General features: G+C 37.1%; 30 protein-coding genes (1 of these 30 running past the window's edge). 8 read left to right on the forward strand and 22 right to left on the reverse strand.

The genetic code is table 11. From position 1 onward, the window contains the following. Window positions 1–276 precede the first annotated feature (276 nt). Together BC008_RS24420 and BC008_RS24425 are read left to right on the forward strand one after the other, a co-directional pair. Window positions 277–2,511: a CHASE2 domain-containing protein gene (locus BC008_RS24420; protein ID WP_027846786.1), complete on the forward strand. Its 2,235-nt coding sequence runs from the start codon at window positions 277–279 to the stop codon at window positions 2,509–2,511. Between the two features lie 252 nt (window positions 2,512–2,763). Beyond that, the gene (locus BC008_RS24425) at window positions 2,764–6,084 is read left to right on the forward strand and encodes a two-partner secretion domain-containing protein (protein WP_058183954.1); all 3,321 of its coding nucleotides are present in this window, start codon (window positions 2,764–2,766) and stop codon (window positions 6,082–6,084) included. Between the two features lie 321 nt (window positions 6,085–6,405). On the opposite strand, the gene BC008_RS24430 is transcribed toward BC008_RS24425, so the two are convergent. The 17 genes from BC008_RS24430 to BC008_RS24510 all read right to left on the reverse strand — a co-directional run bounded on the left by BC008_RS24430 (window position 6,406) and on the right by BC008_RS24510 (window position 32,315). Continuing rightward, complete coding sequence (locus BC008_RS24430) at window positions 6,406–8,658, reverse strand: heavy metal translocating P-type ATPase (RefSeq protein WP_072207763.1); 2,253 nt, start codon at window positions 8,656–8,658, stop codon at window positions 6,406–6,408. A gap of 133 nt (window positions 8,659–8,791) precedes the next feature. Next, window positions 8,792–8,986: a heavy-metal-associated domain-containing protein gene (locus tag BC008_RS24435; protein ID WP_027844788.1), complete on the reverse strand. Its 195-nt coding sequence runs from the start codon at window positions 8,984–8,986 to the stop codon at window positions 8,792–8,794. A 108-nt stretch (window positions 8,987–9,094) separates the two neighbouring features. Then, window positions 9,095–10,537 carry a GAF domain-containing SpoIIE family protein phosphatase gene (locus BC008_RS24440; protein WP_027844789.1) on the reverse strand — a complete coding sequence of 481 codons (1,443 nt, stop codon included), beginning with the start codon at window positions 10,535–10,537 and terminating at the stop codon, window positions 9,095–9,097. A 168-nt stretch (window positions 10,538–10,705) separates the two neighbouring features. Then, complete coding sequence (locus tag BC008_RS24445) at window positions 10,706–11,128, reverse strand: ATP-binding protein (RefSeq protein ID WP_027844790.1); 423 nt, start codon at window positions 11,126–11,128, stop codon at window positions 10,706–10,708. A gap of 271 nt (window positions 11,129–11,399) precedes the next feature. Further along, window positions 11,400–11,738, reverse strand: a complete 339-nt coding sequence (locus tag BC008_RS24450) for an anti-sigma factor antagonist (RefSeq protein WP_027844791.1) — start codon at window positions 11,736–11,738, stop codon at window positions 11,400–11,402. A 208-nt stretch (window positions 11,739–11,946) separates the two neighbouring features. Beyond that, complete coding sequence (gene glgX / locus BC008_RS24455; RefSeq protein WP_027844792.1) at window positions 11,947–14,067, reverse strand: glycogen debranching protein GlgX; 2,121 nt, start codon at window positions 14,065–14,067, stop codon at window positions 11,947–11,949. Window positions 14,068–14,116: 49 nt separating this feature from the next. After that, window positions 14,117–14,449, reverse strand: coding sequence for an STAS domain-containing protein (locus BC008_RS24460; RefSeq protein WP_027844793.1), 333 nt, complete (start codon window positions 14,447–14,449; stop codon window positions 14,117–14,119). 290 nt (window positions 14,450–14,739) lie between these two features. Next, window positions 14,740–16,560, reverse strand: a complete 1,821-nt coding sequence (locus tag BC008_RS24465; RefSeq protein ID WP_027844794.1) for an AGE family epimerase/isomerase — start codon at window positions 16,558–16,560, stop codon at window positions 14,740–14,742. Between the two features lie 104 nt (window positions 16,561–16,664). Then, a complete protein-coding gene (locus BC008_RS24470) occupies window positions 16,665–17,300 on the reverse strand; it encodes a DJ-1/PfpI family protein (RefSeq protein ID WP_027844795.1) in 636 nt (211 codons plus the stop codon). 153 nt (window positions 17,301–17,453) lie between these two features. After that, window positions 17,454–20,750, reverse strand: a complete 3,297-nt coding sequence (locus tag BC008_RS24475) for a nuclear transport factor 2 family protein (RefSeq protein WP_027844796.1) — start codon at window positions 20,748–20,750, stop codon at window positions 17,454–17,456. Between the two features lies 1 nt (window position 20,751). Beyond that, the gene (locus BC008_RS24480) at window positions 20,752–22,308 is read right to left on the reverse strand and encodes an EthD domain-containing protein (protein ID WP_058183956.1); all 1,557 of its coding nucleotides are present in this window, start codon (window positions 22,306–22,308) and stop codon (window positions 20,752–20,754) included. A gap of 288 nt (window positions 22,309–22,596) precedes the next feature. Then, the gene (locus tag BC008_RS24485) at window positions 22,597–22,965 is read right to left on the reverse strand and encodes a carboxymuconolactone decarboxylase family protein (protein WP_027843662.1); all 369 of its coding nucleotides are present in this window, start codon (window positions 22,963–22,965) and stop codon (window positions 22,597–22,599) included. 100 nt (window positions 22,966–23,065) lie between these two features. After that, on the reverse strand, window positions 23,066–23,662 hold the full coding sequence (locus BC008_RS24490; RefSeq protein ID WP_027843663.1) for an NADPH-dependent FMN reductase: 597 nt from the start codon (window positions 23,660–23,662) through the stop codon (window positions 23,066–23,068). Between the two features lie 347 nt (window positions 23,663–24,009). Continuing rightward, window positions 24,010–25,935 carry an iron uptake porin gene (locus BC008_RS24495; RefSeq protein ID WP_235595929.1) on the reverse strand — a complete coding sequence of 642 codons (1,926 nt, stop codon included), beginning with the start codon at window positions 25,933–25,935 and terminating at the stop codon, window positions 24,010–24,012. 69 nt (window positions 25,936–26,004) lie between these two features. Next, the gene (locus BC008_RS24500; protein ID WP_027843664.1) at window positions 26,005–26,931 is read right to left on the reverse strand and encodes a cation diffusion facilitator family transporter; all 927 of its coding nucleotides are present in this window, start codon (window positions 26,929–26,931) and stop codon (window positions 26,005–26,007) included. A 323-nt stretch (window positions 26,932–27,254) separates the two neighbouring features. Next, window positions 27,255–27,587, reverse strand: a complete 333-nt coding sequence (locus BC008_RS24505) for an antibiotic biosynthesis monooxygenase family protein (RefSeq protein ID WP_036265670.1) — start codon at window positions 27,585–27,587, stop codon at window positions 27,255–27,257. Window positions 27,588–27,842: 255 nt separating this feature from the next. Next, window positions 27,843–32,315: a DUF4114 domain-containing protein gene (locus tag BC008_RS24510; RefSeq protein WP_058183958.1), complete on the reverse strand. Its 4,473-nt coding sequence runs from the start codon at window positions 32,313–32,315 to the stop codon at window positions 27,843–27,845. An 858-nt stretch (window positions 32,316–33,173) separates the two neighbouring features. Between BC008_RS24510 and BC008_RS24515 the strand changes: the two genes are divergently transcribed. The 5 genes from BC008_RS24515 to BC008_RS24535 all read left to right on the forward strand — a co-directional run bounded on the left by BC008_RS24515 (window position 33,174) and on the right by BC008_RS24535 (window position 42,650). Beyond that, window positions 33,174–34,361, forward strand: coding sequence for a low temperature requirement protein A (locus BC008_RS24515; protein ID WP_027843665.1), 1,188 nt, complete (start codon window positions 33,174–33,176; stop codon window positions 34,359–34,361). Between the two features lie 275 nt (window positions 34,362–34,636). Then, window positions 34,637–35,413, forward strand: coding sequence for a DUF928 domain-containing protein (locus BC008_RS24520; protein ID WP_027843666.1), 777 nt, complete (start codon window positions 34,637–34,639; stop codon window positions 35,411–35,413). Between the two features lie 314 nt (window positions 35,414–35,727). Further along, a complete protein-coding gene (locus BC008_RS24525; protein WP_036265671.1) occupies window positions 35,728–36,546 on the forward strand; it encodes an MBL fold metallo-hydrolase in 819 nt (272 codons plus the stop codon). A 412-nt stretch (window positions 36,547–36,958) separates the two neighbouring features. After that, a complete protein-coding gene (locus BC008_RS24530; protein WP_235595930.1) occupies window positions 36,959–39,493 on the forward strand; it encodes a CHAT domain-containing protein in 2,535 nt (844 codons plus the stop codon). Between the two features lie 985 nt (window positions 39,494–40,478). Then, window positions 40,479–42,650 carry a filamentous hemagglutinin N-terminal domain-containing protein gene (locus tag BC008_RS24535; RefSeq protein ID WP_161938155.1) on the forward strand — a complete coding sequence of 724 codons (2,172 nt, stop codon included), beginning with the start codon at window positions 40,479–40,481 and terminating at the stop codon, window positions 42,648–42,650. Between the two features lie 78 nt (window positions 42,651–42,728). Here the strand turns inward: BC008_RS24535 and BC008_RS24540 are convergent, their stop codons facing one another. The 3 genes from BC008_RS24540 to BC008_RS24550 all read right to left on the reverse strand — a co-directional run bounded on the left by BC008_RS24540 (window position 42,729) and on the right by BC008_RS24550 (window position 54,550). After that, a complete protein-coding gene (locus tag BC008_RS24540) occupies window positions 42,729–46,763 on the reverse strand; it encodes a two-partner secretion domain-containing protein (protein ID WP_058183960.1) in 4,035 nt (1,344 codons plus the stop codon). A gap of 169 nt (window positions 46,764–46,932) precedes the next feature. Further along, complete coding sequence (locus tag BC008_RS24545; RefSeq protein ID WP_058183961.1) at window positions 46,933–52,743, reverse strand: two-partner secretion domain-containing protein; 5,811 nt, start codon at window positions 52,741–52,743, stop codon at window positions 46,933–46,935. 151 nt (window positions 52,744–52,894) lie between these two features. Beyond that, window positions 52,895–54,550 (reverse strand): WD40 repeat domain-containing protein, encoded by a 1,656-nt coding sequence (locus BC008_RS24550; RefSeq protein WP_036268480.1) that lies wholly within the window; start codon window positions 54,548–54,550, stop codon window positions 52,895–52,897. 351 nt (window positions 54,551–54,901) lie between these two features. Here BC008_RS24550 and BC008_RS24555 point away from each other — a divergent pair, with 351 nt between their 5' ends. After that, on the forward strand, window positions 54,902–55,519 hold the full coding sequence (locus BC008_RS24555) for a class I SAM-dependent methyltransferase (RefSeq protein ID WP_027846456.1): 618 nt from the start codon (window positions 54,902–54,904) through the stop codon (window positions 55,517–55,519). A 19-nt stretch (window positions 55,520–55,538) separates the two neighbouring features. Here the strand turns inward: BC008_RS24555 and murJ are convergent, their stop codons facing one another. Together murJ and BC008_RS24570 are read right to left on the reverse strand one after the other, a co-directional pair. Beyond that, on the reverse strand, window positions 55,539–57,185 hold the full coding sequence (gene murJ / locus BC008_RS24560) for a murein biosynthesis integral membrane protein MurJ (RefSeq protein ID WP_027846455.1): 1,647 nt from the start codon (window positions 57,183–57,185) through the stop codon (window positions 55,539–55,541). A gap of 332 nt (window positions 57,186–57,517) precedes the next feature. After that, window positions 57,518–57,671, reverse strand: partial view of a D-alanine--D-alanine ligase family protein gene (locus BC008_RS24570; RefSeq protein WP_235595931.1) — the end only. It continues 800 nt past the right edge of the window; 154 of the gene's 954 nt are visible here — the last part of the coding sequence; its start codon lies off the right edge, out of view; the stop codon is at window positions 57,518–57,520.

Genomic DNA, 57,671 nt, shown 5'->3' on the forward strand with positions numbered 1-57,671 from the left:
TCTCTTCTTTGACAAGCTATGATTTTATCCTTGAAGCTCTATTTTATGAAGCATTATTATATGCATCTTCATAGAGAATTGGTATAACTGGGAAGATATAATTATTGATTAGCAAGTATATACACTATTTGTTTATAAATTAAATAACAACTTGTATTAATTGAACCATCAGAGTTTTTACTGAATATTTTTTAAACGAGTAAATATAAAATTAAATAAATATTGTGTCTTATTGAAATAATTCAAAGACGCTTCTAGTCAGGAATATTTATTTTTATGTGGAGCTTATTAAAAAGCAAAATTTGGCTGTGGCGTAACGTATTAATCACCACTCCTACAGTCACGTTTATTATAATGGCTATACGTTTTAGTGGATTTCTGCAGATTTTGGAATTAGCAGCATTAGATCGACTTTTTATGTTGCGACCGCCCGAAAGCCGCGATGAGCGCATCGTTATTGTCCAAATTGATGAAGAGGCTGTACGCAAACTAGGACACCCAATTCCTGATGGAGTACTAGCCAAAATTTTAGAGAATCTAAAGCAATATCAACCGCGCGCAATTGGACTTGATATTTATCGGGATTTACCAGTCGGTGAAGGTAATAAATCTTTGGTGAAAGTATTTGAATCCACACCAAATCTTATTGGAGTACAAAAAGTAGTTGCAAGTATAGATGGTTCTGGAGTTAATCCACCACCAGCATTAAAAAAACGCGACCAAGTAGGTGCAAATGATTTTCCTATAGATAGGGATGGTAAAATTCGCCGCAACTTATTTTACTTGGCAGATAAAAATGGCAATAACGTATTTAGCTTTTCATTTAAACTTGCTTATCTTTATCTCAATGATATCGGTGTTGAAGTTGGTCAGACAGAAGATTTTTTGATCAAAGTTGGTAAAGTAATATTTCCACCTTTTGAAGGAAATGATGGTGGTTATGTTAATACCCCAGATCAAGGTTATCAGGTTTTGATAAATTACCGTGGAGATATAGATAAGTTTCACAGGATATCTTTGATAGACGTTTTGGAGAATCGTATTAGTGAAGATTCAATACGCGGACGTATTGTTATCATAGGTTCGACAGCTTCAAGCCTGAACGATTTATTTTATACCCCTTATCGCAATAGTGTATTCTCTTCTCCCAAACGAATGGGGGGAGTTACCATTCACGCCAATACCGTAAGTCAAATACTAAGTGCTGAGTTGGACAATCGTCCTCTGATTAAAACTTGGAATCAAGTACTTGAATGGTTATGGGTATATGTCTGGTCACTAGTTGGAGCGACACTAATATGGTTACTAAGATCTAGCAAACGAAAAACAACACCTCCGAGCAGTATTGCATTAGCAGGTTTTTGTTTGTTTGCAATTAGTTATTTTTCTTTCATATATGGTTGGTGGATTCCATTTGTACCACCAATACTGGGATTATTAGCTTCTGCAGTTGGTGTAACGGCTTATTTAGCCCAAAGTGCTGGTAAAATTCGTCAAACCTTTGGGCGCTATTTGAATGATGAAGTGGTTGCTAATTTACTTGAAAGTCCTGAAGGTTTAAAACTCGGAGGTCAACGTCGGAATATAACAATCTTTACTTCTGACTTGCGAGGTTTTACTGCAACTTCGGAACGATTACCTGCAGAGGAAGTAATCAAAATTATTAATCTGTATCTGGGATACATGGCAGATATAATTACTGAGTATCAGGGAACTATTGATGAGTTTATGGGAGATGGTATTCTGGTACTTTTTGGCGCACCTACAGCCAGAGAAGACGATGCAACCAGAGCTATTGCTTGTGCTGTAGCTATGCAACAAGCAATGGAACCAGTGAATCAAAAAATGGAAGAAATGGGATTACCAAAGTTAGAAATGGGTATTGGGATTAATACTGGAGAGGTTGTAGTAGGAAATATTGGTTCAGAGAAACGTACTAAATATGGGATTGTCGGTAAGCAAGTTAACTTAACTTATCGGATTGAATCTTATACTATTGGCGGACAAATTTTTATTTCTGAATCTACTTTAAAACAAGCTGAACCAATTGTAAAAATTATTGGAGAGCGAGAAGTAAAACCAAAAGGGGTTCAAAAACCGATAACTATTTATGAAGTGGGTGGTATTGCTGGGAATTACAATCTCTATTTGAAGAAAGAAGAAGAGATATTTTCTCCCTTAGCTAAAGCAATTCCTTTTGAATATTCAGTTTTAGACGGTAAAGATATTAGTAAAACTCTCCAAACTGGGGAATTAATTCAAATTTCAGAAAATGCTGCCTTGGTTGCGATAAAACCAGATGAAGCTATTTTCATTCCTACAGCATTGACAAATATGAAAATTAATTTATTGATACCCATAAATAATATAGAAAAAAGTGGAGATATCTATGCCAAAGTTTTAGAAAAACCTGCAGAAAAAAATAGTTTTTATATTCATTTCACAAATAAACCACCTGAAGTTAGTAAGTATTTCGACTCAATTTATAAGTCTATAAAAAATCATAAGTGAATGTTATTTTTTTCAAAAATAGGGAGAAAATGGGAAGATAATTGGTTTTTGTGTGCTAGTTCGCAAGCCATAACTTACCCTACAAATACTTAATTTTATATGTCCTTTTGATCGCTAAGACCTAACGATACGCGTGAGATCATTAATGCTGGGGTAGCTTAATGCTATCTGCTAACAAAAATCAAACTGGATTCTTATCAATATCATCCTTGAGTGAATTGTTGAGTACAAGAGTTTTCTAGGGAGAAGTCAATGTACAATCGCTTTTGTTTCTTATGGGGTTTATCACTTACGCTGTCACTTGCATCAGTTGTTCGAGTTCAAGCACAATTAATACCAGATAATACTCTAGGTAAAGAAAACTCTATTGTTACTCCTATTGATTCACTCGAAAATCGGATTGATGGTGGTGCGATTCGCGGTTCAAATTTATTTCATAGCTTTCAAGAATTTAATATTGATAATAATCAAAGCGTTTATTTTAATAACCCTGGAGTAATCGCTAATATCCTGACTCGGGTAACGGGAACAAATCCGTCTTCGATTTTGGGTAAGTTAGGAGTATTGGGTGATGCAAACCTATTTTTAATTAATCCCAACGGAATCATTTTTGGTAAAGGTGCAAGTTTAGATATTTCTGGTTCATTTACAGCAAGCACTGTACCGAATATCTTGTTTGATAATGGTTGGGAATTTAGTGCGACTAACCCCCTAGCACCACCTTTACTCGAACTAGATATTACCCCTGGTTTACAATATCCACGCAATCAGCTTCAACATACTACCCTACAAGACATTACCAGTGAGGGGAATTTAACAGTTGGTGAAGATCTAAATTTTGTGGGGAGAAATTTGAATTTAACCGGACAGTTGAATGCAGGTAGAGACTTAAATTTAAAAGCGCAAAATAATTTACAAATTAGAGATACTCCGGTGGAGGATCCGCAAAACCAAGATTCAAATAGTCCCTTTATTGCTTCCGCAGGAAATAACCTATTATTACAAGGAAATCAAACTATAGATATCTTTGCGTTAAACCATCCAGATAGTGGTTTATTTTCTGGGAATGACTTACTCTTACAAAGTTCAACAGCAGTACTTGGTGATGCTCGTTATTTTAGTGGTGGAGACTTCAGAATTGAAGATTCAGATGAAAGCTTAGGAAATTTAAACAGCTTCAATGACACAATGATAAGAGCGAGTGGAGATGTCAGTTTTGATAGTTATACCGGTGCATCATTGCATATTCTAGCTGGAGGAAGTGTCAATATTACAGGTGATGTCACAATTACCGATGCAGACGGAGAAAATGGTTTAGAAGAAACAATTACTCTTTCCAGTGGGGAGAGTTTGGAAATTGATGGGACAAATCAAGCAACTTTAGATATTAGAGCAGGTACTACTGCATTTGCGAATCCAGGTGTTACAGGAAGTGAAGATTTTACATCCTTAAATCCAAACTTAGAAGGAATTTACGGCAATAGTGACATATTTATTGGTGGAAATATTAGAGTTGGAGAGAAAAATGGTTTGGTTTTTTTAACAAATCAATACAGCATTGATAGTAGTTTGAATCGTGGATATATTCAAGTTGAGGGAAATATTGATACAAGTAGCATCTCAGGTAATGGGGGAAAAATTATTTTTGATTCCCGGGGTGATATTAATACTAAGTTTGTATCATCTGCTTCTTCTTCACAGCAAGAGAATAGTGATGGAGGACTAATTAAATTTATTGCAATTGGTAATATTAACCCTGGTGAATTGGATGCTGGTAGTTCTTTTGGTCGTGGTGGTGAAATTTCCTTAGCTGCAGTTGAAAACATTAGCTTCAATGCGACCTCAGCAAATACTACTGGTAATAAAGGAAGTGGTGATATTGATATTAAAACCGGTTCTCTGATAATGACCAATGGTGCTCGACTTTCTGCTAGTACATTTGGAGAGGGAGATGCTGGTACCATCATCATTAATGCTACCGATCATATAAAGTTTGACGGGGACTCGGGAGCGTTCAGCAAAGTTAACTCTGGTGCAGTTGGTAATGCAGGGGGTATATCAGTTACTAGTGGTTCCCTAGAAATGAGCAATTTCAGCCAGTTTTATAGTCCAAGCTTGGGACAAGGAGATGCTGGAAAAATCGATATTAATGTCACTGACTCGCTCAAATTACATCGTGCTAGACTTTCTACTAGTACCCTTGGAAAAGGAGATGCTGGTACCATCATCATTAATGCTAGTTCTATATTCTTGAGTCTTAGTGGAGTATTCAGCCAAGTTAACTCTGGTGGAGTTGGTAATGCAGGTGGTATATCGGTGACTACTCGCTCCCTAGATGTGACTGATGGTGCTCAAATTGCGACTAGTATTGAAGGAAAAGGAAATGCTGGTAGAGTTGATATTATTGCTACTGATTATGCCAAGTTTGACGGCAGAATTTCTCTAGGAAACAGTGGGGTGTACAGTCGAGTAAAGTCTGGTGCTGTGGGTAATGGGGGGGGGATTTCAATTACCACTGGTTCCCTTTATGTTACTAACTATGCTCAACTCAATGCTAGTACTAATGGGAAAGGAGATGCTGGTAGTATAATAATTAATGTATCTGATTCCGTACAGTTTGCTGGCGAGAGCCGTTTATCTGTAAAAGCAAACAATGGTGAAACTGCTGGTTCAGCGACAGTGAATACCAGTCAATTAAGTGTTACTGATGGCGCACAAATAAATGTTAGTAGTCCTTTAGGTCAAGCAGGAAATTTAGAAATTACAGCAGATAATTTATTTTTAAATCGAGGTACCTTAACTGCCGAAACAGGAGTTGGAGAAAGTTCAGAAGGTGCAAATATTACCCTGACAATCAAAGATTTATTGTGGATGAAAAACAACAGTTTAATTTCTGCTGAAGCATTTGATACTGCTAATGGTGGTAATATTACGATAAATAATCCTAAAGGTTTTGTGATTGGATTACCCTTTGAAAATAGCGATATTACCGCAAACGCAAATAAAGGGAAGGGCGGTAATATTGATATTACAACTCAGAATATTTTTGGCTTAGTATTTCGCGAGCAAAAAACCCCTAAAAGTGACATTACAGCAAGTTCTCAGTTTGGTGTCAATGGACAAGTAACAGTAAACCAACTGAACATAAACCCTGCTTCTGGTTTAGTAGAATTACCATCAAATTTAGAAGAAACAACTAAAATTAAGGCTGGATGTTCTGCTTATGCAGGAAATAAGTTTATTGTCGCTGGGAAGGGTGGGTTACCACAAAGCCCCAATGATTTATTTACTGGAAAAACAACACATACTGAATTATTTGATTTGGTACTGAGTAACTCACAAGCAGAAGCTAATGTTTACTCATTAAATAGCAACTTGAGTGTTGACAAGGAAAAAAATCAAGTTCAAAACCAAAACCAAAACCAAAATCAAAATCAAATTGTGGAAGCTACAGGATTAATAGTTGACGCTGACGGTAATATGGCATTAGTTGCAAAAACGCCTGAGGTGGATTCACAATATTCCGGAATCCCTTCATTATCTTGCGATAATTTTTCAGCGTTTATCAAATAGGACTTATTCAATAAGTCTCAAATTAAATTATCTGGATGATTCTGATTCCAAATCCGATTTTTAAAATCCCTTTATATTTTTTGGGATTTCCCCCCACACTTCCCACACTTCCCTCTCTCATTCTAAAAAGGAGTATTAATCCGGATTTAGTATGATTCCCTCTCCTGGCTTTTGACTTCTTCCTTATCTATTAAATTTCCTACCAGTGATTTGTCCCATTAATTCTGAGGAGTTGTAGAGACCCGACATGTCCAGTCTCTACAGGGTTTTGTAGAAAAACAAAGCTACCACAACTAACGGGATAGATGACTAGGAACTAACTCAATATGCTTTAAATTTCTGCAGACGTAAGGCATTTGTGACAACAGAAACGGAACTAAAAGCCATTGCACCCCCAGCAATAATTGGATTAAGTAACCAACCAAAAAAGGGAAATAAAATTCCCGCAGCAATAGGAATCCCTAAAACATTATAGAAAAAGGCAAAAAAGAGGTTTTGACGGATATTTCCGATCGTGGCGTGGGAAAGTTGAATTGCAGTGACGATACCCCGTAAATCTCCAGAAATCAAAGTAATATCGCTAGCCGCGATCGCAACATCTGTTCCAGTACCAATTGCGATTCCCACATCTGCTTGTGCTAATGCTGGAGCATCGTTAATTCCATCTCCCACCATCGCCACGACTTTACCTTGTTTTTGTAATGCTTTAACTCCTTCAACTTTGCGATCGGGACGAATTTCCGCATATACGCTTTCTATCCCAACTTCACGAGCAATGGTTTCAGCTGTAGAGCGGTTATCTCCCGTAAGCATCACAACTTCTAAACCTAACTTGTGCAGTACTCTAACTGCTTCCTTAGACGTACCTTTGAGAGCATCAGTGATTCCCATTAAGGCTTCTATTTTTCTGTCTACAGCGATCCAAATTACAGTTTTTCCTTGATGAGACCAAGTATCTTTTTGTTCTTGAAGTATTTCTGTATTGATACCCTCTGATTCTAACCAGCGCAAAGTACCAATTTGTACGAATCTATCTAAAACAAATCCTTGTACCCCACTTCCTGGAACTGCGACGAAATCCTGAACATTTGTAAGTGCGACCTCTTGAGATTTAGCATATCTAACAACAGCTTCTGCTAAGGGATGTTCAGAATTAAGTTCCAGTGAAGCAGCTAAGCTCAGTATTTTTAACTCGTTACCGTTGGCTGTACCGTTTACAGTAATAAAATTAGTAACTGTAGGTTTACCTTCTGTTAAGGTACCTGTTTTATCTAAAATAACGGTTTGGATTTTGTGAGCGAGTTCTAAACTTTCTGCACCCTTAATCAAAATACCGTTTTCTGCACCCTTACCAGTTCCTACCATGATTGATGTGGGAGTTGCTAAACCTAAAGCACAGGGACAAGCAATAATCAAGACGCCAACTGTAGTAATCAAAGCTAAAGTGATATTCTTGGTTGCATAAAACCAAATAACAAAAGTCGCGATCGCAATAGTAATAACTCCAGGTACAAACCAGCCCGTAACTCGATCCGCTATCCTTTGAATTGGAGCTTTACTCCCTTGAGCTTCTTGTACTAATCGAACGATTTGCGCTAAAACCGTATCTTTACCAATTCGGGTCGCTTTAAATTTAAAACTACCGGTTTTATTAATTGTTGCACCAATAACTTCATCACCAGGCTGTTTCTTGACAGGTACGCTTTCTCCGGTCACCATTGCTTCATCTATGGTGGAAGTACCTTCTATCACTTCTCCATCGACCGGGATTTTTTCACCTGGACGAACAAGAACAATATCATCAAGTTGGACTTCTTGGATGGGAATATCTATTTCCTTCCCATTGCTAATCACACGAGCATTTCTAGGTTGTAAACCAATTAATTTCCGAATTGCTTCACTAGTTTTTCTTTTCGCACGATGCTCAAATAATCTTCCCAAAAGAATTAAGGTGATGACAACCGCTGATGTTTCGTAATATATCTGTGCATTTAAACCCTGATTGATAAAAAAGTCAGGAAATACAGTTACAAACAGGGAATAAAAAAACGCTGCACTCGTACCCAAAGCAATTAAAGTATCCATGGTCGCCATCTGACGCTTTAAAGCCTTCACAGCACCAACATAAAATCCATAACCACACCAAAACTGGATCGGGATTGTTAATATTAATTGCAACCAGGGATTATGCAACCATGGGGGAATAAAGGAAAATTCCAAACCAGTCATCATCGGTAAGGAACCAACGATTAAGATGATACCGATCGCACCTCCGACAATCAGTTTACGAATTAGATCCTGCTCGTTTGCTTTACGAACTGCTTTTTCTTCATCATTTTCTCCTGCAATCACCTCTTGTTTTTGCAGAGGATAAGCCTTGTATCCAGCAGCATCTACAGCATCTTGAATTTGCTGAATATCAGTTTTTTGGGGATTATATTTAACGGTTGCTTGTTCAATACCAAAATTAATATTACATTCACCTACCCCTGGAACCGAACTAATAGCTTGTTCTATACTGCCAGCACAGGAAGCGCAACCCATTCCCCTTAGTTTTAGCGTAAGAGTATCCATATTTAATATTTAGCTATTTAGTTAAAAGATTAAATAAAGGAAGAAAAATATGAATCAAACAATAAAATCTAATTATCTTCCCTCTTCGTTCTATCTCCCGACGCAGTCGGATCGTAAAATTTCTGGCTTTACATTAAAAAATTGGATAACCAGCATCAGCTAGAACCTGTTTTATTTTGTCTTCTGGTTTTTGAGTTTGAATATCAATTATCTTTGTTTTGGTGTCAGCTTCAACAATCGCAGTTGAATCAACTGATTGAATCGCGAATTTGATAGCGTTCACACAAGCAGAACAAGCCATATTAGGTACTTTCAGTGTTAAAGTCATAATTTTTGAGTTAGATTTACTTGGATTAAATGTTTAGTTTGTAGATTTGATGGAGTAATAAGAAGCTTAGATAACTTTTTCTAAAAAAGTTTTATCTTTACTTACTTATTACTTCATTGGTTCCCATCGCACTGCTAACATCGTAATATCATCAAATTGTGGTGCATCATCAATAAAATTGAATAAATTAGTTTTAACGCGACCGAGCAACTGGGAAGCAGAAGATGATGGTTCCTCTAAAAGTATTTGTAATCGCTTATCTGTAAATAACTGACCATCAGGATTTTTCCCTTCAGTCACCCCATCCGTATAGCCAATTAAAATGTCCCCAGATTCCAGCTGAATTTGTCCAATATTAAATTCCATACCCGGCATCATACCAACTGCTGGACCCGTAGATTTCAAAGTATGCTTAATACCAGAACAATTAACAATGAAGAGTGGTTCGTGTCCGCCATTAATATAAGTAAGTATGCCAGTTTCCGACTCTAATACTCCAAAAAACATTGTCGCAAACATACTCATTTGCCAATGATTCTTAGCTACGTATTCATTAGTTTGAGAAACAGCTTGTAAAGCTTTATAGTGAAACAAATTTGCAAATTTTGCACCAATCCATTCACCCTCAACTGGTATATTCTCTACTAGAATACTAGCTGAAATTTCTTGTAATTGATTTTGGGATGAAAATATACGTATTAAGCTACGTTTTAATGCCATAAATAAAGCTGCACCCACACCTTTATCGCATACATCAGCAATTACTAACCCTAGATGATTACTATTTATTTCGAAGGTATCATAGAAATCTCCAGCCACCTGACGAGCTGGGTGAAAGCAAGCTGCAACTTCTAGATTGGGTTTTTGAACGAGTTCGTAGGGGAGAAAATCAATCTGAATTTGTCGTCCTTTTTCTAGCTCGGCATCGAGTGCTTTAGAATATTGATCAAGTTTAGAGTAAAGGCGAGCATTTTCTAATACTAAAGCCATCTGATTAGCAGTTAGCTGCATTAGATGAGCTGTTTCTTCAGTAAAATGCTTTGGTTCTGAATGTAACAGGTTAATAATACCTAATAATTCTCCACCACTAAGAATTGGAACACTTAGAGCAGAACGCACAATATAAGGCTGATTGGGTAAAGTTAACCAGCGCTCATCATTTTCAGTATCTATAATTAATCCAACTTGGCGATTGCGAATTACCCAACCAGCTAAACCCTTGTCTAATACATTACCAATTAGATTTTTTCGCTTTTCTGGTGTCACTTCCGTGCGTGACAAAATTGCATCAGTCACCTTTCCCGCAGGGCTAAGTAAAAATAAACTACCTTTTTCTGAAGCAGTTTGTTCTGTGGCAAGATCTAATGTACTTTGCAATGCAGTTTTTAATACTTCCCCTTCAGTAGAAGAACCCGCAATAGATACTAAATTCGCTAGCAGTTTACTTTGTGCTTTGAAAGCAGCAGCTTCATTTTTGAGTTCTGCTATTTCTTGACGTAATAATTCTAATGCTGCGTCATCGACTGTTTCTGATTGATTTAGAACACCCATATTCCCCTTCAGACAGTATTTTGAACTGTTAATGTAGTTTATTTTAGTTAATTTAATTTATTCTTAAAAGAATACTTATCATCTGTTCCTTCATACTTTTTCTAGTAATAAGAATTGCTTATTCCCTGTTCTCTGCTTAAGCTTAAATTACTTTTCCCAACTACTTATCTATTTATTGGAATTTACAACAAAAATATTTCTATTTACTTCTCCCACTCGCTCATAAAAATATTTATCGACACCTTGAATTGCTAAGTATACTCCCAAACCACCCATAGAACGTTCTTCTAAAGGTTTGTTCAAATCTTTTTCTTCAACACCGATCTGTCCATATGGGTCATATCTAGCTCCAGTATCCTCCAAGGAAAGAGTTAAATTGGAATCATTAATATCAGCAAATATATCTATGTTGCCTGATAAATTAGCTTCTTCATAACCATGAGTAATGATATTAGTAGCAATTTCATCTACAGCTAAACGTAGTTTGTAAGTAGATTTTTTATCCAAGCCTGCAGATTTTGCTGCTTCAATTACATAGCTTACAATCTCTTGTAAAGAGTCTATTTTTCCGGATACACTTAATTTTTCCATAAAAGCTTTATAAATCTAATTCCTGGTTTCCAATTGTTATTTTTCCGTCAAATCTCTGCACAGATATGCTATACAACTTTTTTATGGCTGAGGAAGTAATACAACCTCTACTCAGCCCAATATTATTTTCCGCTGTGCTGGAAATATAGCGCTACCTACAAGTCATTAGTATGTCCGTAGGACGACCAAAAATTTACTACTTTAGGTTTTAGAATTCATAAATTTCCTAACCTAATTACGAGCGCTACAAGTAAATATGAATAGCTTCAAGCTACACAGCTTCTAGTTGCTCTTCATCGTATTGGTCTAACAAAAATACACTTTTGTCAAAGCCAGTTTTTTTAATGGTATCTAATACCATTTCTTGAGTACCAACCATATAAATATCAACACCAGTACCCATTTTTTGTTTAGCAAATATCAGCATCCGCAACCCAGCACTCGCCATATATTCTAAACCTTCCATTATTAGAACCAAGCGTTTTGGCTCTTGAGCAGCAGCTTCCTCTAATTTTGCTTTTAACTGTGGTGCAGTGCTTGCATCCAACTCTCCCTGCATGGTAATTTTTGCAACGTTATTATTTGTTTCTAAAAATGCATCGAAAGTCATAACTATCCTATTAGTAATTGAATTACTTGAAACTATTAGTCTGTCACATTAACTATGAGGTCTTGTAGAGACGTACCATGGTACGTCTCTACGGGGTTTTGACGATAAATAAACCCGTCATAATTAACGAAATAAACCAACTTTTGGAAATATAAAAGTAGTTGAAAATAGAAAGGTTAAAGCAACACCTTATACTTATTCACTACATCTACTTACCGACCAAGATTACTACAGAGCGATCACCGAGCAGCAACCCCGATTGATTTTCCAATACCGGTTCTTTACCAGGTTCCCAACTATCGTGGGGTGAAGTTGCTCCAGTATTAGCAAAGACACGCCATTTCATACCTGGGTGTAACCCAGGAAGTCCAAACCAATGGGCTTCCCAATGCATATTCATTGCTACATAGATGTAGCTATCTTCAGCAGTTCCTTGCTTGGCGTGTTTCCCACACAGCATAAAAGCTAGAGTAAGACTCGAATCTGACCAGTCTGCATCCCAAGCCTGGGTACCATGCCATGTAATATCTGCATAGCCACTACCCATATAGTCACAGTTACGGAAATGCCATTGGTTTCTTAGTACTGGATGTGCTTTACGAAAGGCAATACAGTGTTTAAAGAACTTGAATAAATCTGCATTTTTTTCTAGCAGGTTCCAATCTAACCAGTTTAATTCATTGTCATGACAATAGGTATTATTATTGCCATATTTAGTCCGACCGATCTCATCACCCATGAGAATCATCGGTACTCCCTGGCTAACCATTAGAATTGCCACTGCATTTTTGATTTGCCGACGGCGTAAGGTGTTAATACCAAAGTCATCCGTTGGACCTTCCCAACCACAGTTCCAACTGTCATTGTCATTGGTACCATCGTTATTGTTTTCCCCATTAGCCTCATTATGTTTTCCGTCATAGGAAACCATATCCATCAGGGTAAAACCATCATGCGCCGTGATAAAGTTGATTGATGTTGCAGGTGCTCTACCAGACCACGCATATAGATCGGGAGAACCTTGAAGGCGTTGAGCTACATCTCCAACGTTACCATCTCCCTTTAAAAACTTACGAATTCCATCCCGGTACTTACCATTCCATTCCGCCCAGCGTCCATAAGCAGGGAAAGAGCCAACTTGATATAAGCCACCTGCATCCCAAGCTTCAGCAATTAATTTACATTTAGCCAGAATTGGGTCAAAAGCCAAAGATTCGAGTAAGGGTGGATTTGCTAAAGGTGCACCCCAAGGATCGCGTCCTAAAATAGCTGCTAAGTCAAATCTAAATCCATCAATATGATATTCTGCAGCCCAGTAGCGCAAACAATCAAGCACTATTCCTCGCACAACTGGATTGTTGCAGTTGAGAGTATTACCAGTACCGCTAAAGTTATAGTAATATCCCTCCGGAGTCAGCATATAGTAGGTTTTATTATCAATTCCCCGGAAAGAAATTGTTGGACCGCGTTCGTTACCTTCGGCTGTATGGTTGAAAACTACATCTAGAATGACTTCAATACCATTCTTATGTAGTTCCTTAATCAGGGTTTTCAACTCATCAACCTGCATCCCAAATTTGCCTGTAGCTGCATAACCAGCTTTGGGAGCAAAAAACCCAACGGTACTATAACCCCAGTAGTTTAACAGCATTTCCCCTGTTTGGGGATTGGGACGGCTATTCTCAAACTCATCAAATTCATAAATCGGCATCAATTCTACAGCATTGACACCTAATTCTTTCAGGTAAGGAATTTTGTCTCGGATACCTGCGAATGTTCCTTGATGCTTTTCCTTAATTCCAGAAGAAGGATGACGGGTAAAGCTCCTAACATGCATTTCATAGATGATTTGGTCTTCCGGTGGGATTTCCAAAGGACGGTCATTTTCCCAGTCAAAATCATCAAAAACAATTTTGCCCCGATGATGATAGATATCATTCCAATCAGGGGTAACTCCCCAAACGTCCCTACCGCCAATCACTTTGGCATAAGGATCCATGAGAATTTTGCTCTTATCAAACCAATGACCTTCCTGAAAGTTATTTGGTCCATCCATGCGATAGCCGTATTCTAGATTTTCGTAATCCAGGTCAAATACGGTCATGCAGTAGACATTACCAATGGTAAACTCTTCAGGAAAAGGAATTTCTACCAGTGGCTCTTTAGCATGCTTCTCAAACAGAACTAAAGTACAAGATGTGGCGTAACTGGAAAAAATTGAGAAATTAACGCCTCCAGGTACTAAATTAGCACCAAAAGGAGATGGTTTGCCGCAGCGTAATTTGTAACCTTTGTAGGTATGGGTTGGATGAACATCAATACGTTCCATTACTATTAGTCCTTATACTCCCATGTCTCATGCTTTTAGATTTATGCTTTTAGACTTTTGCTGCTAGTGCTTCTTCGAGAGTATTGTTAATTTGAAAGTGCTCTAGAAATCCAGTTACAGACATAGTGTCTTGAACCTCTTCATTCAAACCAACTAGCAACAATGTTCCTTCTTTAGTACTTGTTTGTCGGTAGAGAGAAAGTAGTACTCGTAAGCCAGCACTGGACATATAAGGTACTTCAGTCATATCGAGAATCATTTTCTTTCCTGGTTCAACCAAAGGTAAAACCTCTTTACTCACCAATGGTGCAGTACTGGCATCTATATCGCCTTTAATAGCTGCTATTTTGACATCATTAATTGTCTTAATATTAATTTCCATGTTGCTTAATTTTTATCTTGCTAATTTCCATTGAAACTTGAATGAGGGGATTGTACCCCAATGGTACTAATAAAAGCACAAACCCTTGCTAGAAGGTAAGTGTGGGGAGAGAAGGGTAGAAAGGGAAGAGGGGGGAGTTTAATCAATACAGTTTGTTGCACAAATCTACCTCCCACACCTTCCAAACTCCTTATCAGTTCAAGGTTTGTTCACGCGTGCTACGTGCGAATGAGTTTTAACGAGCGTGCCATTCGGATTACACCCCTCAATTTTTAATTTCTAACTACAAACTAGACTGGGACAATCTGAACCTTAACTTTCACCCGCTCATCAGTTTTGGGTAAGGTGACTGTCAATGCTTCAGCATTAAAGTTACTATAAGGTTCGCCATCAATTTCACATTTAGCAATTTTGATACTTCCAGGAGGTAATATATCAGGAGAAACGCGGAGAATATTATCGGGGAAACCACCTGGAATCGGCTTAAAGTAAAAGTCCATCGGCTGTCTGGTTATTAATAAGTTAGTATAGACAGCAGCTAAATAACATAATTCGAAAGAATGGTAACCACTCATAGAGTGGGAGCCTTTACCCCTTTCGTTACCTCCTGCCAAATAGGGAATACCATTAGCAAGAACGTTAAAATAGACCCCACCTTCTTCCAGATCGAGGAACCAAGCATTATAAAATGCAGAGGCTTCGCGAGATAAACGTTTATATTCGTCCTCTTTAACTATGCCCGCCAAAATTAAGTAAGCTAAGATTGACTGTTCTTGCTGCCACCAAGCTTTGCGATCGTGCCAAACAAAGCGATGTGTTTTCTCACCAGGAGCAAGAAGACGTTCGACTACATCGTACCAGCCTCCGCGTTGTAGGTCACTGCCAACCCCAGGCATTATATCTGCAATCTTTCTCGCTAGTTTGACATAGTTATCCTTGGGTTTGAGGCTATGCATCCGCATCAAATTCCAAGCAATTTTGAGGTTGTGACCAACTACAGCCCGATTTTGCTGCCATCCCCAAGTAGTATCATGAGACCAATCTTGGAAAAATCTTTCTTGAACAAAGGGGCTGTTGTCATAGTCAGGAAAACGCTTTTCAATGGTGTCGAAGGTATACTCCAACATGTCAGCGTATTCTTGCTTACCTGTAGCTAGCCAAAGATTAATTAGGTAAGCAGGAGCGTGGTCACCAACAGAATTCCAGTTTTTAGTTCCTTTGTTACGTCCTAAAGTGTCACTCAACGGATCGAGCATAACGGGGTCGATATGAGAAAAGTAGCCGCCATGTTCCCCTTTGTCTAGGAAAAACTCATTAAACAGCTTGATTGTTTTCTCAGTATCATCCATAATTCGGGGATCGCCAGTACAGCGATAGGTTTGAATTGGACCTGCAAGAGCATAAATCTGCTCGTAAGCAGGAATCGCATCATAATCATCACCGAATTCGGAAGCAAAGATTTTTTGTTCCCGCTCTCCCTGAACATCGATGCCATGGTACCAATAGACAATACCTTCGTCCAAATCCACAAACCGCATGTGTTCGCGCAGATATTCGGTTCCTCTTTCCGCTGCTTTAAGGAAACTATCATTACCTGTCATCATGAAGGCGCTAGCAAAACCGTAGACGAGGCGAGAAATTGTATCGGTTTCTTGGCGGAAATTAGTATCTGATTGTTGACCGCTTAGACTTAAAGAAGTGCGATATTTGCGATAATTATAGTCCCCATCACCAAATTGGGCTTTGAGATAAAACTTACCTAGGGAGTTAATTTGCTGTACCCACCAGTTTTGCTTTTCAAAAACATAATCGTCTTTTTTACGACCGGTGAAAACAATCTGCTTAGCATCAAATGTACTACTATCTGGATAAAATACTCCATAGGCAAACAAATAGCGCCCGGGGACGAGCATAGCTCTCATATTTCCAGTAGCATCGGGATAGCCCTCATCAAAATTCTGAATCACTTTAGCATATGCCATAGGACTCAGCTTGACTTTGAACTCTCTACCGTCAGATGTTTTCAACCCAAAAACATCACTCTCTGGATCGTAATGGGTAACATAACCGGCAATTAAATCGGAAAAGGAAAAATCTACCCGCTCTGTCATCATGTATCCTTATTTTGTGAATTATTAATTAAACCTCGTTCGCATCCAGAAACGTAGTTTTCCCTGAGGAAAAACTCAACTTTTCAAACTGGATATGGTTTAGTTCAAACGGTTGCTGCTAAATCTGGTTTTCGATGACTACTTTTTTCAATTTCTTCGACAAAAACTTTCATAAATTCTTCTACCATACCGGGATGTTTGCCGGTAATTAAGTTTCCATCGATAACTAGTTCAGCTGTTTGCTCTCCCTCATAGACAACATCTGCTCCGGCATTTTCTACATCACAGATAATGTTATGGGCGCAGGTAACTTTTTTCCCTTTAATCAAATCTGTATCGGCACACAAAAGCCATAGACTATGGCAAATAGTACCAATTTTGACATGTTGTGTTGCAGCAACTTTACGGAGAAAAACTACTGCAGGAGCTTGATTCTTCTCACCCTTTTTCACATTTACCTGATATCTGAGGCGATCCATTGCATAAGCTCCAATGCAAATAATGCCTTTATAGTCCGCAGGGTTAACATTATTTACTTCTGTACCAACTGTAATGTGATATTCTATCTTGTCATTTTCGGGGTTCGAACCGAAATGTAATTCTTTATTACCCCATAAATGAGAAATGTATTCTACTTCATAACCTTGTTGGGGAAAATACTCATTAAAGCGACGAAATTCTGTTCCATCAAAATGCTCTTCAATGAGTACGCCTATTTTACCTTTTGACTTAGTTGCCATTGTTTGTTAACTCCTTATTTGTAGGATTCTATAGAAGATGAAGAATTCATTTGTCATCAAAATTCATAAAGACGACCCAATCTCCTCTGAAGCTCCTCCAGGGGAGGAATGGGTCGTCTCTACGACCATATTGCGATACGCAGAAATTAAAGATTAAACGTTAATATTCAATTTGGAAGGGTCTGGATAAACTCGCCATTCGTAAATTTTATCCCCTTCAAAACGATAGATATCCGTACAAGGAACCTGGGTAAAGCTCTTGTCAACTTTATTGACATAGTTAGCATCCATTTCCAAAATTACTGTGTTATTATCTACAACCCAAGTACCTCTGGCATTATGAGTTGTTAATTTTAATGACTTATAAATATGAATTAGGAAATCTCGACAAGCTTGTGGTCCGATTACTGGATCGTGAGCGCCAACTTTATAAAGCAAGTTGGGAGTGAAGAAGCTCATAAATTCATCCCAATTTTCTGCATGTAGCGCCTCGTACATTTTGCCTATTCTTTGTAGGAGGAATTCGCTCTTATCGGAAGAATTATTAGAAGCAGGGGCTTGAACTTGCTCAGTTTGAAAAACTGGACTGATGTCCATGTAAATTCTTAATTCTTGGACTTTATCGCCTTTAAATACAATAGTATCGCAGCAGGGTAGTCGGAAAACTTTACCGTCGTGACGGATATAAGTAACTTCCATCTCACAGATAACTGTGTTTCCCTGTTCCCAGATATTGGTTATGTGGTGGTAGACTTTTGCTACTGTGTTCAGAAAATCAACAGAAGATTCTCGAATTCCTTGGGGACCGTATGCTACTGGGAAATTACTGAATTGATAATGGGCATCTTCAGTGTAGAACTTAACAAAGTTTTCTACATTCATTGATTCCCCAGCTTCAAACATCCGTCTAACGATATCAGACTTAGAACCAGGACGTGTTAAAGATTGTGTCATTGGTTTTTCCTCTTGAGTATTTGTATTTTCAACAAGTTGTTTGAGCTGATAAACAGCTTCTTGAATTTTTTCGGGTTTAGCTGCTTCAATAAACCCTTTTGCATCCTGATGTTTTAGGGAGTTTTCATTGACTGGATGCAAATCAATAGTGAAACCTACTATTGGTGAGGAACCCGGTTCACGAGGATTTTGATAAACATGATTAATAAATTGACCTGTAAACAGAGGATGATTTACTAAAGCAATACTCATGGTTCCCGCTTGTTTATCAATGGTAACCCTTTGCTTCATTTCCATTCCGGGCATTTTTACTTCCCGTAAAACGCCATCATGATAGCGCTCTAAAATTGGAAATTTTTCGCAGTAAGCTTGCTCAGTCCAAACTTGCCAAATTTTTTCGATTGGAGCATTTACGGCTACACTGTAACTACCATGTAGTCGATTTTTGCCATTTCCGTTAGTGTACTCGGGTGCAGAATTGTTGTAAAACCAATAATTTGTCCCATTACTTGAGTTATATTCTCTCTGGGCTTCACTAAATCTTTCTTTGGCTGTTCTTCTGACTTGATTAAATTCTAGTTGTTCGCCATTAGGACCTTTACAGTAAAATAAAGCCCAGCCGTCAAAATCGCTGACGAAATCTGTTTTGGCATATTTGAGAGCTGCAGTTTTTCTCTCTTCTAGAGAATCGAGATGAATAATCCGGTTAACAACAACATTGTTAATTCCTCGGTGTTGACATTCATCTTCTAGCATTTTGGCGAAGAGATTAATATCCACATCATCTTTTACGTAGAAAGAAATGTGGGGAGCATTAACATGACCAATACCAGAAGGAATTTTCCCAAAAATATTTGGTGCATTAGCACTTAGTTGGGCATCCCGGAAATGGATTAATTCTACACAAGTATTACCAAAAGAAATAAACCTAACATCTAATGAATCTTCAGAACCATCTCTAATGTTAGGTACGCCTTGTTCTTTAGGGTTACGACCTCTTTCCCAAGATTCTAAATCTTCTTTTTGGAAGAGCAGATTGTGCAAATCTTCTCCAACGAATCCATCACCACCGATCGCCAGTTTTCCACCTAAAACTTCGGTATAAAATTCCATGGCTTTTGCCATGTCATTGACTGTAATTCCGAAGTGTTGCACTCCTTGAAGGTAATGACCTAAACCTTTGGCTTTTTCATTGACCTGGCTAGACATCAAAGATACTATGTCCTCCTTTAATTGATTGCTAGCTCCAATATTTTCAATCAGAGATGCGACCTTTGAGCTACGTTGACCGGCAAGGGTCATTTTGCTGTCATAGACAAAGGTATAAGCACTTCTCTCTGGAAATGCCTGAATTTGTTGAATGTAGTTAGCTGCATCTTTAATCGCAGCTTTATACTCAGTAGAATTAAAAAACTTTTCCCTTTCTAGCTGATTTAAAAAAGCTATTTCATAAGCAGCATGATATTGGTTTTCAACTGGTTCGTAATGACTGACTCCAGCAGCATCAGGACGAGAGTTATCTACTTCTTCAAATAGGTGCAGTCGGAATTTTAGAACAAAATCACTACTGCTGATTTGAGGAGCAAAACTCTCAGTCAGATAACGACGAAAAGCTTCAGTACTTATTCCATGGGCTTTTTTGACCATGATATGGAATTTCAGTACCCCGGTTTCGCCATTAGGTTTTCCATCGGAAATACCATCCACATAGGTAATGGAATTACCTGGGCTAGTGTTATAACCAATGGCTTTACGGAAGATGTTATGTTCGTCATCCATCAGTATCCCGGCTGCTTCAAACCAAGTCTGACGTTCTGCTTCACTCTCGAAGGTTAACTCTGCAATTCCATCAAAGTTATCTTCTGGATTGAAGGAATAATTTAAACCTTCAATATTGGGACAAAATCCCCCTTGATTGTGAGCAACATGGAATTGCCAGTATTGATGCTGACCCGGTAGTCTTGCACAAACTGGACCATGTACATCTTTCCAATAATTATCAAATAGTTCTAAGGTAATTCCTTGTCTTTTCCACAGAAGTACGTAGAAAGTGACTTTACCTTGGCGATCGCGTGCTGAATAATCGGCTTTGTTTGTAGTTCGACTCTCTGCAACCATTGCTGCTGTCCTTGGTACATAGTTGGAATTGTCAAAAATTTGATTCAAGGTAGCAAGGCTAGGTGCGACTTTATTAAAGCCTGCGTAAACACACAGGAATAATAAAAGTTCTTCAATTTCTTCGCAACTAGCTCCTTGCTCAAGAGCCATGTTGACATGGGCAGCAAATGGGTTGCCAGACCCCCGATAACTCTGATTCACAACATCAACAGCGATAGTAATCAGAGCCTTCGTTTTTTGGTCAATTAATGGCAAACCCCAAACTTCACCTGCTACCCGAGTTACAAAATCACCAAATCTGAGATTGATGTGTTTTAAACTCTTTTGAAGCTCTCGATCATCCAGGACGGCATTTTTATATGCGGTCTCTTCTTTCATCTCAAGCGGTGGTAATTAGCTTTAATAATTCATTTGGAGCAAAGACATCACGATAAAATGTAAGTTGTTCAGTCTTCAGGTAACAACCACCTCGGTGACCCCGACGTACCCAAGTTACATTTCCCTTTGCAAGAGTTTCGTTAGTTTCATCATCTACACACTTCCATTCAAAGTAAGTGTGTTCCCCCCAAAACATTACAATTGGCCAGCACATGGTAACTCCCGGTTGAGCAATTAATGCCCACCAATGTTGTTCCCTTTCTTTTTGTTGTTCTAAGCCTCTATAAGGACCATCTTGGCAAAAGTAAACTAGATCGTCACGATATTCACCAGTTAATATATCTCCCCGTCCTTGTCTTAAAGCTTCGCAGTGAGTGGGCCACCATTCTCTATTTTCGGCTTCAATCTGTTCGAGAGTATAATTGTGATTAATGTCTGGCAATCTAGATTCTTTCATTGCCACAATTCTTTCTGCATCCTCAATTAATTTTTTCGCTACGTAGGAAGTTACAAGTCCAGGACGAGAATAATCAGCAGACAAACCTTGGTAATAATTGGTTCGTTTATTCATTGGTTGTGGCTGATTTTTGGTTTGATTGTGGGAAGAAAAACCATTATTTTTTGAGGCGTAAAGGTTAGAAGTTAGCATTAGAGATTGAATATCCTCCTTTAGTTGATTTACTGCGCCAATTCCCGTAATTAATTCTGCTACCGAAGAACTGCGTTCGCCAGCAAGGGTCATTTTGCCATCATAGACAAAGGTATAAGCTGTTCTTTCGGGAAATGCTTGCATTTGTTTAATGTACTTAGCAGCATCTTTACTGGCAACCTTATACTCAGTAGAAGCAAAAAACTTTTCCCTTTCTAGCTGATTTGCAAAAGCTATTTCATAGGCAGCATGATATTGCTTTGCTGTTGGTTCGTAATGACTAACTCCAGCAGCATCAGGACGAGAATTATCTACTTCTTCAAATAAGTGCAGGCGAAATTTAAGTACTGACTCATGACTGCTAATTTTTTCCGCAAAAACATCAGTCAAATAACGGCGAAAAGCTTCGGTACTGACTCCATGGACTTTTTTGACCATGACGTGAAATTTCAGTACTCCGCTGTCACCATTAGGTTCTCCATTGGTAATACCATCTACGTAGGTAATAGAATTGCCTGGACTAGTATTATAACCAATGGCTTTACGGAAGATGTTATGTTCGTCATCCATCAGTATCCCAGCGGCTTCAAACCAAGTCTGACGATCTGCTTCGCTTTCAAAGGTTAATTCTGCAATCCCATCAAAGTTATCTTCTGAATTTTGAGTGCAATCTAAACCCTTGATTTCTGGGAAGAAACCACCTTCATTATGGGCAACATGGAATTGCCAATATTGATACTGACCGGGTAATCTAGCACAAACTGGACCATGTACGTCCCGCCAATATTCATCAAAAAGTTCTAGGGTAATTCCTTGTCGCTTCCACAGAAGTACATAAAAAGCGACTTTACCTTGGCGATCGCGTGCAGAATAATCAGTTTTATTTACCTTACTTATTGTCGAAACCATAGTTGCTGTCCTCTATTGTCATTCCAATTTCATAAAGGTCTAAACTTCAAGAAGCTTTTAATCTCAAAAAAGCTTAAATTTCAAAAAGCTTAACCTTGCGCAATATCAAGAATTTTGTTGGGAAAACCTGAAAATCTTTACGACCATTTTTTGAGTCAAAAGTTAAAAGTCAACACCCTATCTTTAGGCTAATTTACTCGACTTTAGCTAGATTCTGGCATTACTATTTGGCTAATGGGTACTATGAATAGTTTTATTTTCCCTATTGCTGTAACAAATATAATCAACTTAGGATAATGTTTCCAGGATTTCGTTGAACACGCCAAAACAACCCGCGACTTTATTGAAACCTGCATAAACACACATAAAGAGCAGTAGCTCTTCAATTTCTGCAGGAGTTGCTCCTTGCTTAAGAGCCATATCTACATGAGCGCCAAAAGGATTACCTGGTCCGACATGATCCTGATTGACTATATCTACAGCAATAGTAATCAGAGCCTTAGTCTTTTGATCGATTAATGGTAAACCCCAAGCTTCGCCAGCTACCCGAGTTACAAAGTCACCGAACTTAGGATTTATCTGTTCTAAACCTTTTTGAAGTTCGATGTCGTCTAAAACTGCGTTATCGTATTTTGTCATCCGATTTCCTACTTGCATCTTAGTGTATTTCTCCTTAAATGCGTCCGTCTCTAAAAATGAAAATTAACAGTTAAAAACCGATCATTAAAAACTAACAGTTACGAATTTGCATTCCTGTTTAGCTTGCATTCCTGCTTAGTTTAGTTGTAACTTCAGCTAACCTTGCACCGATAGCGGCGATCGCCTCTTTTTGTTTCCCATCGATTAGATTGCCATTTTCATCAAATACTTGATATGCGCTCCCAATTGCTGTTTGTTCGGGTATAACCAGCACACCAATACTTTCTAGAATGGAACGGACATGAACCAACCCTCTCAAGCCCCCTAGTCCCCCAGGTGAAGCTGCCATAATTGCAGCCACCTTACCTCGGAAACAACTTAAAGCCATTGGTGCTTCACCTGCTTCTGGTCGCGATACCCAATCGATAGTATTTTTGAGTAAGGGAGTAATCGAACTGTTATACTCCGGACAAGCAATTAAAAACCCTTGATGCGCTTTCATCAGTGTCTTTAAGTCAATAACTGCTTGTGGTAACCCCTCTTTTAATTGTAAATCTTCGTTAAATAAGGGCATCGGATAATCTTTGAGATCGATATAAGTTACCTCTGCTCCACTGACTTTAGCTCCTGCAGCCGCAATTTTAACAAGTTTTTTGTTAAAGGAATCCTCACGAGCACTACCTGCAAAAGCAAGAATTTTAGGTTGATTAGTCATAATTCTAGATTTTTAATTTGAGCTAATAGGTAAATTTCATTACAGGCAATAATTGTTGCAGGGTAACAACTATTTACTTGAGCAAAATTAATAAGTATCAAGCCAACAAAAGTGGGTGTGCGCCCCAAGGATTTACAAAGTTTTTCAGGGTATGTACGCCTCGATAGCAACAATATAATTTTTCTTCACTCCACCCTAACCTTTGGTTCAAAAATTGCCAGGATGAAGTTAACAAAAATACACTAAGTAATGTGTTTTTAAGTGTATTTTTCATTGATTAAATAATGCTATTACATGTGTTAGCAAAATTTTGATTGAAATATTTGAAAAGAAATATTTGGAAACACCTAAAAGCTAAAATTAGTCCTTAACCCACCAATCACAATGTCTTCATTATCTGCATCTTGGTTAGGTGCTGTAATCCAAGTGATAGAGGGAGCAATGGAAATGTGATTTGATATCTGGTGGGTATAGTAAGCTTCGATGTGTAGTGATGTATCATTTTCAAAATCTGCACGGGGAAGATTACTTCTCAAACCTGTGAGGGTAGGCTCCATACCGATAATCAAACCTCCATGATTTCCTTTTTTAAATAAATCGGGAAAAGCAGCCTGAAGGGAGTAAGACCAAATGTCGGCATCTCCTTTACCATGTAATCTTGCTTTAATCAGGTTAGCCCAACCGCCGATTGCTAGCTTCGGAGTGATAGCAAAGTAACCGCCGAGTGAATAACCGTTAGTACTAACTGCGGATGCATCTTCAAACAAAACACCAGCATCATCAAAGCGGTTTGCTAAAGCTGTACCGACAAAACCATTACCCCGAAAACTTTGACCGTTATTAAAACCAAAATTACCAGGACCAAAGTAACCATGTTGATAAGCAAATTGCAAAAATAATCCAGGATTGGGATTATAGTTAATTTCTGCTGCAGCTATGTAGTCACCCCCAAACAATCCCCCTAAACTAGAAACACTTCCGGGGGATGCAATATAGCTTAAATTTATTGTTGTCGAATCTAATAGCTTATAACGAGCCGATAGACCGGAACCTCCCCCAACCAGGAATATAGGAGGTGCAGTTGCAAAAGTACTGACAGGTCCGAGACCTCTTACATAGTAAGGTGCATATTTCTTAAGTTGAGTTGTATTAAAACGATAGCGATTACCGGCTATTAGGTCGACCATTAAATTATCGCCAATAGGGAATTGATATTCTAATCCAACTATACGGAAGCTGTTATTTTGATCCCCAGGACTGGAATTAGCACTTGCACCTTCCCTTGTTGCACCAACATCTCTCCCATTGTTGGTCGTAGCTACATCGGGAAAGGTAGTGTTGCTAGTCGCGATACCTGTCATTAACAGATCTCGACCAGTAAAGCTAGTCATCAAACCAAGAAAGGTAAGATGTTGAATATTAGTTTGCGGATCCCCATCTCCTGATAAATAAGCATTAGTTTGTAGATTTACGTTACCTAAAAGTTTAGTAGTAGTGGAAAATTGATTTACTTCTAAATTGCTAGTGCGTGCTTCTAAGGAGTCTACTCGAGAACGCAAAGAAATTAGTTCGGTCTTAAACTCTTTTTCTAAACGATTCAAAGCTATCAAGTCTTCTCGCTTTACAAGCTCAGTAGTCGTGACCCTCATTAACTCGTTTATTCGGTCTACACAAGAATTTAAGCCTGCAGCAAATTCATAACGAGTAATTGCACGATCACCACGAAATCTACCATTAGGATAACCTGCAATACAACCGTAGCGCTCTACCAAAGATTGTAAGGCTTGAAATGCCCAATCAGTTGGTTGTACATCAGCAAACTGGGAAACACTATTGATTTGCCCTATTTTATTGTCAACACTGCTGTGAGTATCTTTAAAATTGTTACTGGGCTTGACGATATCTGAGTTAGAGGATTTAACCTTAGAAGACTCAACATCAGACGATTCTACCGTGTAAATATCTGAAACTTCCCGAACTGGGTTGGTATTTACCGGGCTTGAATTTAATCTTAATCGATTTTCTGTGACTAGATGTTGTGAAACATTCGTATTGGAGGTACTAAGGAGATCCAAACCAGAAATCTGAGGCTGAACATGTGTGATATTTTTTTGCTTAAGAAATATCTGAAGTTGAGATGATTTAAGTGCATCTGAACTATCTGTAACAGCGGCTTGAGATTTACTAACACCCGCAATTAGTGATGAACTTGCGATAAGCCCAAGGGATATCCACGAAGGGACCCCTGCGACTATTATTATTGAACTAGCCACTATTTTTCTAAACTCAGACATTTCCTTGATCTCACACTACAAACTAAACATACAGAAGATTGATCCAAATCATCGAGGATTCATGATGGTGAACCATTGGTCATCTTGGGTAAAAATAATATCGAGTGTCACATTAGGAAATTCTTGTTTCACCAGATCGTTAATTTGGTGACGCATTACATCAACTGTTTCAATACTATCTAATTTATTATCATGAGGTAACAGCCAGTAAAGGTGCAGATATATTGCTTGTCCAACTTCTGTCATCCGCAAATAATTATTAGCACAAGGAAACTTTGTTGTTGCAATTTTGAGCAAATCATTGATTCGGTTTTGTAAAGAAGCACTGGGTGCACCTAACAAAAGTTGATTTAGACTCTCAAGCACAACTTTAGCAGGTATGGGTAAGGCTAGCATTACCAAGATGGTAACAATTGTCGGGTCTGCGTAGGGAACAAACCAAGCAAAAGAAGTATTCTTAATAATAGTGACAACACTAAAGACAATTCCAACGGAAAGACTAATGAATCCGTTAATCATCCAATTTTTTGAATCTACACTAACTATTGGAGAGCCTGTTTTTTTTGCGATCGCTGTTTGTATAATCGCAATTAAGAGACAGGTACATGCGGCAATAGCAGCATAAATTACTGCTGTCCCTGGATTAAATTTTCTACCGCCATGAAATAATGCTCCAACTGCAGAAATAAAAGCAAATAGGGAGAGTGCTAAAACGAGTAATCCTTTACAAAGATTAAGCAAGGGAGTAAAACCCGTGTAACCAAATTGGAACTTTTTCCCATCTGGACGTGTTAACAATCGAGAGATCCATAATGTAGCTAATGCCATGACAAAATTAATTACATTGAAGAATCCATCTAGCATAACTGCTGCAGACTGTATTACTAATCCAAAGGTGAGACCTAAAATCGCTAAAAATAAAGTCCCACTGATAGATAAATAGATGCTTTTTTGTTCAAGACGTGAAGTTTTCATAGAAAAGAGTTATTAAATGGGTCATTTATTCGCTGATTTATCAGTATTAACCTTTACTCATTTTTGATGAATTAGGACTTACGCACTTTACAAGTTAGTTATCTATCTTGTGTATAAAGTAAACAGATTGTTTCAGGCTTTTACGAAGGGTTGTTTGATTATTACCCTTCGATTATTTGCATTCGCCCTTTTCATAGGTCTGCTGTGGATGCAAAAAATAACATAAAACGTAGCTAAAATCCTTAAAAGATGTACATTCTATGTTTAAGTGCGTAAGTCCTAGAATATCTATCAAATTAAATTAGTAAACCCTTAAACTCTATCTAAGAAGTCACTTTTTCACCCTGGATGGTAAAGACGACTTCATACTGATGAAATTCGTGAGGAAATTCTACAGCCTTTTTCACTGGAGCCATAAATTCCTGATTTTGAAGAGCTAAATCCAAGGATTCTTTACTAGTCCATTGAGCATAATTAATAACTCGCGTACCATCCAGGCTTTTATGAATATTCGCAGATATAAAGCCCGATTGCTTTTTAGCTGTGTCCAAGTTACTGACCAAGTGATCCACCAACTGCTTCTGTTGCTCGGGTTCTACTGTAAAGACATTAATTACAGTAAGAACACCATCTTTTTCACTTATAGTAGTAGTCATTATCACTCCTTGCAATCGGTTGTTACTTAAGTATAGTGTATAGTTTTGATTTGTTCTGAGAAAACAAGAGTAATCGTTACGATTGATTAGTGTTAGTACGTAACAATGGGAATATTTTACCTCTACTTAATTACTGAAAAGCTTGTAATGCAAGTATTTTGTTTCCTCAGGCTGTCAAATGAATATATTTTTAATTTTTAATAACCTTTGTGATCTACTGTCTGTGGGCTACTAAAAATTAACCTTGATCCAAATTTACCCCTGACTTAAATTTATTTGTAGGATGATATCGTTATAATCTTGATCACCACCCATTGCTAAATCTTCAAATCCAAAAGTGTTATCGGCTAATAAACGAACGTGATCGACCTGACCTTCATTCGCACCTAAGAATGGAAAGTAAACTTTTGGATCGTTACCTGTATTATCATCTAAAATTTCTTCTGCTTTACCATCAGCAATAATAAATGGTGCAAATAAATCGTTGGTGTCAAAAGTTCCTGTATATCTTTCCGTTCCCTGGTTGTTCACACTCAGATCGATACCTGCTAAACGCCCATTAACTGCAGCTTTAACATAACCTGCATCTCCAGGAAGTAAGTCAACGGTACCATCACCATTAGTATCAATTCCACCATTTTGATTTGCAATTTTATAAAAGCCGACGAAATTATCAAAAACTGCTTCTCTATTGACTATAAATTCGGCTGTAACTTGTCCTGTGATATCTCTAAAATCGAGAATTTCTCCTTCTTGTTCTCCTTGTAAACCTACACCTAGAGGTAATTCTTCATCTGTTGCTTTAATGTTAACAACTAAATCCGTGAAGTCTGTGCTATTTCCAGAACCATCCTTCCAAGCTAAAGAAAATTGGTCATCACTTAATTCAGTTGTTCTTAGAGTTGAAACATCAGCAAACAATACTTCGCTGCTAGTTATGGTTCCAGATAAAACTGCATCTATCGTACTGTTTCTTGCTAACAAAAATCTAATATTGTTACCAGAATCAAATTCCAATAAACGTGTCAAATTGTCATTACTAAATCCATTAGGAGTATTAGTAATCGCGGAAAAAGCGACCTTGGAACGTTGTAAAGCTGCTTGAGTATAGCCTGATGCACCAGGAGCAATGCCATTAATATTACCATCAGCATCATCAACAAAAAATACTCCTAGTTCATTCACTGTGTTGGAGTTCAGCCCTGTGAGACTAATTTTTAGTTTGACTTTAGTTTGACTTCCTTGGATGTTAAAGATACCTTTATCATTATTTTTTGCTAGTCTTGGAGTCACTACTGGATTTTCTGAAGGATTTGGGTCTGTGCCTCCCCCAACAAGAGGGAGCATTGACTCTATGACTCTTGATTCCTCTTCATTCTGGTCTTTAAGATGAATTAACTGATAATTACCGTCTGCTTGACGGCTAAATATAACTCCCTCACCTCTTTCTCCTTCTATATCTGCGAAGGTCCCAGACAGTTCTTGAATTTCACCATCTGGAGTAAATTCTTTATCGACGCGCATTTCAGTGGAATCAGTATCAGATTCCGTTGTATGCTCAGTAGAATCAGTGCCAGATTCCGTTGTATGCTCGGTAGAATCAGTGCCAGATTCCGTTGTATGCTCAGTAGAATCAGTGCCAGATTCCGTTGTGTGTTCAGTGGAATCAGTGTCAGACTCTGTTGTATGTCCTGTATGATGTCCTCCAAGAAAAGTATGTATTTTCAGTTGTTCGTGACCATCAGGGACATCATTAACTGCTAACGTTGTAATATTAGCGTTATTAGTTTGTGATCGCTCGCCATTTGGCTCATCGGGTGTTTGAAGCACATAGCCAGATGTTACTTCTACTTCACCAGTGTAAGAGTCTCCATAGGGTTGAAATTCTTCAGATAATAATGAGGTTTTATCTGCTACCTCATCACCATCAAGGCTTTCTGCTTCACCATTACGAATGAGTTTATCAATTTCAAGCCCATTGTAAATTTCTACTAATCCTCGTCCACCACTACCTTGACCAACAATGATATCGTCAAAGTTATCCCCATTTGCATCACCTACAGCTAGGTTAATTGCACCAGTAAAACTCTCATCATGAAATGAATTGAGACGAGTGAGCAAGCGATAATCTTTACCACTATATACTTCAATTAATGGAGAAGTTCCTTCCCCTAAACCTACAACTACATCAGCAAATCCATCCCCATTTATATCACCGGTTGCGATTGATGCTTTTTGTTCGGTAGATACATCAATATCCTTGAAAGGATTAAAATCTTCAATTACCAGTGCTGGATCTTCACCGTCGAGTTTATCATTGCCTTGTGTTTGCCGTTCAAATAATGTTGCACCATCAAAGACTTTGACTGTAAAGTCATCATCAGCTTTTTCTAGGGAACGCTGTATGGTAACTACGTCAGTAACGTTATCTGTTACATTGTTGTTTTCTTCATCTAAGGGCTTTTTGTGATTAACATCGGCAATGGCAAGATCTATTTCTCCTTGAAAGTTTTGACCGTAGGGATTTAGGAGAATAGCATCTTCTGTATTGCTGGCTTTGAGTAACTCTACAGTTCCACCGCCATTCGACCCCAAACCTAGCCAAGTATCTTCTGTGTTTAGAATTACTCTGACAACTGCCATCATTCCTGCATCTTCGTGGAACAGAATATGACAATGGTTGACGTAACTACCAGGGAAATCCTGAAACTCCATCAGGATTTTCACTACCGACGGGTCGCCGTTGAACTGTGCAACACCGTAAGGATTTTCTGGGGTTGCTGTACCGGGTTCGTGACTGGGAGGAAGGGCAATTGTGTCGCTTAAGACGCCAGCAAGATAGTTTTGTTCTATATCTTCAACAGGGATACCATTGATTTCTAAGACAACAAAATCATTTTGATGAATGTGGAAGGGGTGCCATTCTAACAGAGGAATATCAGCACTGAAACCAGGAAAAAGTTCGATTTCAGCCAGTTCCTCATCACTAATTCCTGATGAGTTAATGATATTCCATACCTCTGCTGTACCCAGCATTGGCATGGTGAGTGGGGGCATACCACCACCAGCTTCACTAGAGAAATACTCTCCATTAATTGTATAAATCCCTTCGAATGTTGTTACATCCGCATCATCTGGGATATTACCTTGTACGAGTGCGCCACCAGCATTTGCTGACCATTCAAATGTTCGCTCTTTCTCAAAATCACCCTGTTCAGCAGCTTCTATAAGTTCATTGATTTCTTGACTGTGCTCTGTTAGGACGTCATACGCCTCAGGGAAATCACCGGTGGGAGTTGATTCTCCAGTCACTTCAACGGTTGCCAGTACTTGGGAACCCCAAATTAAGTGACCATCGTTAAACCCATTGTCCTTAGTTAATACTGGAGCATCATCGCCAAGAATTTCTTCTGTTGCATTAGAAAGAAAATAATACTTTCCAGGTTCCTCAAACCAGTGTTGAACAGATACTCGAGATCCAGGATTCAGAAGCGGAAGTTCTGTAATCTCTCTTCTTGTCCCTTCTACGACCCCAGCAGCGTCACCGTCAATTGCGACCAGATTAACTTCCTGAGGCGTGAGAGAACCATCTTCCTCCTCTTTCACCAATTGTACGGTATGGAAGGAATTGACACTGAAATTTCCCAAGGAAAACAAATTCCATTCACCAGTCTTCAAATCCATAGTGGGATTATATTGACCGTTGACTGTGTGAATAACATTTTCTACAGGTTCAGCTAAACCACCTTCCCCATAAGCAGAAGAAAATGTTGCCGCATCTCCTGCAGGAAATGCAGAATTGTAATTTTCTGGTTTAGCGTTATAACCTACAAAAGGTGCGTCCGACAGTTCATAAACTTTCTGGCCATTTTCTTCACCCAATACTTCTAGGGGTGTACCTGCAGGAACTTCCTCAGTAGTACTTGTATTGAGTGGGTCATTTTCCTGACCTTTCCTATCAACTTGTTGAATACCAAAAGTATTAATCGCCATGAAAAACCCAGGGCTTTCCACAGGATTTTGTTTATCCAGATCTGGAAGATCGTACGGGGGGTTAACCAGTAAAAAAGCACCTAATCCTGAAGCAACATCTACATTGGTTTCTCCGTGAAGGTGGGGATGATACCAATCTGTTCCGATGAAATGGTCTTCTGGAATTTCAATTTCTACTTCCCAAGTTTCATCTGGAGCTAATGAGAAAAGTACATTATCACCATGACCCATGGGTGATACATGTAATCCATGGGTATGAAAATTAGTTGAGTGATCTAAGTTGTTATTAAGTGTTACTTTTAATTTATCTCCAGGCTCTGTAATCAGCATTGGTCCTGGCACCATGCCATTATAAGCCCTGAGAACTTCATAGGGTGTTGCTTTATTCTCAAGCCAAGGTATACTTCCATCTCCTGCTCTTAAAAGCCCCAACCCATCAATGGTGAACTCCGTAAGCTCATCCATGTCCAGAGTCACTTCTAAGACTTCTTCTGGACCCCAACTAGAGTAGTAAATTCCATCCTCACCTTCGCCGCTAAAATTGCCGTTTTGATGATCGTTACGCCAATTATTTAAGGGGTCTTTAAAAGGAATTTTCTCATCAGGGTGGGGCAATACCTTTAAATAACCTTCTGTATCAAATGGATTACCATTTTCATCTATACCCGTACTCCATTGGTCAAAGTTATCTTTCCCGATAACATATGCGTCCTTTAAATTAACTGTTGCAACCATAATAGTATTTTCCCCTGGAAATTAATTAGTTTGAAATTAAGTGAAAATTGCCAAACAAAATACTCTGAAAAAGAGTAAACATTAGGGACTGGAATTTAATATTTAAGTTTCCTTTTTAACCTCAAAGGGTAAATCAAATTTCTTACCCTCAAGACTTAAATGCAGAAGATGATTTAATATCTGTGAAGTAATTTTAAGATGGGTAAATTGCCTTAGTTAATTACCGCTAAAAATAATTAATTTATATACTTGAAACCACTAAATCTGTAATGGACATCTACGACTATTCGTCATAACTTTGGGCAATATAGCATCATTACTTAGTGCAATCCTCAGTAGAAACACATACAAAGAAGAAGATATGATATGAAATAGGCAAGCAAAAAATACTTTAATCACGAACTGATTACAATGAAGCAATAATATAATAATTGACTCTATAATTGAAGGCTGAGACTCACTTATTGAAAATAGAATTTTATCTTTGATAAAAATAAAAAATAGACATTGACACTCTTCATTTAACCGACAAAATGTTGTATAAATAAATACATTTTATATGCTTTTGGGTAATCTCTTACCGTACAAGTACTTAGCTTAAACTCTACTCTCGTTGTAATTAAAGTACTACATCTCTGCAACATGCTTTGCTTTATGCCGCGGAGCTTTTTTCCTTTTCAACTGAGCCACATAGGCGCTAACAGCAAGACCAAAAAATTAGTCATCATATCATGTCCGCTTAATTACTTATGAAAAAATATATTTGTTTGTCATCACACTACTACGAACCTTATTACAAGTGTTTTACCAGACATAATATCAATAGTTTAGGTTTAATAGTTTTAAGTACCCAATCAAATGAAAACAGGTTTATGGCAACCGCCGAGATTACGTACTAACGAAGAACAAGAAAAAGAAAGAAAAGCTACATGGCTTGAATTATTCTACGATTTAATATTTGTTGTCGCGATCGCTGAATTATCCCATAGTTTGAGCAAAGATGTTTCGGTGCATGGATTCATCGGCTTCGGGGCGCTGTTTATACCTGTTTGGTTCTGTTGGTTAGGAGCCACATTCTACGCAACTCTATTTGATACTGACGATATCAGAGATAGATTATTGACTCTGTTACAAATGATGATAATTGCAGCGCTAGCGGTGAACGTACATCATGGTCTTAGTACATCTTCTATTGGCTTTGCTCTTAGTTACGTTGCTGCTCGGTGTATTCTTATTTTTCAGTTTCTTTTTGCTGGATATCACATAAAGCAAGCTCGTCCTTTAACTAATTGGTATGCTATGGGCTTTAGCATTGGTGCAGTATTGTGGTTGATATCAATTTTTTTACCAGTCCCCTGGCGTTTTCTCCTGTGGACGGTGGGACTAATTTTAGATTTTAGTATTCCTCTGGGTACAGGTCATTTAGCAACTAAGATACCACCAGATATATCTCACGTTCCTGAAAGACTTGGACTATTTACCATAATTGTTTTGGGCGAATCAATTGTTGCAGTGGTGAGAGGTGTAGCTGATCGGGAATGGAATATCTCTTTTGTGCTAGTCGCTCTCTCGGGATTAAGTATAGCTTTTAGCTTCTGGTGGCTTTATTTTGATAGCGTAAGTAGTTCGCCTTGGGAAAATATGAAAACTGGTCGGATTGGTGTTGTTCTGTGTTGGCTTTATTCTCATCTTGTTTTAGGGATTGCTTTAGCTGCTACAGGAGTAGGAGTTGAGCATATGATATTAAAAAGTACCGTAAATACTCTACCGGAGTCTGAACGCTGGCTTCTCTGTGGTGCGGTAACACTGTGTTTGACCACGTTAGCCCTGACTAACTTCATCAGTTGTATTCTAGAAAAAAATAAAAAAGCTAAAATTTTAAGCATTTACCGTCTTGGTGCGGCTGGGTTTGTTTTTGTTCTTGCGATCGGTGCTATTAATCTACCCCCTACAACTTTATCTTTACTTGTAGCAATTACATGTGTTTTAACAGTTACTCTAGATTTGTTGGGAAAACATGAATCTAGACTTGGTTTTCAAGATTAGGTTTTGAATACAAATTATCCGCAAACTAGTCTCAATTAAAACGATAGTTGCAGTGGATTTTTTTTTGGAGTAACATCGTGTTCACTTAATGACTTCTCATTATTCCTTAATACTTAATGCTCTTTGTGGAAATAATTTGATCGGCAACTGAAAATTTCGGTTTCACTATGGGAATACTAAGAATGAAAGGTAGAGCCCACAAGCATTACCTTCATGTCTTAACAAAAATATAAATTTGAATCGGCAAATAATATCAATTTATAAGAGGTTTGCCAATGAGTTGGATGAAAAAAAATCTATATACTTTAGCGATTCCCATATCTCTAACATTTTCTACTCTCTCAGCACTTTCAGTGCAAGCTCATTCCCAAAAAGGATTTGTAGACACACCGGTAGACACACAGAAAGTCCGGACATGGCAAATTAGTCAGACTTTTAAAACACCGAATCGAGGAACACCTCCGGCTACTGCTGGAGGTGCAACTCGTGGTGGTTGTACAGAAAAGAAAGGGTATTTAACATCTTTAATGCCAAAACAAAAATTGGGATTAACCGTTAACGAGTACCCAACATTTTTCTGGCACATGTCTAAGCCTGAAGTAAAAACAGCTGAGTTTTTGCTATTAGATGATAACGACGATTTAGTTTATGAAACAAATCTAAAGCTTCCCAAAAAACCAGGGATTTTTTCATTTACTCTTCCTTCTGAAGCTCCAGCCTTAAAGGTAAATAAGCTGTATCATTGGTATCTTTCAGTAAATTGTAGTTCTGAGGAAACAGATGAGGATATAACTATTGAGGGTTGGGTGGAACGAACAAAACCTAGTTTAGCTTTGCGAATAAAGTTAAATAATTTAGCACCCAAATATCGTTCAAAAGTTTATGCAGATGCTGGTATTTGGCACGAGGCTATTACTAATGTAGCTCAACAACGTTGTAGTTTTCCTTCTGACTCAAATGTGATGTTGAATTGGAAGAAATTATTAACTTCTGTTGGCTTGAATAAGGTAGTTTCAGAACCTCTAAATAATATTTGTGAAATTCAAAGTTAGCACTCTGCATAAAGTATTTTGCGCGAACTTTAATAGTCTATAATTGGGTGAATTAACTGGGTGCATTTGTTATTTTAGGAACATAACTACAAATATATTTTTACTACATCCATAACACAAACTGAAATATGTGTCCTAAAAAAATCTAAAAATTATAGCTCTACCATAAAAACCTTAGAACATAATATTTTTAGATAATTTTCTGGATGGGGCGATTAAAAAAAGTTAAGTTTGAAAAATTTATAACTTTTAATAGCATGTGGCAAATCAAATTATAAAGAGTAATATATGATGCCAACTATATATTCAAAGCAATGACAAAACTACTTTTTTTAGGCTCTGGTTGTGCTTTTATTCGTGGTGTAGATAATTATCAATCAAATATACTATTAACTAGTGATACCGGGAAAAAATTTTTGATTGATTGTGGTTCGGATATCAGGCATTCTTTGTACAGAGCGGGATATTCTCACCTTGATATTACCGATATTTATATTAGTCATATTCATGCGGATCATGTTGGTGGGCTTGAATATATTGGCTTCAGTACTAAATTTGATTCAAGATGTGAAAAACCCAAGCTTTATTTAGATACAGAATTAGCCCAAACTCTTTGGGTTAATTCATTATCTGGAGGGATGAAATATATCGGAAATGAGATAGCGACTTTCGAAACTTTTTTTGAAATAGTAGAAATAAAATCCGAGAGAAACTTTATTTGGGAAAATATTAAATTTAACTTAATTAAAGTTGTTCACGTAAACTCTGGTAATGCCATTATGCCAAGCTATGGTTTATTTTTTGAGATCAATGGCATAAAAATATTGTTAACAACAGATACAAAAATGTGTCTAAATATTTTAGATAAATTTTATCAGGAAGCAGATATTATTTTTCAAGATTGTGAAACTACTAAATTTTCTAGTAACGTTCATGCACATTATCAGGAATTGTTGAATTTACCATTATCTATAAAAAACAAAATGTGGCTGTATCATTATCAACCAGGAACACTTCCTGATGCAATTGATGATGGTTTTTGTGGTTTTGTGGAACGAGGTCAGGAGTTTGATTTTTCATCACCGATATTTTCTTCTAAAAGTCTTAACGTAATCAAAGCAAATGCGGTTTAGTTGCTAGAGTACTGTAATTTTGCCCAATGAATATTATACAGGTAAAGTTTATTGCTTACAGTAAATTAGCTCTTGGAGAAAAAACAAATAGTTATTAAAAATAAATACTAACCTTATGATTACATTTATGATGGGTAAAATTATTTTATCTCATCTTTTTTTATCTTTGCATACTGATTTTTGAGCGATTTAAAATAACTATTGATGGATACTTGTAATTATGAAACTTAATCTTAAAAAGTTCATTACTATTTTTTTATTAAAAATTAAAAGCTATTTAGATATTAAAAAGATAAATCATTTTTTTTTGGGTTTGTTAACTTTATTCTTCACTTTAACAATTTTCAATAAAAGTGTTTATTCCAACATAGATATATTAAATGTAGTATCATCAACTCCAAGACATAGAGATGTGCAGAGATATCCAAGTTCTTTAGAAAGAATATCAGTATTACATGCAGTTAATATACAAAAGCAACCAGTTAAAAAGCAACTAGTACAAAAACAAGTAAAGGAAAACTCTCCCACTTTATTGACACAAGCTGGTAAAGAACATTACCAAAAACAACAATTTACTGCAGCAGTTACAAAATGGCAGCATGCACGTAAAATTTTAATTTCGAGAGGTGATACTTTAAATGAAGCTATGGTGTTGGGTAACTTAGCACAAGCATACCAACAATTAGGAAAATTAGCAGAAGCAAAAAATGCGACCGCTAAAAGTATTGAGCTTCTATCTTCTCATCAAAAAGATAATCAAAATCTGTTCGCAGCGACATTAAATATTCAAGGCAGTTTGCTGTTATCTGAAGGTAATATTGAAGATGCAATAGCTGTTTGGAAACGTGCTGTAACAATATATGAAAAAACTGGGGACGAAAACGGGTTAACTCGTTGTTTGCTCAACCAAACTCAAGCTTATAATCGGTTGGGAATGCATCAGCGAGCCCTAAATACTTTAAAAGAGGTTAATAAAACCCTACAAAATCAACCCGATTCTCCTTTAAAGATTGTTAGTTTGCTTCATTTGGGAGATACTTTGAGGCTGACAGGAAATATCGGTGATTCAAAGAAAACATTAGAGCAAAGTTTGGCTATCGCTGAAAAACTAAATTCTGAGGCTAATATCAGCAAAATTCTTTTGGCTTTGGGTAACACTTATAGTTTTGAAGAAAAAAATCATAAAGCTCTCAAGTTTTATCAACAAGCGATTGATAAATCAAAATCAGCAGCAATAAAACTTCAAGCACAATTAAATACATTGCGTCTTCTAGTAGATACTCAAAATTCATCAAAGGCTATATATTTAGCATCAAAAATAAAACCTCAACTGCAGAACTTAACACCTAGTAGAACATCAGTATATGCATTAGTTAACTACGTAAAAAGCATAGAAGAATTAAATATTAGTGAAGTATCTAACAAACAAGAAAACGTAAAAATCCTGGCTAAAGCGGTTCAACAAGCTGAAAATATAGGAGATGAAAGAGCACAATCTTATGCTCTTGGCTACTTAGGACATCTCTACGAACAAACCCAACAATTCAATTCAGCAAGAAGTTTAACAGAAAAAGCATTAATTCTGGCAAAAATAAGTAATGCTTCTGATATTACTTACCGCTGGGAATGGCAATTAGGAAGACTCTTAACAAAGCAACATAACTTTGTTGAAGCAATTGCAGCATATGATAACGCTGTCACAACTCTTGGGTCTATTCGTAATGACTTGGTTGCAAGCAATCTTGATATGCAGTTTTCGTTTCGTGAAAGTGTAGAACCTATTTACCGAGAGTTCGTAAGTTTGTTGTTAACTCCTGAATTGGAAGAAACAAGTCAAGAGAATCTTAAAAAAGCCCGTCAAGTTATTGAATCTCTGCAATTAGCAGAATTAGATAATTTCTTTAACGAGCCATGCTTGAAGGTGAGTCCGACTCAAGTTGACCAAATTGATAAGCAAGCAGCAGTTATTTATCCAATTATTTTAGAAAATCGTTTAGAAACAGTTGTTTCCCTACCAAATCAGCCTCTACGACACTATACTACCGCTATTTCCGAAAACGAAGTGGAAAAAATGGTGCAGACAATGCGCCGTGCTATCAGACGTAAGTTTCTCAAGAAACAACATTTTGCGATCTGTCAAAAAATTTATAATCTAATTATTAAACCATTAGAAGCTGATTTAGCTGCTAGCAAGATTCAAACCTTAGCATTTGTTTTAGATGGTTCATTAAAAAATGTACCAATGGCAGCATTGTATGATGGGAAGCAATACTTATTAGAAAAATATAATATTGCTTTGTCTCCGGGTATGCAATTGCTGGATCCCCAACCTTTAGAAAATCAGAAAATGGAGGTTTTAGTTGGTGCTTTGAGTGAAGGAAGACAAGGTTTTGTCCCATTACCTGGTGTAAAAACCGAAATTGATAAAATCAATAGTGAAATTTCCACAGAGGTACTTTTTAATCAAAAGTTTACTAGCCAAGCTTTGCAAAAACAAATTAGTAAAACTCCTTTTCCCATAGTGCATTTAGCAACTCACGGTGAATTTAGTTCTAAGGCAGAAGATACATTTGTTCTTACTTGGGATAATCGCCTAGATGTAAAAGAGTTAGGGGATATTCTCCATACGAGAGAACAACTTAGTAGTAAACCTATAGAACTATTAGTTTTGAGTGCTTGCAAAACAGCCAGTGGTGACAAACGCGCTCCTTTAGGATTAGCTGGTGTAGCAGTACGTTCGGGTGCGCGCAGCACCATAGCAAGTTTATGGTCAGTTGATGATGAGTCAACTTCCCAGATGATGGTAGATTTTTACGAGCATTTGAGACAACCCAGAGTAACTAAGGCTGAAGCTTTACGTCATGCTCAACTTAAAATTCTGGGAAAATCTAAGTTTAAACATCCCTATTATTGGTCAGCTTTTGTCTTAGTTGGTAATTGGTTATAAAATTTCCCCATAATTGGAGGATTTAGGGGGCTATACTCTGAATATAAATTTTAAAAATTCATCCCTCAGTTCTGGAATCACTAAATTTGCATTACCCAACACTTCTAATGACTTTTGACTTGCTGTTGTGCATTTTTAATGTACGACAGCTTATTAATCTGGATTTTATATTATTGATATAAGTAGTTTTTTGCTTGCATGGTTTTTATCAGATTTATAATCTTTACTTAGAATTTAATAACAATTCACAACAAACCAGTTAATTAAAGAACAAGTACAAGCTAATAGTGTTATAAAAATAATAGGACTTATACATTCAAAGAAATAATCAATTATATATAGCTTTTCAGACTTTATTTACTTGGATTTTTGAGCATTAATTAATGATGCATGATAGCAATACCTATGTATTGCATCTATGCGAATAATTCCAGGGCAACCGTTAATAACACAGTTTAAAGCTAAGTTTTTCTGTGCATAAGTCCTATTTCAATAGGAGTTTAATAACCGGGATATGATAATGAGAAAAATAAAAATCAAACTATCAGTTTTAGTCAGCTTATCCATGCTACTCTTAACGTCAAATGTAGCCAGTGCTCAAGGAAATTTGGCAGGAGAATCGACTAATTATCAATTGCCAGATATCGGTACAGAATGTATCCCATCAAGATGTAGATAGAATAATAATAGATGTCACTCATCTAGATTTTACTGACTATTTCAGACTACTTTACTTATTTATAAATTGCAATTTACCAATCATCCTCAGCTAACTTTAATTTGCCTGCTGGATGATTTTTTTATAGCTAAAGTCTTATTGCCTTTCCCCTTTCCCCTGTATTTATTAGAAGTTTTATTTCATGTTAGTCAATCTCTATTTGTGGGAACTTTATAAATATCACCCTGCTAGGTGAACAAGCTAGTAAAAGAGTTTTCAGAAAAATAAATGTGCGATCGCCGTCTTTTTTTATGGGGCTTGTCATTTATGCTGTCACTTGTCCCAATGCTTGGAGTTCAAGCACAGTTAGTGCCAGATAATACTTTAGGAAAAGAAAACTCTATAGTTGCTCCTGTTGATTCACTTACAAACGAGATTTATGGTGGTGCTATTCGCGGCTCTAATTTATTTCATAGCTTTCTAGAATTCAATATTGGTAATGGTGAAAGTGTTTATTTTCGCAATCCGAGTGCTATCGAAAATATCCTGACTCGCGTTACAGGTAAAAATCCCTCTGCAATTTTTGGGAAGTTAGGAGTATTGGGTAATGCTAATTTATTTTTAATTAATCCCAATGGGATTATTTTTACTGAGCATGCCACATTAGATGTTGGTGGTTCATTTGTTGCTTCTACAGCCGATGGTATTAAGTTGACTGATAGTACAGAATTTAGTGCTACTAAACCCTCAGCTAATCCAATTTTAACTATTAGCGTTCCTTTGGGTTTGCAATATGGAGATAATCCTGGAAATATTGAGATACAAGGAAAACTGCAAGTACCAGATGGTAAGTCTTTAGCTTTGATGGGGGGAAATATAAAACTTGACGGTGGAAAATTACTTGATACTGGAAAATTAATTGCACGATCAGGTGGAATAGATTTATTGGCAGTTAAAAATGGTGAAGTATCTTTAGCTAATAGTAACGGAAAAATAAAATTAGAAGCTGCAGAGAGTATCGAATACGGCGACATTGAGCTTGTGAATGGGGCTAATGTCAATGCGAGTGGAAACAGTGGAGGTGGTATTCAGGTACGAGGTAGAAATATAATCCTCAAAGATAAATCGAAAATTTCTTCAAACACAGAGGGAAATGGCTCTGGAGAAAAATTAAACATCACAGCTACAGATTTATTGCAAATAAATGCGGAAAGCGAATTAGTTGCAGATGTGCAAAAAGAAGCAACTGGGACTGGTGGTGATTTGGTTGTTGATAGTAGGCGCTTGCTAGTTAATGATAGAAGTTTAATATCTAATAGCACTTTTGGCTTTGGTGATGGTGGTGATTTGACCATTAAAACAAGTAACTTGCAAATATACGATGGGAGTCAAATTGATGTTACAACTTTCAGTTTTGGTGATGGTGGTGATTTGACCATTGAAACAATTAGCTTGCAAGTATACGATGGAAGTCAAATTAGTAGTGGAACTTCTGGAAAGGGAACTGCTGGAAATATGGAAATTAAAGCCGATCTATTAGAATTGGCAGGTTTTTCACGACTAGGTAAAAGCGGTTTATTTGCTAACGCTCTTGAAGAAAATGGGCAAGGTGGAAATCTAAGTGTAACAGCCAATCGTTTAATTATCCGTGATGGAGCAACTATTAATGCCAGTAATTTCTTGAGTACTGATCCAGAAAATAAGGATGGTAAAGCAGGTATAGGTGCGGCAGGAAATATCAATATCAACTCCTCTTTTATTCTACTGGAGAATCAAGGCATAATTACAGCAAATGCAAATGCTGGCGATAAGGGGAATATCAATATCCAATCTCAAAACTTGCAGTTACGCCAAGGGAGTGTAATTTCTACTAATGCTAAGAACAGTGCAGATGGCGGAAATATTAATATTGCCACAAATACTCTATTAGCTTTAGAAAATAGCGATATTACCGCTAATTCTGAAGGTAGCTTTGGAGGTAGAGTAATTATTGATGCTGAAGGTATCTTTGGCACTCAGTTTCGAGAAGAACTTACCCCCCTAAGCGATATCACCGCAACTTCTTCTCTGGGACCTTCTTTTAATGGTGCAGTAGACATTAACACTATCACTGTAGATCCCAGTTTGGGATTAGTGGAATTACCCCAAGCCCTTGCTGACTCCAGCCAAAAAATTAAGGCTGGATGTGTCGCATCTCAAGGAAATAACTTTATTGTGATTGGAAGGGGTGGTTTACCACAAAGCCCTGATGATTTATTTACTGGAAAAACAATCCATACTGAATTATTTAATTTAGTACCAAATGACTCCCAAGGATTATCTAGTATTTCCCCATCAAATAAAAATATTAGTGTTGAGAATCAAAACAATCAAATAGTGGAGTCTACAGGATGGATTGTTGATAGCAATGGTGATGTTGAATTAGTTGCAATACCCTCTATGGTTAATTCACAAAATTCTGGAATTTCTTCACTATCTTGCAAAGATTTTCGTAAATAATCGTTAAAGGTTATCCCAATATTTCTCATTTTTGCAACACAACCGTTTATCTTTTAGGTAATCAATGATATTTATTAACTATTTACTTACAGCGGAAAAATCTTTACAAGAGACGGAATAAATTCCAGAATGATGTGAATTAAACTCCGGTATTCGTGCGACCAATTCTACATTACCATCAGCATCAAATACTAATCCTGTTGCTTCTAATATTTTATTTTTTTCTAGAACTTGATTTTGTTTTGGAACTTGATTTTTTTGCTCCTCAGCATTAATATTCCTATTTGATGCAGAAATATTAGATGATATTTGTGAATCATTGGGTACTAAATCAAATAATTCGGTATTTGTTGTTTTCCCAGTAAATAAATCATCAGGACTTTGTGGTAATCCACCTTTACCACTAACAATAAAGTTATTTACCGCAGACGTAGCACATCCAGACTTAATTTTAGTTGTTTCTTCTAAATTTGATGGTAATTCTACTAAACCAGAACTAGGATCTACATTCAGTTGGTTTACTGTTACTTGTCCGTTAACACCAAATTTAGAACTTGCTGTTATATCACTTTTTGCTGTTCTTTGTTGGCGAAATACTAAGCCAAAAATATTCTGGGTATTAACTTTAATATTGCCGCCATTCCCCTCCTTTGCATTTGCAATAACATCACTATTTTCAAATGGCAATCCAATTACAAAACCTTCAGAATTATTTATTGTAATATTACCTCCATTAGCATTATTCCAAGCTTTAGCAGATATTAAACTCTCATTTTCCATCCACAATAAATCTTTGATCTTCAAGTTAATATTTGCACCATCTGCACCTTTTCTAACCCCCGTCTCAGCTGTGAGTTCACTTTTATTTAAATACAGATTATCTGCCATGATTGATAAACCTCCTGCTTGTCCTGATGGACTGCTGACGTTTAATTGGGAGTTATTTATTATAAATTGATTGGTATTAATAATTAATGTCCCTGCAATTCCTGAGTTTCTTGCTTCTGATGTGATAGTACTACGATCTGAGAGTTTGACTGAATCTGTGGCGTTAATTTCAATATTCCCAGCTTTACCATCAGTTGTAGATGCAGAAATCTCACTATCATTGAGGGAAAGAGAAGCTAAACCATCTAAAGTAATACCAGAACCATTACCAGATTCTGTAGTCGCAGATATTTTTGCACCCTGGGAAAGATTTACATTACCAGCATCAATTGAAATACTACCAGCACTTCCATTCGCTTTACTACTTACATTTGCTTGGGAATTATCATTAATTCTTAATTGGTTAGTGGTAATATTTATATTCCCAGCAGTAGCATTGCTAGTTGCTTCGGAAACAAGTTTACTAGAATTTAAGAGATTAATTGAGTTTGTAGCATCGATAGTAATATTTCCTGCTTTGCTATCAGCTGTTGTGGAAGTAGAAATTTGTGCTTGCTGTTTAAGAGTTAATTCAGAGGAATTTAGGGTAATGTTGCCAGCATCCCCTTGGGCATTGGTTTGGGCAGATAGCTCACTTTTATCTATTAGGATTTTTCCTCCGTCTGCTGAGATAGCCAGACTACCTGCTGATCCTGTACTGTTAGTGTTACTTATAACAAAACTATTGTTGAATGTAAGTAAATTAGAACTGGTGATATTTACATTTCCAGCTGGATTATTTCCTTTGGTGTCACTTTCAATTCGACTATTGTTGAAGGAGAGATTACCATTACCGATAACGGTGACATCTCCTGATTGGCCTTCATTACCTATATCGAGATTTAAGCTACGTATTTCATTATTTAAGGGGTGTTTGATTTTTATTTGCAACTGTTTGCTGGTAATTATATTCGTATTTATAACCGATAAATCCCCAAAACCTGTTAACTGAACTTCCCCAGAATTTGAGTCAGAAGACAGAGTTAAGATTTCTAGATTGGTAATTTTATTTTTAGCTTCTAGGGTAACTTGTCCACCTGTTCCAGCATTTCCCTTATCAGATACAGAGAAAGAAGCAAAAACTGAGGATGGGGAAGTAAGTCCGTTAATATCCCCATTTTTGGCAGTAATTGTAATCGTACCCCCATTGCCTGCATTACCTTCTTCTGAAAGGGAGAAAGAGTCTAAATCTTGTGTATTAATATTGCCTCCAGCATCAAGTGTAATTACACCTCCATTATCTGCATGATCTTTTTCTGAAAGGGAGAAGGAGTCTAGATCTTGTGTCTCAATATTGCCCCCAGCAGTAAGTTTAATTGCACCCCCATTTCCTGCACTACCTGAATTACCTGCATTATCTACATCTGGGAAGTAGACTGAAGAGGAGGACGAGTCCAAATTTTGTGTCGAGATATTGCCATCCCTTGCATTGAGTATTATTGTTCCCCCATTTCCTGCATTACCTCCATCTGACAAGGAGAAGGAGTAGGAGTTGGAGTTTAGACCTTGTGTCTCGATATTACCTCCAGCATCAAGTGTAATCACACCCCCATTACCTGCATTAAATGCATTAACTGCATTATTAGAGGAGAAGGACTCTAAGTATTGTGTCTTGATATCGCCACCAGCATCAAGTGTAATCACACCCCCATTTCCTTCTTCTGAGTAAGAGTAGGACTGTAAAGATTGTGTTTCAATATTCCCCCCAGCATCAAGTGTAATCGCACCCCCATTTCCTCCTTCTGAGGATGAGTTTAAATCTTGTGTAGAAATATCACCTGAAGTATCAATAGTAATCCTTCCCCCATTTCCCGAAGTGCTACTTATATCAATATCTCCCTCAACTCGAATATCTCCACTACTTAAACTACTATCAGCACTATACTGATTGGTTAGAAACACCAAGCCATTAGCACTATCAACTCTAATATTTCCACCAATAACTACATCCCTACTACTTGGACTTTCTCCTATACTGGGATTTTCCGGAATAAAAATATCACTTCCAGTAACTCCTGTTGTACCAAATGCAGTAGTTCCAGCCCGAATATCTAAAGTAGCTTGAGTTTTACCATTAATTTCCAAACTTTCCCCAGTAGAAAGAGTAACGATGTCTTCTAAACCATTTTCTCCATCCGCACCGGTAATGGTGACATCACCTGCAATATTGACACTTCCTCCAGCCAAAATATGCAATGATGCACCAGTATAACTATCAAAGCTGACATCTCCACTAGCTCTGATAATTGGGTCATTGGGACTTTCTAAATCTCCTAAGTTTCCATCTAATTGTTCAATCCTGAAATTTCCACCACTAAAATAACGAGCATCACCAAGCACTGGTTTTGCACTCTGCAAGACTAAATTATTTCCGGAAAACAAACCACTATCTGGATGATTTAATGCAAAAATATTTACGCTTTGATTTCCTTGTAATAATAAATCTCTACTAGCATCAGCAATAAAGGGTAAGTTAACACTATCGCGAATCTTTAAAGTATCGCTCGCTTGTAGTTTCAAATCTCTACCTGCATTCAACTTTCCAGTTAAATTCAGATTTTTACCTACCAGATTTAAATCTTTTCCAACTGTTAAATTTCCTTGACTGATAATATCTTGAAGGTTGATATCTCGAAGTTGAATATTTTGATATTTAATATTTTGAGCTTGATGGCGCGGATATTGTAAACCAGGAGTAATATCTATCTTCAGTAGCGGTGGTGCTTGGGGGTTAGTCGCACTAAACTCCAAACTATTATCAAACCAGATACTCGGCGTAGTTGTTGCAGTAAATGAACCAGAAATATCTAAACTTGCATTTTGACCAAAAATAACTCCATTGGGATTAATTAAAAATAAGTTTGCATTACCCAATACTCCCAACTTACCCAAAATTGAAGATGGATTTGATCCCGTCACTCGAGTCAGAATATTTTGAATAGCACCAGGATTATTAAAATAAACACTTTTACCATTACCAATATTAAATTCTTTAAAACTATGAAATAAATTTGAGCCGCGAATTGCACCACCGTCAATCTGGTTTTTGAGTGAATCAACAGGAGTAATAATAGAGTTTTCTTCACCTAGAGTATTATCTGGTACTAACTGTGCTTGGACTTGAACTGCTGTTCCAAGTGACAACGTAACTGATAAACCCCATAAGAGATAGTGATGATTGTGCATTTACTTTTCCCTGAAAACTCTATTTTTACTTAAGGGGAGGACATATATAGAGTTCCCAGATATAGAAATGAAGTAACACAATTTTAACAGTTAGAATAAAAGTCAAAATAAATTGTGAAGTATTGTAAATGCTATGTTTATCTTTCAGTTACGAAATTATCTCTATGACCTATTTACTTACAGCAGAAAAATTTTTACAAGAGACGGAATAAATTCCAGAATGATGTGAATTAAACTCCGGTATTCGTGCGACCAATTCTACATTACCATCAGCATCAAATACTAATCCTGTTGCTTCTAATATTTTATTTTTTTCTAGAACTTGATTTTGTTTTGGAACTTGATTTTTTTGCTCCTCAGCATTAATATTCCTATTTGATGCAGAAATATTAGATGATATTTGTGAATCATTGGGTACTAAATCAAATAATTCGGTATTTGTTGTTTTCCCAGTAAATAAATCATCAGGACTTTGTGGTAACCCACCTTTACCACTGACAATAAAATTATTCCCTTGAGCAGCTGCGCATCCAGACTTAATTTTAGTTGTTCCTTCTAAATTTGATGGTAATTCTAATAAACCAGAACTAGGATCTACATTCAGTTGGTTGACTGTTACTTGTCCATTAACACCAAATTTAGAACTGGCTGTAATATCACTTTCAGATGTTTTTTGTTCGCGAAATATTAAGCCAAAAATATTATGAGTTGTAATATCAATATTTCCACCATTTCCTTCATTTGCATTGGCACTAATATCACTATTTTCAAAAGATAATCCAATCACAAAACCTTCAGGATTGTTTATCGTAATATTACCTCCATTGGCGGTACCAAATGCTTCAGCAGAAATTAAACTTTCATTGTCCATCCGCAATAAATCTTGGATCGTAAGGGTAATATTTGCACCTTCTGCACTTTCTCCAATTCCTGTTTCTGCGGTCAATCTACCTCGATCTAAAAATAAATCATTTGCTGTGATTTCTAAGTTTCCAGCTTGTCCTGATGGACTACTGACAGTTACTTTGGCTTCATCGCCAATGGTAAATTGATTGGTGTTAACTGTTATTGAACCAGCGATTCCACCTTGGGAAGCTTGTACTGATAAACCACCTTCACCGATTAACTCTACAGAGTTTGCAGCGTTAATATTTATGTAACCAGCTTCCCCATTCTCTGTAGATGCAGAAATTTCACTATTATTAACGGAAAGAGAATTTAAGCTATTTAGAAGAATGGCACCAATACCATCAATATCATCAATACTGGATTCTGTACCACCGATACCAGATTCTGTAGTTGCAAATATTTTTGCATTTTGGGAAAGATTTACATCAGTAGCATCAATGTAAATCCTACCTGCACTTCCATCACCTTGACTGCTAACATTTGCTTGAGAATTATTCATTGTCAATTGATTGGTAATAATGGTTAATTCCCCTGCGATTCCTGAGCCTTTTGCTTCTGATGCAATGCTACTACTATCTGAGAGTTTGACTGAATCTGTGGCGTTGATATTGATATCTCCTGCTTCTCCATTAATTGTTGATGCAGATATTAGACTACTAAACAACTCTAAAGAATTTAAATTATTTAAGGTAATATTACCATCAGTACCTGATTCTGTTGTCTTTGCAGCAATTTCTGCTTGATTTGACAGAAAAATATCACTAGCATTAATTAAAATACTACCGGCACTTCCATTACCTTTACTACTAACATTGGCTTGGGAATTATCAGTCATTCTAAATTGGTTAGTGGTAATGGTTATATAACCAGCAATACCATCACCGATAGATTCTGATGCAAGTCTACTACTATTTTCAACTTGAATTAAATCTGTAGTGCTAATTTCGATATTTCCAGCTTCACCATCCGTTGTATTTGCACTGATGGAGCTATTTTCGCTTAATGAAAGGGTTGCTAAGTTTTCTAGTCGAATATCTCCACCAATCCCAGATTCGGTAGTTGCAGATATTTCTGCTTGACTAGCAAGATTCACATCATTAGCACTAATAAAAACGCTACCAGCACTTCCAGCACCTTTACTACTAACGTTTGCTTGAGAATTAGTTATCGTAAGTTGATTGGTAGCGATCGCTAATTCTCCTGCTTTCCCTTCACTTGTTGCTTCTGATGCGATGCTGCTATTGTCTGAGAGTTTAACCAAATCTGTGGCGCTGATGTTAATATCTCCCGCTTCCCCATTCATTGTGGATGCAGATATTTTACTATTGGACAATTCTAAAGAATTTAAATTATTTAAGCTAATATTACCATCAGTACCTGATTCTGCGGTAGTTGCAGCTATTTGTGATTGATTGAAAAGGTAAACATCACTAGCATTAATGAAAACACTACCAGCACTTCCATTAGCTTTACTACTAACATTGGCTTGGGAATTGTCAGTAATTACAAATTGGTTTGTACTAATGGTTATATTACCGGCAGTACCATTGCCAATAGATTCTGATGCAAGTTTACTACCATTTTCAACTTGAATTGAATCTGTAGTGGTAATTTCAATATTTCCAGCTTCACCATCGGTTGTATTTGCATTGATGGAGCTATTTTCGCTCAATGAAAGGGTTGCTAAGTTTTCTAGTTTAATATCTCCACCAATCCCAGATTCTGTAGTTGCAGATATTTCTGCTTGATTAGCAAGATTCACATCACCAGCATTAATTAAAATGCTACCAGCACTTCCATTTCCTTTGCTACTAAGATTCGCTTGGGAATTATCAGTCATTGTAAATTGATTGGTATTGATGGTTAATTCCCCTGCAATTCCTGAACCTATTGCTTCCGATATAATCTTGCTATTGTCTGAAATATTGACCGAGTCTTTAGCGTTGATGTCGATATCTCCTGCTTCTCCATTAATTGTTGATGCAGAGATTTGACTATTCAAAAGTTCTAAAGAATTTAAGTTATCTAAGGTAATGTGACCGTCGGTACCGGATTCTGTTGTCGTCGCAGCTATTTGTGATTGATTTGTCAGCAAAACATCACTAGCATCAATCGAAACACTACCAGCACTTCCATTCCCTTTACTACTCACATTTGCTTGTGAAAGGTCGCTGAGTGTTAATTGACCAGTGGTAATCTTCATATTACCAGCAGTACCATCACCAAGTGCTTCCGATATAAGCTGACTAGCATTTTCTAATTGAATCGAATCTGTAGCATTAATTTCAATATTTCCAGCTGTACCACCACCTGTAGTTGCATTGATTGAACTACCTCCACTTAAAGAGAGGGTTTTTAAGTTTTTTAGTATAATATTCCCACCGGTACCAGAAGAAGTTTGAGCAGAAATTGTTCCTAGGTTATTCAAGCTTACGTCCGCAGCTTGAATGGATATTTCACCTGCATTTCCTGTTTCTATGCTACTAACGGTTGCTTGGGAATTATTGCTAATAGTTAACAGGTCGGTGATGATCGACAAAAAGCCTGCTTCTCCCTTACCAAGTGCTCCGGATGCAATTGTACTATTATTTTCAACAGTTACTTCATCAGAGGCATTAATAGTAATATCACCTGCTTCACCATTTCTTGTAGTTGCAGACAGGAGACTATTTCCTTTTATTTGTAAGGATTTTAAATCTTGTAGTGCAATATTTCCACTAACTCCAGTGTCTGTTTCTGATGTAAGTTTAGCTTGATTATCAAGAATGATACTATTAGCGGTCACTGTTAAATCACCTGCTATTTCCTTGCTGTTGACACTAGCTCGCGAAGCATCGGTGATGTTAAATTGTCCGGTGGTGATGTTTAATTCCCCTGCTGTTCCTGAGCCTGTTGCTTCTGATGTTACACCACTAGCATTTAAGAGATTAATCGAGTCTGTTGCATTGATAATGATATCTCCTGCTTCTCCATCTACTGTTGATGCAGAAATCTGACTATTTTGGTTTAATTGCAAAGATTTTAAATCTAGTAAATTAATGTTTCCGGCTGTGCTAGTAATACTACCGCTAGATATCTCAGCCCCATTTTCAATAATCAATTGCCCAGTTGTAAGATTTATATCACCTGGTTCCCCACTCCCAATACTCTTAGTATATAAAACTGAACCATTCAAAAGTTGTACTGAATCAGTAGCATTAATATTTATATTTCCTCCCTTTCCTCCACCCACATCAGTGTTGCTGAATACAGTAACACCATCATCAAGGATTAGTTGTTTAGTATCAATATTTAAATTACCCGCATCCCCCGCTCCAGTGCTATTTGTAAATATTAGCACTGAGCTACCAGTCATATCGATTGATTCTGAAGCATTGAGAGTAATATCTCCTCCCCTACCGACATTATCATTATTTGCAGATATCACTGCAGCATCTGTAATTCCTTCAACAGTCAATTTCCCAGTCTCAATGGATATATTACCTGCATCTCCCAATCCCCGACTACTTACTAATAAACTAGAGTTAGTTATTGCTACAGAATCATTAGCAATAAGCTGAATGTCTCCTCCCTGTCCATTTCCTTCTGTTGTGGTGGAAATTTCTGCCCCATTGGAAATGATTAACTCGGAAGCACTATCAATAAGGATATCTCCCGCATTTCCAAAGTCACGACTTGTATCAATATCTCCTTGAAGTTGAATATTTCCACCACTCAAATTACTATCAGAATTGTACTGATTTGTTAAAAACACCAAACCATCTGGACTATCAACTTTAATATTTCCACCAATAACAATGTTGCTACTACTTGGACTTCCTCCCGTACTAGGATTCGAGGGTATAAATCCCCCACTTCCAGTAACTCCCGGTGTTCCAAATGCGGTAGTACCTGCTCTAATATCTAAAGTTGGTTGAGTTTTACCATTTATTTCCAAATTCTCCCCATTGGAAAGAGTAACTGTTTCTTCTAACCCATTTGCTCCGTCTGCACCGGTAATAGTCACATCACCGGTAATATTGACACTTCCCCCAGCCAAAATATGTAATGATGCACCAGTATAACTATCAAAACTAACATCCCCACTAGCTCTGATAATTGGATCTTTGGGACTCTCTAAATCTCCTGATTTTCCATCTAATTGTTCAATCTTGAAATTTCCACCACTAAAATAATGAGCATCACCAAGTACTGCTGCTGAACTCTTTAAAACTAAATCTCTTCCAGAAAACAAACCACTATCTGGATGATTTAATGCGAAAATATCCAGACTTTGATTTCCTTGTAATAATAAATTATTTCCAGCAGAAGCAATAAAAGGTTTAGTTAGGTTGTCGCGAATCTGTAAAGTATTGCTAGCTTGCAATTTTAAGTCTCTACCAGCATCCAACTTCCCAGTTAGATTCAGATTTCTCCCTATTAGATTTAAATCTTTCCCAACACTTAAGTTTCCTTGGTTAGTAATGTCTCCTTGGGTAATATTTGGATTAATAGTATCTTGATTTACATCTTGACTTAGATCTTGACCCAGAGGATTTTGAATATGATGAACCTGATTACTTGGATATTGCAAACCAGGAGTAAGATTTATCTCCAGTAACGGTGGTGCTTGGGAGTTAGTCGCACTAAATTTCCAACCATTATCAAACAAGATATTTGGTGTAGTGCTAGCTGTAAATGAACCAGAAATATCTAAACTCGCATTTTGACCAAAAATAATTCCATTGGGATTAATTAAAAATAAATTTGCATTACCCAATACTCCCAACTTACCCAAAATCGAAGATGAATTTCTTCCCGTTACCCGAGTCAGGATATTTGCGACCGCTCCCGGATTGTCAAAATAGACGCTTTGACCATCATCAATATTAAATTCTTTAAAACTATGAAATAAATTTGAACCACGAATCGCACCACCATCAATTCGATTTTTGAGTGAATTAACAGGAGTAACAACAGAGTTTTCTTCACCTAGAGTATTATCTGGGATTAACTGTGCTTGAGTTTTTACAACTGATGCGAGTGACAGTATAAGTGATAAGCCCCATAAGGCAAAGTGCCGATTGTGCATTTGCTTCTCCGTGGAAAACTCTATTGTTAGTTAAAGACGATACTTATAGGGTTCCCATATATGAAGATAAGGTAACTATTTGTGATGATTTTGCTACCTGTGTTCTCGCTATATTATTACTCTCTATTTAATATTTGCTGTTATTCAAAAATTAATTATTCGGCTTTGGACATAATTTTTCTATATCTTCTTCTTGAACTCTATTGGGATTTTCATTAAGAATTTTGCAACTTCTGTTAATCAATTCATTTAATTCTTTATCGTCTAATTGTTTAATATTCCACAGACTAACCTTACCATCTAATCTTGCTGCGGCTATTTGTTTGCTTTTGGGACTAAAACTCAAACTTGTAATTGGACTAGGAATATTCCATTTTCCCATCAATTTTCCAGAGAGATTCCAAAGTTTGACAGTACCATTCCACCCTGCTGTAGCAATTTGTTCTCCATCACTACTGAAACGCACATTCGTTACCCTACCTTGTTTGGTATCCCATTTTTTAATAAATTCTCCCGAACTTGTGTTCCAGATACCAACTTTACCATCTTCTCCTGCAACACCTAAAAGTTTCCCATTTGGCTGAAAATTAATACTCCAGATCCAATTTTGAGTACTTGTATTCCCGTATTTGCTAAAAGTTTTAAATTTATCAAGTTCTGGAAGAAAAACCTTACCGTCTTCTCCTGCGGTCGCTAGAATTTTCCCATCAGAACTAAAACTAATACTTCTGACTGGATCTTGATGGTTTCTAAATTCATCAATTCTTCTTTTCGAGCGAATATTCCATAAGCGTACTTTCCCATCCCATCCAGCTGTCGCAATAATATCATTTTTGACTGGATTGAAACTCAAAGTTAAAATTCCACCTTGTCCAGTATCAGTATTCCAGGAATTAACGTTACTTAGTTGAAGTTTATTTCGCTGATTTACATGAAAAGTTTGAAGGGTACTTCTTCTCGTTCCTACAGCTAAAGTATCTCTTTGAGAATTGAAACTTACACTGGTAATTACTTCTTCCAAACCTTGTTGTGTATCTATAGGTTTCAATGATTTATCTAAGAGATAAATTTTTGTATCCCATCCTCCTGTCGCAATCAATTCTCCATCTGGGCTAAATTCTAAAGTCCACAATGGATGTTCGGAAATATCTTGCTCTTGAACGGCTTGGCTTTTCTCTAAATAGTTAGTGATTTGTTGTAAATTATATATAGGAGTCGTAGTTGGGTATTCATTTACAAACCAACTTTTACGAACATTCCTTATTTCTTGTAAGTCTTTGATTCCCTCCTTCAAAGCATGATATTTTATCTCATCATTTTTTATTTTGACCCCTTCTGCAAAATAATCTAAGTTTTTCTCATACCTTAAGTTACTTGCTTCATTTTTTTCTAGCCTAATTTTTTTCGTTGTATCTATTTCTCGAAACACCCAAATTGTTAAAATAACTAATAATGAAATTAATAGAGTACCTTGAAATAATATTTTTTTTCTTCTGCTGGAAGCTAGTATTTTCGAGCTAATGCTTAATAGATATTTTCTCCATATATATAAGCAATGAAAAACAAATATCACAATCAGTGCTAAAGCAAAGTAACCTAATTTGTAATCGTATACTTCAGCATCACTTAAACTCAGGAATGCTAAGGTAACGCTGATTAAAATAGTCAGCCACCAAATTAATTCCTTTCTTATACCTAACGGATGCTGTTCTGAAATTTTATTTATTAAAATATTAAGTAAAACATTTAAGAGTGGAGCCACCAAAACTATAGTCACTAATCTTAGCTGTTCTATTTGTAGTCTCATAGATTAATCCTTAAAATAATCTACAGTTCTTTAACCCGGACAATATAGCGCTACGCGCAAGTAAAAGTCATTAGCGTTGCGTGTCCTTAGGACATAAGTTAAAAGTAAAAGTCAAGAATAAAAAGTAAAAAATCAAAAGTCATGCACTCTGTTAATCACAGGTTGCAGCGTTTATCAATGTCCTAAACTAATTACGTAGTTCTATATAGTTGTATTTTGTACAGTATTATGGTATGACATTGATACTCAATCTAAGTAATAAATATGTCTATACTGACATACTGATACAAAATTAATAGTAACAATTCCAGATTTTGACTTAATATATTAATAATTTATTGGGGAAAATATATGGGATTTTATTCACAAAATATTCTTCCTTACCTTCTTGATTGGTCGCTGTCGGTTCCTAGCGTCGGTAAATACCGTCAAGAAGTATTAGCTAATGTGGAGGGGGAAGTATTAGAAATTGGCTTTGGTACGGGTTTAAATCTTTCCTATTATCCCGAAAGCATTCGCAAAATTATCACTATCGATAGTAATCCTGGAGTTCATAAATTAGCTCAAAAACGGATTGGAAAATCTTCGATTACTGTAGACCACAGAATTTTAAGTGGTGAAAATCTACCGATGGCAGATAATACATTTGATAGTGTTGTAAGTACTTGGACCTTATGTAGTATTCATTATGTTGAACAAGCCCTCAAAGAAATTTACCGAGTCTTGAAACCGGGTGGTAAATTCTTTTTTATCGAACATGGACTAAGTAATGAACCTGAAGTTCAAGTTTGGCAAAATCGATTAAATCCAGTACAAAAAGTTATTGGTGATGGTTGTCATCTTAATCGCAATATTCGACAAATTATCGAACAACAATTTAGCAAAGTAAGTTTAGAAGAATTTTATTTAGAGAATGAACCTAAATTTTTAGGCTATACATATAAAGGAATTGCAACTAAAGCAGTTTAAGATAATATCTCACGACGATTCATTTACGAAACTTTGCAAATAATAAATCAACTTCTTTTATCCGTAATGTGATCGCGATCAGAATAAAAACAATTGAGCCAAAAAGTGCAGATATACTCAGTTGAACTAAATTAAATATTAATCCTTCAGTTTGTAAGTTTTTTTCAATTTCTAAATTTTCAATTTCTAAATTTTCAAGTCCCCAAGTTTCAAGTCCCAAAGTTTCGAATCCCAAGCTTGTCACCCAAGCTGTTAAACCCGCAACTATACTTGCTGCGATCGCACTCAAAATTGGTAAACCCCATTTCCCCCAAGGTAAACCTTCAAGTTGACGATGCAAATAAACTAATAACATTCCCCCAGCAATTAAATTCACTCCCATCGAAGCGAATACTAAACCTGACATACCAAAGTATTTTACAAAAATGTAATCTAAGCCAACATTAAGCAAAATATTAAATCCACTGATACGAAATGGGGTTTTAGCATCATTCAAGGCGTAACATACCCGCGTCAATATCTGTCTCCCGACGCTAGGAAACATTCCCAAGCTGTAAACTACTAAAACCGATGACACCATTTGCACTGCTGCGTTATCAAATGACTGACGTTGGTAAACTATTTTGACAATGGGAGTCGCCAGCGCCATCATCAAAGCGCTCAAAGGTAAAATTATCAAAGCAGTAATTATGATACTTTGACGGACTTGTTCTTTAAGTTGCTCCCATTCTCGATTTGCTGCTAGTCGGGAAAATCTTGGTAATAAGGGAACTAGCAAGATACTGGAAAGCAATCCTCTGGGTGTTTGCGAGAGTAACTCAGCATAGCTCAAAGTCGCAGCAGCTTGGGGAATATAAGAAGCAAACCGTAAGTCTACATATAAGTTGATATTGGACATCCCAGCAGAAAGGGTTGCAGGAGCCATCAAGCGCATAACCTCCCCAACTTCTGGAGAACGAAAATTAAATCGGGGACGAATTGTTAATAAACCTTCCCGCGCTTGTACCACTAATTGGACGCACCATTGTAGTAAAGCACCTGCTAATGTTCCCCCAGCTAAAACCATTCCACCCAAAAGCAAATTTTGCGGAGTATTGATTTCACCTCCCAAACGCCAAGTTAAAATACCCAAGCTGGTAATTACAGCAATACTTGATAGCATTGGACTTACGGAAGGTAGCCAGTATAAATCAGCTGCGTTCAAACTACCAATTCCTACTCCAATTAATCCCGCTAATAAAGCCAGGGGAGCCATAATTTGTAATTGGGAAATTGCAATTTCTCTTACTTGAGAGTTTATTTCCCCAGAACTTAAACCCGGTGCGACCAAATCAATTAAAAAAGGTGCAAAAACAATTATTCCCAGAGTTACAGGTATTAAAATTAAAGTTAATAAGGTGGCAATAGTTGCAACTATATCGGCGCTGTCTTTTTCATCTCGTCTGGCTAAAATGCTGACTAAAGCAGTGTGTAACGGACCATTTAAACCGCCGACAACTATCAGTAAAAATCCGGGGAGAATATAAGCATAATTAAAAGCATTTACTACAGTACCTACTCCAAAAACAGCAGCCATGGTAGTCGAACGTAATAAACCAAATAGCTTACTGATGAGGGTTGCGATCGCAACTATTCCGGCAATGTTTTTGAGGGAGCGGGGTTTCATTGGGGTTGGGGATTGGGGGTTTGCGTTAGCGTTAGCGTGGCGTTAACCATAAGTGCTGCGTGCCGCCACAAGTAGCATATAAGTATTAGGTATTGCGGGGGCTCGTTTGTTTTCAAAATGACCCAACCCCCTCCTAAGCTTACCTAAGGTATACAAACTCTCTCCTAACCTCCCAAAATCACATAACCCCCTCCTAAGCTTACCTAAGGTATACAAACTCCCTTCTAACCTCCCAAAATCACATAACCCCCTCCTAAGCTTACCTAAGGTATACAAACTCCCTCCTAACCTCCCCCAAGGGAGGAATGACACAGTACTAGTTTCTACAATACCTAATTCCATCTTTTCAGGGACGTTTGCAAAATCACTTCAATTAAATCTCTGTAAGATAAACCATTCTGAAGGGCTATTTGAGCTAAGGAACGTTCGGGATGTAAAGTTGCATCGGCGTTAATATCTAATAAATATGCTTGATTACTGGCAGAA

Source organism: Mastigocoleus testarum BC008, assembly GCF_001456025.1.
GTDB lineage: Bacteria > Cyanobacteriota > Cyanobacteriia > Cyanobacteriales > Nostocaceae > Mastigocoleus > Mastigocoleus testarum.

What these genes read in the sequence shown, in the direction of transcription:
- murJ (WP_027846455.1), bottom strand. Translation starts at nt 57,185, where the DNA reads ATGAAACCCCGCTCCCTCAAAAACATTGCCGGAATAGTTGCGATCGCA.
- BC008_RS24430 (WP_072207763.1), bottom strand. Translation starts at nt 8,658, where the DNA reads ATGGATACTCTTACGCTAAAACTAAGGGGAATGGGTTGCGCTTCCTGT.
- BC008_RS24525 (WP_036265671.1), top strand. Translation starts at nt 35,728, where the DNA reads ATGACAAAACTACTTTTTTTAGGCTCTGGTTGTGCTTTTATTCGTGGT.
- BC008_RS24515 (WP_027843665.1), top strand. Translation starts at nt 33,174, where the DNA reads ATGAAAACAGGTTTATGGCAACCGCCGAGATTACGTACTAACGAAGAA.
- BC008_RS24485 (WP_027843662.1), bottom strand. Translation starts at nt 22,965, where the DNA reads ATGCAAGTAGGAAATCGGATGACAAAATACGATAACGCAGTTTTAGAC.
- BC008_RS24450 (WP_027844791.1), bottom strand. Translation starts at nt 11,738, where the DNA reads ATGACTTTCGATGCATTTTTAGAAACAAATAATAACGTTGCAAAAATT.
- BC008_RS24550 (WP_036268480.1), bottom strand. Translation starts at nt 54,550, where the DNA reads ATGAGACTACAAATAGAACAGCTAAGATTAGTGACTATAGTTTTGGTG.
- BC008_RS24445 (WP_027844790.1), bottom strand. Translation starts at nt 11,128, where the DNA reads ATGGAAAAATTAAGTGTATCCGGAAAAATAGACTCTTTACAAGAGATT.
- BC008_RS24510 (WP_058183958.1), bottom strand. Translation starts at nt 32,315, where the DNA reads ATGGTTGCAACAGTTAATTTAAAGGACGCATATGTTATCGGGAAAGAT.
- BC008_RS24425 (WP_058183954.1), top strand. Translation starts at nt 2,764, where the DNA reads ATGTACAATCGCTTTTGTTTCTTATGGGGTTTATCACTTACGCTGTCA.
- BC008_RS24520 (WP_027843666.1), top strand. Translation starts at nt 34,637, where the DNA reads ATGAGTTGGATGAAAAAAAATCTATATACTTTAGCGATTCCCATATCT.
- BC008_RS24545 (WP_058183961.1), bottom strand. Translation starts at nt 52,743, where the DNA reads ATGCACAATCGGCACTTTGCCTTATGGGGCTTATCACTTATACTGTCA.
- BC008_RS24440 (WP_027844789.1), bottom strand. Translation starts at nt 10,537, where the DNA reads ATGGGTGTTCTAAATCAATCAGAAACAGTCGATGACGCAGCATTAGAA.
- BC008_RS24555 (WP_027846456.1), top strand. Translation starts at nt 54,902, where the DNA reads ATGGGATTTTATTCACAAAATATTCTTCCTTACCTTCTTGATTGGTCG.
- BC008_RS24460 (WP_027844793.1), bottom strand. Translation starts at nt 14,449, where the DNA reads ATGGAAATTAATATTAAGACAATTAATGATGTCAAAATAGCAGCTATT.
- BC008_RS24535 (WP_161938155.1), top strand. Translation starts at nt 40,479, where the DNA reads ATGCTGTCACTTGTCCCAATGCTTGGAGTTCAAGCACAGTTAGTGCCA.
- BC008_RS24480 (WP_058183956.1), bottom strand. Translation starts at nt 22,308, where the DNA reads ATGGTTTCGACAATAAGTAAGGTAAATAAAACTGATTATTCTGCACGC.
- BC008_RS24500 (WP_027843664.1), bottom strand. Translation starts at nt 26,931, where the DNA reads ATGAAAACTTCACGTCTTGAACAAAAAAGCATCTATTTATCTATCAGT.
- BC008_RS24505 (WP_036265670.1), bottom strand. Translation starts at nt 27,587, where the DNA reads ATGACTACTACTATAAGTGAAAAAGATGGTGTTCTTACTGTAATTAAT.
- BC008_RS24465 (WP_027844794.1), bottom strand. Translation starts at nt 16,560, where the DNA reads ATGACAGAGCGGGTAGATTTTTCCTTTTCCGATTTAATTGCCGGTTAT.
- glgX (WP_027844792.1), bottom strand. Translation starts at nt 14,067, where the DNA reads ATGGAACGTATTGATGTTCATCCAACCCATACCTACAAAGGTTACAAA.
- BC008_RS24435 (WP_027844788.1), bottom strand. Translation starts at nt 8,986, where the DNA reads ATGACTTTAACACTGAAAGTACCTAATATGGCTTGTTCTGCTTGTGTG.
- BC008_RS24470 (WP_027844795.1), bottom strand. Translation starts at nt 17,300, where the DNA reads ATGGCAACTAAGTCAAAAGGTAAAATAGGCGTACTCATTGAAGAGCAT.
- BC008_RS24490 (WP_027843663.1), bottom strand. Translation starts at nt 23,662, where the DNA reads ATGACTAATCAACCTAAAATTCTTGCTTTTGCAGGTAGTGCTCGTGAG.
- BC008_RS24540 (WP_058183960.1), bottom strand. Translation starts at nt 46,763, where the DNA reads ATGCACAATCATCACTATCTCTTATGGGGTTTATCAGTTACGTTGTCA.
- BC008_RS24420 (WP_027846786.1), top strand. Translation starts at nt 277, where the DNA reads ATGTGGAGCTTATTAAAAAGCAAAATTTGGCTGTGGCGTAACGTATTA.
- BC008_RS24475 (WP_027844796.1), bottom strand. Translation starts at nt 20,750, where the DNA reads ATGAAAGAAGAGACCGCATATAAAAATGCCGTCCTGGATGATCGAGAG.